The following is a 54,212-nucleotide window of genomic DNA, read 5'->3' as shown; positions in this document are numbered from 1 at the left end:
AGCTGAGTGTCTGTCGGGGAGCGTTCGATTCCCAGAGGGCATCGAAGCAATTCTTCGTGTCCTCCACGATCTCCGCGTCCTGTCCTCCCCTGTCGCGCCGGAACTCGAACAGCGCCGACTTGAACCCGCTGACGTCGATGACCTCGAACGGGTCCTCGCCGGGCAGATCCTCGTAGGAGCGCCTGGCAGGCTGGTAGTTGCCCTGCAGCGCCAGCGTGCCGTTCAGCACGTACTGCTTCATCGACGGCACGAAGGTCAGCGACCGGAAGGTCACCTTCGTATCGATATCGTGGTCACGCGTGAGGGTGGAGAGATAGGTGCGCATCACCTCCTGCTGCTGGACGATCTGCTCCTTCAGACTTTCGTGCACCTTCTCCCTGATCTTCGGCGGCCGGTCCACCGGGTCGGGATACGGCAGGGGCACATCAGGCCCCGGCAACAGACACCGCACTTCCACGGAGTCGGGGTGCACCTCGCCCCTTGCGACCGCCGTGCACATCTCGCCGAGTGCCCACATCAGGGTCTCCGCCGTGAAGCAGACGGCGTCGATGCGCACCGCCGACGAGCCGAACGCCTCGGCCAGGTAGGTCTTCAGGACGACCCGGGCCGCCCTGGACTGCTGGGGTTCCGGCCGGACCTCGGCCACCCTCGGCGGGCTTCCCTTGGTCACGTGGGTCAGCAGGTCCTGCGCCTGCAGGATGCGCAGCGCCTGGCGGACCGCGCCGCGCTCCACGCCGAACTCGTCGACGAGTTCGGCCTGGGTGGGCAGGCGGTCTCCGGCTCTCAGAGCACCGACGCGGATCCGTTCGCGCAGGATGTCGGCGATCTCCTCGGGCGACCTTCTGTTGCCGTTCACTGGTTGGTTCTCCTGGTTCACGACCGGTCAGCTGAGCGTCAGGTCCGTAGTGATGGTTTCCCAGAGAGCGTCGAACCACTTCTGGGATTCTTCGACGAACGCGGCGTCACGCCGGCCGGCCTGCTCGGCGAAGGAGAAGAGGAGGGATTCGGTGCCCAGAGCGTCGTACATGTCGAGGGTGCCGGAGTCCGTCGGCTCCTCGCGGCGCGTGATCATGTAATACGCGATCAGCGCCTCGGCCCCGTTGAGCAGGTACAGCTTCACCGGCGGCGTGAAGGGCAGCGCGCGGAAGGTGACGGTCACCTTGATGCGGTGCGAGGAGCGCAGGGCCTGGAGGTTGTGCCGGAGGACGTGACCCTGGGCGTTGCGCTGGGACAGCCAGCGCTCGTGCACCGACTCGTCGTTGCCGTCGACCGGCGCCGGGAACGCCAGCGCGATGTCGCGGGAAGGCAGCAGGATGCGCACGTCGATCGAGTCGGGGCAGAACGCCCCCTCGTGGATCCGGCGGAGCGGCTCGCTCAGGGCCAGCATCAGCGTCTCGACGGTCAGACAGGCCGCGTCTATCCGCACGTGCGGCGCGGAGAAAGCGTCCGTAAGCCGCGGCCCCAGCGCCACCATCGTCGGCTGGGGTCCGCCGTGGGCCGGTCCTGGGGCCGCGATGCGGGGCGGGCTGCCCTTGCTCACGTTATTGAGGAGGCCTTCCTCCTGAAGTGCCCGCAGAGCCTGGCGCACGGTACCGCGCTCCACGCCGAACTCCGCGGCGAGTTCGGCCTGGGTGGGCAGGCGCTCGCCCGCCTTGAGTTCACCGGCGCGGATCCTGTTCCGCAGTATGTCGGCGATCTCCTGGGGCGAGAGTCTGCTGCTGCCGTTCACTGCCACGTTCTCCTGGGTCACGACCAAACGCTACAACTCCGTCCCATCTATGTGGAGTTGCTGGAAAGTTGTTTTGAGATGGCTGCCAAATGGGAACAGCATAATTGGAGTTGGTCGCCAAGTTGGTCAAGTTGGCGGAAGGTTTACCTCCACGATCCACCCCCCACCGCTCGTCCCGCCGCCCAGGAAGCCCGAAGGGGGAATCAACGTGCCTGCCCTCGCCTTCATCTCCGCAGTATTCGTCGTCGGCTTCGAACAGATGGTCCAGTGGGAGTACGGCGCCGCCGGCATTGTCGCTCTGCTGCTGCTCACCATCGGCATCAAGGCCAAGAGCCCGGCGCTCAGCTCCATCGGGGCCGTCATGCTCGCCGTACTGGTCTCGGGCCCCGCTCTGTGAAGTCGGGCGCACAAGAGACCACCACCCTGTGGGAGACGTCAGCTCGTGAGCACCAGCTCCGAACTGATCGTCTCCCACAGTGCGTTGAACCACAGCTGGGACTGCTCCACGAACGTGGTGTCACGCAGGCCGGCGCCCTGCTCGAAGGCGAACAGCATGGACTGGGAGCCCTCGGCGTCGTACATCTCCAGATGCTCGTGTTCGATCTCCTGCTCGCGTCGCGTCAGCGTGTAGTAGGCGAAGAGCGCCTCCGTGCTGTTGAGCAGGTACAGCTTCACGGGCGGGGTGAAGGGCAGGGCACGGAACGAGACGTCGACCTCGATGCCGTGGGTGGCGCGCAGGGCCAGCAGGTTGTGCTGGAGGACCTGGCCCTGGGCGTTGCGCTGGGCCAGCCAGCGGCGGTGTACGGAGTCGTCGGCGGTGGGGTCCACGGGTGCGGGGAAGGCGAGTTCGATGTCGCGGCTGGGTAGCAGGACACGAACGTCGATCTTGGCCGGTTTCAGCTGTCCTGCGTGGATCTGGCGCAGTGGCTCGCCGATGGCGAGCGTGAGGTTGATCGAGGTCAGGCACAGCGCGTCGATCTCGATGTGCGCACCGTCGAACGCGGCGGCGATGCGGGGCGCCAGCGCCACCATCGTGGGCAGGGGCGGGGCTCCCGGGCCGGCCAGGGCCATGCTCAGGTCGGGTGCGACGGTCGCCGGGCTGCCCTTGGAGACGTTGGTGAGCAGATGCTCCGACTGCAGGATGCGCAGCGCCTGCCGTACGGCCCCTCGCTCGACGCCGAACTCGTCGGCCAACTTGGCCTGGGTCGGCATGCGTTGGCCCGGCTGCAGCTCCCCCGACCTGATGCGGGCGCGCAGTTCGTCGGCCACCTCTCGATGTGACGGGGGTGGCCGCTGTGACCTCGCCCGTCCATTGACGGCGGCGTGTTTCGGGTCCACGACCAAACAGTACAACTTCTCGCCATCTTCCGTCAGTTCAAAGAAAGGTGGTTATGAGACGCTTACAAGCGGAGATAAGTACAGTGGAGTTGGTAACCAACTTGAGCAACATGGTCAAACTTCCTGGGGGTTGGCCACCAGGGTCGGATCCTTCGACCAGGTGGACGGTCCTCAGCAGGGTTCCGCTCACCCCGCCCAGGGCGACCCGTCCCTAAGGAGGGACCGCATGCCGCTCGCCGCCATCGTCCTCGCCGCCATCGCCGTCACCTTCGAGCAGCTCATCGAGTGGAGGTACGGCCCGATGGGAATCATCGGGTTCATCGCACTGGCCATCGGAATCAAGGCCAGGAACACCGCCTTCGGCGGTATCGGAGCGATCATCCTCGTGATGCTGCTCGCCCAGTCCGGCTGAGCACCGCCACGGCCGCCCCGCCCAGAATCGGCTGGCCGGGCTCCCTTCCGGAGGGGAGCCGGGAGCCTGGTCAGTCTGCACCACACGCACAGCCACAACTCAACACCGACAACCGAACAGCAGCGACAGCTGCACACACAGCACAGCCACAACTGAAAGCCACAACTGAAAAGCACAGCCACAACTCAAGAGCACAGCTACGGATGAACCGTCATTCGCCGTCGAGCAGGAAGGAGACCTCAGAACATGTCCGGGCACCAAGGCCGCCTGGACGTACGCAGCAGGGCGTCGGCCATCTTGGCGGCGCCCGCTCGTTCTTCCTGGACCCGCCCCAGCGCAGCCAGCCTGACGGCCGACTCGTCGCCCAGCCAGAGGGACGCCAATTCGCCCACGTCAAGCGTGAGTTCGGCGGAGGCCGTGGTGGGCGCACAGGCAGCCCCCTCCGGCGAGGCGTCGAGCCGATACCGCCCGCCGCTGAACCTGCCCGCGTCCCGTACGTCGACGACGAGCGACCCCGCCCCCTCGTACGTCCGCGCCTCCAGGGCCCGTACGACATCGAGGATCCGCACCCACAGCCAGTCGGACTGCGCGGCGATACGGGCGGCGCGCGGATCGGGAAGCAGGAGCGGAAGCAGATCGTCCGGCGCCCGCCACCCGCTCTTCACCGTCGTGACCCAGTCGATGGAGCAGAGGTAGTGCCACAGGGCTCGTTCGGCCCCCGGGGTGGTGGCGATCAGCCAGTCCACCTGGGCCGTGTTGTGCGGCTGCTGCTTGTCATGCCAGTTGTCGTCCGACCGGTACGACGCAAGCCCTTCGACTTCGCCCGCCGCCGAGCGGTACACGGCGAAGTGGGGTTCGGTCCACGACTCCTCGAAGACCACGGCACCGGTCCTCAGCTGCCACCACAGGTCGTCGCGGCTGACCACACCGGGCTGGCTCCGCCGCAGCCGCTCATGCAGCTCGGGGCCCAGCTTGCGCACGTCTTCCCCGTCCACGAGGTCGATCCGCCCGCCGTCCTCCGGCCCCGCCCACCGCGGGTCGAGACCCGCCCGCGGTACGTCGACCGTCCACTCACTCATCCAGGTGGCGGGCCCGAAGCCGTACCGTCCGTAGATCGGGTACTCGGCGGCGATCAGCGTCGCCACCACGTCTCCCCGCTCCCTCGCCGCGGCGAGATCCTGGGCCATCATCCGGGTCAGCAGACCCCGGCGTCGGTGGGTGGCGGTGACGGTGACGGTGACGCCCGAGACGGCATCGGCGGTCACCGCCGCACCGCCCACGGCCGTCAGCTCCTGCGCGAACGACCGGAACGTGGCGACACAGCGCCCGCCGTCGAAGGCCCCCAGGAATCGCCCCGGTTCGAACTGACCGCGCCGAACCGCGACCTCCGTCTCCGGGGGCGTCGGCCGCCGCAGAAACCCGGTGTTCACCGCGCGCAGCCAGTCGGCGAACTCGGCTTCGGTGATCGGGCGGACGTCGATGTCGGCGCGGCGGGTCATACGATCACGGTAGGTGTACGACGGTGCCGGTGTCGCGGGGTTTTGCACGCCCCCGCGTCAGGTCAGGTCAGGTCACGTCAGCAAGTCGTCCACCTGCGCCTCCCCCTCCCGGTACCGCCGCGCGATCTCGCCGCTGCAGTCGTCGGCGGTGCGCTGGAGGCGTTGGCGGCGGTGGGAGACCTGTTGTTCGTAGCGGACGAGGCGGCCCATGGCGGTGTTGAGTTCGAGGTCGGTGCGGGCGCCGAGGTCGGAGAGTTCGACCTCGGCGAGCATGTCGGCGGCCAGCTTCCGGTACTCCTCGCTGTGCGGCGTCCCCAGCGTCACGTGGCGGGCGGAGGAGCGGTGGCGGGCCGGGGCGTCGGTGAGGATCTCCGGGAGGCGGTCGACGACGGACGCCTGCCCTGCGGGGCCGCGTCGCGCCAGTTCCGCCCGCAGGATGTCGATCCGGCCCTGCAGCAGCCGCCGTACATAGCTCAGGTCCGCCTCGTCCCGCTGTGCGTCCCGGCGGAGCGTGCGCAGCTCCGGCAGGCTCAGCGCGGCCAGCTCGTGCTCGGCCGGCTCGGCGGCCAGCCGCGGCCACAGGCCCGGTACCGAGCCCGAGCCCGGGTCCGGCACCGGTACCGGACCCGGGCTCGGGCTCGGACTGTCGGTGCGCTGCGTGGGCGGCCGCAGATTCGCGACGTCCGCAGCGCGGACCGTCGGCGGCTGCCCGGTACTCGGTGTGCTCATCTGCCTCAACCGTCCCCTCGACCGGCGTGTGGGAGCATCGTGCCACCCCAGGTGGCCAGTATGTGAATGAGTGCCCCCGATCGGCCCCAGATGGGGGGTTAAGGAGCGATACGCAGTAGCATGCAGCCGCCCGCGGGCCAGTCCCGACCGCAGGGCATCATGGGGGCATGCGTGCAGTGGTGCAGAGGGTCGACGGCGCGAGTGTCGTCGTGGACGGTGAGACGGTCGGGGAGATCATCGGCGAGGGGCTGTGCGTCCTGGTCGGCGTCACCCACGAGGACACCAAGGAGAAGGCCGCGCAGCTCGCCCGCAAACTCTGGTCGATCCGCATGCTGCAGGACGAGAAGTCGTGCAGCGACATCGACGCCCCGCTGCTCGTCATCAGCCAGTTCACCCTGTACGGGGACGCGCGCAAGGGCCGCCGGCCCACCTGGAACGCCGCCGCCCCGCAAGACGTGGCCGAGCCCCTCGTCGACGAGGTCGTCGCCCGGCTGCGTGCCCTGGGCGCGACGGTGGAGACGGGCCGGTTCGGTGCGCGGATGCGGGTGAGTCTGACGAACGACGGCCCGTTCACGGTCCTGCTCGAAATCTAGGGCTCTACGACCGCTTCCTGCGCCGCGGCCGTCGTGTCCGCCACCAGCCGCGCGTCCACCGGCACGTTCCGCTTCACCAGCGCGAGCGCGACCGGGCCCAGTTCGTGATGGCGTACGGACGTCGTGACGAAACCGATCTTGCGCCCGTCGGGCCCGTCGTCCGCGAGCCGGATCTCCGTGCCGTGGGCGGGCAGGTGCACCTCGCTGCCGTCCAGGTGGAGGAAGACCAGGCGGCGCGGGGGCTTGCCCAGGTTCTGCACGCGGGCGACCGTCTCCTGGCCGCGGTAGCAGCCCTTCTGCAGATGCACCGCCGTGCCGATCCAGCCCAGTTCGTGCGGGATGGTGCGGTGGTCGGTCTCGAAGCCGAGGCGGGGGCGGTGGTGCTCGACGCGGAGGGCCTCGTACGCCAGGATCCCGGCCGCCGGGCCCGCCTTCCCGGCGTACGACTCCAGGTCCGCACGCGGGAGGAAGAGATCACGGCCGTACGCCGTCTCGCGTACGACGACGCCCTCCGGCACCTCCGCGATCGAGCCCGCGGGCAGGTGGACGACCGCGAACTCGCCGGTGCGGTCGGCGACTTCGACCTGGTAGAAGAACTTCATCGACTCCAGGTAGGCGAGCAGCGCGTCCTTGGTGCCGGGCTCGACGTGGGCCCAGGTCGTCGAGCCGTCGTCGACCAGGTACAGCGCGTGCTCGATGTGGCCGTGCGCCGACAGGATCAGCGCTTCGGTGGCCTCGCCCGCGGGCAGGTCGGTGACGTGCTGGGTGAGCAGCAGATGCAGCCAGCTCAGCCGGTCCTCGCCGGTGACGGTGACGACACCGCGGTGCGAGAGGTCGACGAAGCCGGTGCCGTCGGCGAGGGCGCGCTGCTCGCGGAACAGGTCGCCGTAGTGGGCGGCGACGCCTTCGTCCACGCCTTCGGCGGGGACGGCGCCGGGCAGAGTCAGCAGAGGGCTCTTCATGGGACCAAGCCTACGACCCTACGAATCGGTACTTGAATTCTTGAGCGTGCAGTCGCGGCACCGGCCGAAGATGGCGAAGTGCTTCATGTCCGTGTCGAAGCCGAACGTCTCACGCAGCTTGGCGGTGAACTCGGCGGCCACGGAGACATCGGCCTCGATGACGTTCGTGCAGTCGCGGCAGACGAGGTGGATGTGGTGGTGCCGGTCGGCGAGGTGGTACGTGGGCGCCCCGTGCCCGAGGTGGGCGTGGCTGACCAGCCCGAGCTCCTCCAGCAGCTCAAGGGTCCGGTAGACCGTCGAAATGTTGACCCCCGACGCCGTCTTCCTCACTTCCACGAGGATGTCGTCGGGGGTCGCGTGCTCAAGGGTGTCCACAGCTTCGAGCACGAGTTGCCGCTGCGGGGTCAGCCGGTAGCCGCGCTGCCTCAGATCGCTCTTCCAGTCGGTGCTCACCACACTGACGAGTCTAGAGCCACTTCTGGAGCCACTTCAGGAAAGGCCTACTTGAAGAAGGCGATCCCGTCGTCGGGCATGTCGTCCGGGAGGGCCTTGGCCCAGCGTTCGACGTCCTGAGGGGTGACGGCCTTCTTCAGGTGGGCGGACATGTAGGGGCGCAGCTCGACCTCGGGGGTCTGCTTCTCGCCGACCCACATCAGGTCGCTCTTCACGTAGCCGTAGAGGCGCTTGCCGCCGGTGTAGGGGCGGGAGGCTGCCGTGCGCGCGACCGCGTCCGTCACGAGGTCGATCTGGGGCTTGTTGTCGGCCAGCTCGCCGTACCAGATCTCCACGACGCCGTCGTCACGGACCATCGTGACCTCGACCTTGCGGTCGGCGTCGATACGCCAGTAGCCGGTCTCGGACTCCAGCGGACGGACCTTGCTCCCGTCGTCGTCCAGCACCCACGTGTGGGACCGGTACTCCAGGAAGTCCCGGCCGTCGTGGCTGAAGGAGACCTCCTGGCCGAAGTTGCACTTCTCGGCGCCCGGGAAGTCGTGCACGCCTGCGCCGGCCCAGTCGCCGAGCAGGAACGCGAGGGGGACCATGTCCCTGTGGAGGTCGGACGGGATCTCGATCATGAGCGGAGGAATTCCTTGGTGGGGGTCAGCGCTGGCCCTGGTACAGCTTCTTCACGGTCAGCCCGGCGAAGGCGAGGACGCCGACGCAGACAAGGACCAGCAGGACTTCGAAGAAGATCTCCACGGAATGCTCCTTGGTGAGCGAGAGTACGCGTTGCACAAGACCGGGCCCAAGCTTACGCGGGTGCCCGGCGCACTACGATTCCGGCCATGGCGAAGAAGCTCGTGATCAAGGTGACGGCGGGGGCCGATGCCCCCGAGCGGTGCTCACAGGCGTTCACGGTGGCGGCGGTGGCCGTCGCCAGCGGCGTCGACGTCTCCCTCTGGCTGACCGGGGAGTCCGCCTGGTTCGCGCTCCCGGGCCGCGCCGCCGAGTTCGAACTCCCGCACGCCGCCCCGCTCCCCGACCTCCTCGACGCCCTCCTCGCGGGCGGCCGCGTCACCCTGTGCACGCAGTGCGCGGCCCGCCGGGACATCACGGAGAAGGACGTCATCGAGGGCGTACGCATCGCGGGGGCGCAGGTGTTCGTACAGGAGGCGCTGGGGGACGAGACGCAGGCGCTCGTGTACTGACCCGCACCGGCTTCCCCCCGCCGCAGCGCCCGGCGCCGGCCAACCGCCCCCTACCGCGGCCGTCTCTTCCCGTCCAGCTCGTCCCACCACTCGTCGGACTTCGGGTCACCGGAGGGATCGTCCCACCAGCGGTCCTCGGGGCCGCGGCGGTTGGCGACCATCGCGGCGAGCGGCGGGATGACCATGGCCACCACGCACATGCCCACGGCCACGGGAATCGACCAGAGGCGTACGACGCCCCAGGCCAGGACGAAGAGCGTGACGCAGGTCCCCATCATGGCGAAGTACATGCGCCGTCGCCGTGCGTACATACGTCCAGGGTAGGCCCGGACATGGCGGAAGGGCCGTACCCGCCGGGCGTCCAGCCCGTGGGGGTACGGCCCTTCCGTCGTCGTCAGACCGCGATCGCGACCTCCGCCAGGCCGCCCTGCTGGGCGACGACGGTGCGGTCGGCGGTGGCGCCGCCGGGGACCAGGGCGCGGACGGTCCAGGTGCCCTCGGCCGCGTAGAAGCGGAACTGGCCCGTCGCGGAGGTGGGCACCTCCGCCGTGAACTCGCCGGTCGAGTCCAGCAGACGGACGTAGCCGACGATGGGCTCGCCGTCCTTCGTCACCTGGCCCTGGATCGTGGTCTCACCGGGCTTGATCGTCGAGGCGTCGGGGCCACCGGCCTTCGCTCCGCACATATGAATCTCCTGAGGGGTTGGAAAGGTCGGGGCTTACTTGTTGGCGCCGAGCTCGATCGGCACGCCGACGAGGGAGCCGTACTCGGTCCAGGAACCGTCGTAGTTCTTGACGTTCTGCACGCCGAGCAGCTCGTGCAGGACGAACCAGGTCAGTGCGGAGCGCTCACCGATGCGGCAGTAGGCGATGGTGTCCTTGGCCAGGTCGACGTTCTCCTCGGCGTAGAGCTCCTTGAGCTCGTCGTCCGACTTGAAGGTGCCGTCGTCGTTGGCGTTCTTCGACCACGGGATGTTGCGGGCGGACGGGACGTGGCCCGGACGCTGCGACTGCTCCTGCGGCAGGTGCGCGGGGGCGAGCAGCTTGCCGCTGAACTCGTCGGGCGAGCGCACGTCGACCAGGTTCTGGCTGCCGATGGCCGCCACGACGTCGTCGCGGAAGGCGCGGATGGAGGTGTCCTGCGGCTTGGCCTTGTAGTCGGTCGCCGGACGCTCCGGCACCTCCTCGACCAGCTCGCGGGCGTCCAGCTCCCACTTCTTGCGGCCGCCGTCGAGCAGCTTGACGTTCTGGTGGCCGTAGAGCTTGAAGTACCAGTAGGCGTACGAGGCAAACCAGTTGTTGTTGCCGCCGTAGAGGATCACCAGCGTGTCGTTGGCGATGCCCTTCGCCGAGAGGAGCTTCTCGAAGCCCTCCTGGTCGATGAAGTCACGGCGTACCGGGTCCTGGAGGTCCTTGGTCCAGTCGATCCGGATGGCGCCTCGGATGTGGTTCTTCTCGTACGCGGACGTGTCCTCGTCGACCTCGACGATGGCGATGTCGGCGTTGTCGAGGTTGGCCTCGACCCAGTCGGCGTCGACCAGGACGTCGCTGCGGCTCATGCTCTTTCTCCTCCGGGGCAGGTGCGGCGGGGCGTGCGAGTGAGAGGGGCGCGCGGTCCGGGGTCCGGACGGCGCACGAATGCCCTGGGCAGGGCGGCGGGAATGCGGAAGGCAGACGCTTCCGCTCAGAAGGTGCGACAGAGCATGGCGGCGACGCGGCACAGGTCTACTGCCCGCCGCTTCGTGAGGTCCGCCTGACGCTTCATGGGCTTGAGCTTAGGGACGGACGGGTGGGCATGTCACCGGTGTGTCGTATTTTGAGACGCGATCGTCCGGGATACGGGAAGAAGTGACTGCCGGAGCGGCTGCGGCCGGGTTTCCGGGCGGATGTATCCGTGGTCACATCTGCGGTACGGACGTCCGCGTCTCGCCCTTCGGACGGCGCCGGCGATGGCCGTCGATGATGGCCGTCGCCGATGGCCGCTGACGTCCTACCCGGCCAGCCGGACGTTCGAACCCTTCACGCCGATCTCCACACCGTCCTGCGCGGGCTCGACCCGGTCCAGCTGGATGCCGCCGGGCAGGTCGTCGATCTGCTGCTCGAAGTCGGTGATCTCCCTGACCTGGTCCTCCGTGATCTCGACGCCGCCGAAGGACGGGAGTTCGTCGGCGTGCACCCGCACGGTGTTGTCGCCCTCGACCGTCAGGGTGCCGAGGACGTCGACCGGCTCGGGCAGCTTCGTGCCGAGTACGGTCGCCTCGACCGAGACCTTGATCTTGCCGTTGCCGCCGTCGGAGAGGCCGACGACGTGCGCGGTGACGCCGGAGGCGATCTCGGTGGGCTCCGACTGGGCGGTCTTCAGCAGCTCGGCGTAGGAGATGGTGCCGGTGCCGGTGGCGCTCGCCGCGGTGGCGGAGCTGTAGTCGCCGGAGAACTCGACGCCCTTCATGTTCGCCTGGAGATCGCCGATACGGATCTTCTCGGCGCCGTCGCCGGTGGTGGCCTCGTAGTCCTTGATGCCGACCTCCACGTCGTCCAGTTCGCCGCCGAGGACCTGGGTGAGGAACGGGAAGCCCTTGATGGAGACGCCGGGGGTGGTCGCGAGGTTCTCGCTGCTCTTCATCCTGTCGGCGACCTCGCCCTCGGCGAAGTTCACGGCGATGCGGTCGGCGGCCACGAACAGGCCGCCGACGATCACGGCGACGATCAGGACTATCCGCAGTGCGCGCATGTTTCGGTCTTCCCCCACCTCGGCGGTCATCGACGACGACGGCCGACGACGGTCACTGACGACCGGGTGGCCGTCCTGCGTGAGAGTAACCCCGGGGCAAGGGGCCGGCCGGGGATTGTCGATCGGCTGTGACAGTCGCCGGTCAGCTCAGCGCCCGGCCCAGCAGGTACACCGCCGGTGCCGCTGCCGCCAGCGGCAACGCGACCCCCGCCGTGAAGTGGACGAAGCGGGACGGATAGTCGTAGCTCGCGACCCGGTGGCCGATCAGGGCGCAGACGCCCGCACCCACGCCGAGGAACGCGCCGTCCGCGTCCAGGCCGGTCATGCCGCCCACCGCGATGCCCGCGCCGGCCGCGGCGAGGAGGGAGACGATCACGGACGCCGGGGTGGGCAGCGGCAGGGCCCGGGCCAGGATCGCCACGGCCACCGCAGCGGCGCCGACCGTGGCGGCGTCCGTGTCGGCCGCGAGGTAACCGGCCGCGATGATCGACAGCGCCGCCGAGGCGACGGTCGCCATCAGGCCGTACATCCGCTCGTCCGGGTCGGCGTGCGACCTCAGTTGCAGGACCAGGGCCAGCAGCACCCACACACCCAGCGTGCCGAGGATCGCCGCCGGTGCGTGGTCGGCCGCCACCAGCGCGACATCCGCGGTCAGCGCCCCCGCGAACGCCAGCGCGATGCCCTGCCGTGCGGGCCACATCCCGTTCAGCCGGAACCAGCCCGCCGCCGTCACCGCCTGCAGCACCACAAGCGGTACGAGCAGCGCGTACGACCCGATGGCCGCCGTGCCGGACAGCAGCAGCCCCAGCAACGCCGTCAGCGCCGCCGGCTGCATCCCCGGCTCGATGATCGGCGACCGCCCCTCCAGGCGGGCCCGCTGCGCGTCGGTCATACGGGAGTTCCCGACGAGGGTGGCGGGGCCGTAGGCGGGCTGGTCGTCGCCACCGCCTTGGGCAGTCGGCTCGGCGGGAGCGGACGGGTGGGCAAGGCCGGCGACGCCGGGCGCCGGGTAGGCGGGGCCGTGGACCGGCTCACCGGCTCCGGCCCACTCGTGCCCCTGTGGCGGTCCCTGCGGCTGTCCCTGGGGGCGCCCCTGCGGCAGTCCCTGGGGGCGCCCCTGCGGCTGTCCCTGCGGCGGTCCCTGCGGCGGCAGATACGCCGTATCAGCCGCCGAGGCCGCCGCGGGCACCTGCGTGTCCCACGTCTGCCCCTGCCACTGCTGCGTGTACTGCTGGGCGGCGTGCGGATCCTGGTACGCCTGCTGCCAGTACGGGTCGTACCCCTGCGGGTACTGGCCCTGCGGGTACTGGCCCTGCGGGTACTGGCCCTGCGGGTACTGGCCGTCGTAGGAACCCTCGTAAGAACCCTCGTGCGGCTGGTTGGTCATCTCACCCTCCTGCGAACGGCGGAAGCACCTCGACCGTCCCGCCGTCGGCCAGCCGTACCGTCTCATGTCCGCGGGTGCCTACGGGGTCACCGTCGATGAGGAACGAGCATCGCCGCAGGACGCGCGCCAGTTCACCGGGGTGTCGCTCGCGCACGGCAGCCAGCGCCTCGGCGAGGGTGGCCGCGTCGTACGGCTCCTCGGCGACCCCGGCCGCGGCCTTCGCGGCGGCCCAGTAGCGCACCATGACCTTTGGCATGCGGTTCCTCAATCGATCGGCGGTCAACAGGGCCAGGCTATGCGCTTCGCCCGCTGTGCCGGTATGCGGCTCAGCCCGCCTTCGCCGCCGCCCAGTCCCCGATCCGGTCCAGCAGGCCGTCCGTCGCCGCGTGCTCGGCGTGGCCCATGCCGGGCTCCAGCCAGAGTTCGCCGTGGTCGCCGGCGGCCGCGGCGAGCATGTGGGGGTGGTCGACGGGGAAGTAGCCGTCGATGTCGCCGTGGACGATGAGGAGCGGCGTGGGCGCGATGTGCGGGACCGCCTCGACCGGGGAGAGGGGGACCGGGTCCCAGCCGCGGTGGTGGATCCGCGTCCGCAGTCCGTAGCGGCTCACCAGGCGGCCCTCGCGGCGGGTCACCAGCCAGTGCACGCGCCGCATCCGGGGGGTGCCCCGGTAGTACCAGCGGGCGGGGGCGCTCACCGAGACCACCGCGTCCGTACCCGCTCCCGCCTCGGTGCGCCCCTCGTGCTCCGGCCCGGCCGCGGCTGCCGATGCGCCGTACAGCGCCGCATGCCGCAGCACCACCGAGCCGCCCATCGAGAAGCCGACCGTCACCACGCGCTGGTGCCCGAGGGCGCGGGCCCAGGAGACCGCGGCGGCCAGATCGTGCACTTCGCGGTCGCCGACGGTGGAGCTGCCGCCGGACCGGCCGTGCCCTCTGAAGGAGAAGGTGACGACCGCGCCGTGCTGCGCGAACGCCTGCGCCACCCGTCGCACATGGGGCTTGTCCACATCGCCGGTGAAACCGTGCGCGACGACGAACGCCACGTCACCGGAAGGTGGCGCTCCGGCGTCGTATACGGCGCGATCGGTTTCGTATACCGCGTCATGGGGTTCGTATACGGCGTCGATCGTCACCCCGTCGAACGTGCGCAGAAACGTACGCAAAGACCCCACCGCGCCCGTCTCGGATGCCGGACGGACGGAGGATCGTGCCACATGACCTGCCATGCCGGCCCTCATGTGGGCTATTCTGCTGGACAGAGGACTCGGGCAGCGTAGCCCCCGGGTCCTTTTGTGCTTTCGGAAGCGTTGTATACGAAGCGGGAAACTCCAGGTGACCGCGGGTGTACGGGGCCGCCGGGATCGCAGAGCAGGTGACGTACCGCACGCGTCCTCGCAGGGACCGAGGAGGAACCAGACGTATGAGTTCTCTGCTGCTCCTGACCAATGCCCTTCAGCCGTCGACGGAGGTGCTCCCCGCACTCGGCCTGCTCCTGCACAACGTGCGGGTCGCCCCGGCCGAGGGCCCCGCTCTCGTCGACACCCCCGGTGCCGACGTCATCCTGATCGACGGCCGCCGTGACCTTCCGCAGGTGCGCAGCCTCTGCCAGCTGCTGCGCTCCACCGGCCCCGGCTGCCCCCTCATCCTGGTCGTCACCGAGGGCGGCCTCGCCGCCGTCACCGCCGACTGGGGCATCGACGACGTCCTGCTGGACACCGCGGGGCCGGCGGAGGTGGAGGCGCGGCTGCGGCTCGCCATGGGCCGCCAGCAGATCGTCAACGACGACTCCCCGATGGAGATCCGCAACGGCGACCTGTCGGTGGACGAGGCGACGTACTCCGCCAAGCTCAAGGGCCGGGTCCTCGACCTCACCTTCAAGGAGTTCGAACTCCTGAAGTACCTCGCGCAGCACCCGGGCCGCGTCTTCACGCGCGCGCAGCTGCTGCAGGAGGTCTGGGGTTACGACTACTTCGGCGGCACCCGCACGGTCGACGTCCACGTACGACGGCTGCGCGCCAAGCTCGGCCCCGAGCACGAGTCGCTGATCGGCACCGTCCGGAACGTCGGTTATCGATTCGTTACGCCGGAGAAGGCGGACCGCTCCCCGGACGAGGCGATGGCCAAGGCGGGCCAGGCCGGCCGGCCAAAGCCGGAGGATGCGGACGAGACGGCCGCCCTGGACGCCACCGAGGTCCGGGCGGAGGCATAGCAGGCCTGTGGGCGGGTCCGCCCGCCCACAGGAGATGCACAGCCGGGCGTCTTTACGCCTGCCCACAGCGGGTCCATCCGCGTAGACTCCGCGCGTGGCCAAGGTGACTCGGGATGACGTGGCGCGGCTGGCGGGGACTTCCACCGCGGTGGTCAGCTACGTCATCAACAACGGACCCCGGCCGGTCGCCCCGGCCACGCGCGAGCGTGTCCTCGCCGCGATCAAGGAGCTGGGCTACCGGCCCGACCGGGTCGCCCAGGCCATGGCGTCGCGGCGCACGGACCTCATAGGCCTGATCGTGCCGGACGCGCGCCAGCCCTTCTTCGGGGAGATGGCTCACGCGGTCGAACAGGCCGCCTCCGAGCGCGGAAAGATGGTGCTCGTCGGCAACTCCGACTACATCGCCGAGCGGGAGACCCACTATCTGCGGGCCTTCCTCGGCATGCGGGTCTCCGGGCTGATCCTGGTCAGCCATCAGCTGAACGACCTCGCCGCCGCCGAGATCGACGCCTGGGACGCCCGGGTGGTGCTGCTGCACGAGCGGCCGGAGGCCATCGACGACGTCGCCGTCGTCACGGACGACCTGGGCGGCGCCCAGCTCGCCGTACACCACCTCCTGGAGCACGGCTACGAGTACGTCGCCTGTATGGGCGGCACCGCCGAGACCCCCGCGGTCGGCGACCCCGTCTCCGACCACGTCGAGGGCTGGCGGCGCGCGATGGACGAGGCCGGGATCCCCACCGAGGGACGGCTGTTCGAGGCGCCGTACAACCGCTACGACGCCTACCGCGTCGCCCTGGACATCCTCTCCGGGCCCGAGCGCCCGCCCGCGATCTTCTGCTCCACCGACGACCAGGCGATCGGCCTGCTGCGCGCAGCCCGCGAGCTGCGCATCGACGTGCCGGACGAGCTCGGCGTCATCGGCTTCGACGACATCAAGGAAGCGGCCCTCGCCGACCCGCCCATGACCACGATCGCCTCCGACCGCTCGGCCATGGCACGGGCCGCGGTGGACCTGGTCCTGGACGACGGCCTGCGGGTGGTGGGTTCGCATCGCGAGCGGCTGAAGGTGTTTCCCTCGCGGTTGGTGATACGGCGGTCCTGTGGCTGCCGGTAGCGCCTGAACAGCGTTTCTGAGGGCCGTCCGGACGTTTCTGAAGGCCGTCTGAGAGTCCTGGCCAAGCAGCGAGAGCTGCCTTTACATCGGGCAAACGAGGTTTTGGCGGCGTTCTCAGGGGGCGCTCAGCCAGCTCTCATCGAGCGGCGACAAGCTCTGAGACATGACCGAGAGCATCCGCCGCAGCGGCGAGTACGAGAACCCCGGTGAGGGCGACCAGCAGCAGACTGAGTCCCCCCTGCAGTCGGCGTACGCCCAGCAGCACGCCTCCTCCCCCGCCGACCCCGAGTGGCCGCCTCCGCCGGCGCACCAGCCACCGGAATCGGCTGAGCCCCACGCGGCCGTGCCGCCGGCGCAGGCCGCGCCCACTTCGGCGCCCGCGTCAGCGCCCGCCTCAGCGCCCGCCGAGTTCGCGGCGGCCGGTGACGGCCACGGTGGCCAGAGCGGTCACGGTGGCCACGGTGACGGCGGCTACGACAGCACCGGCGCGTACGGCGGCTACGGCAGCGACACCGCGGTCCTCGCGGCCGTACCGGCCGACCCCGCGGCCTCCCTACCCCCTGCCCCCGCTTCCGCGCCGAAGAAGCGTCGCGCCCGCGGCCCCCTCGCCCTTCTGGCCGCCGTGGCGATCGTCGCCGCGGCCATCGGCGGCGGTACCGCGTACGGCATCCAGGAGCTGGCCGGCGACGACTCGGCGTCCTCCTCGACCGTCACCACCAACACCAACGTCGTGCCGTCCGCCCAGAGGGGCACCGTAGCCGGGGTCGCATCGGCGGTCACCCCGAGCACCGTCGAGATCAGTGCCACCTCGAACGCCGGTGAGTCCACCGGCTCCGGCGTGATCATCACCAGCGACGGCGAGATCATCACCAACAACCACGTCGTCGCCGACGCCACGTCGATCAAGGTGACCACCAGCAACGGCAAGACCTACACCGCGGAGGTCGTCGGCACCGACAGCGACAAGGACCTGGCGCTCATCAAGCTGGAGGACGCCTCCGGCCTGAAGGCGGCGTCCCTCGGCAACTCCGACAACGTGCAGGTCGGCGACTCAGTCGTGGCGATCGGCTCCCCCGAGGGTCTGACCGGCACCGTCACCAGCGGCATCGTCTCCGCCCTGGACCGCGATGTGACCGTGGCCACCGACGAGGGCCAGGACCAGGGCAGCGGGGAGTGGCCGTTCTCGTTCGGCGGCGAGGAGTTCAACGGTGACACCGGCTCGTCGACGACGACGTACAAGGCGATCCAGACGGACGCGTCCCTGAACCCCGGCAACTCCGGCGGCGCGCTCATCGACATGAACGGCAACATCATCGGCATCAACTCCGCGATGTACTCCGCCAGCGACGCGATGTCCTCCTCCAGCGCCGGCAGCGTCGGCCTCGGCTTCGCGATCCCGATCAACGACGTCAAGGCTGACCTGGACACGCTGCGGTCCGGCGGCGCCGACAACTAGCAACCAGTCGACCAGCCGACCGACCAGCAGACGCAGGAGAAAAACAATGATGATCAAGAAGGTCTCCCACGATGTGGCCGGAACCGACCCGGCCGGGTTCGCCCTGGCCCTCGAAGTGGCGTACGCACTGCACGCACCGGCACCGCGAGCCCCGGAGGTGGCGGTGAGCGGCGACCGGACCCCGCGTCGGACGAAGTCCTCGTCCCGCCCCCGCCGCCGTACCGTACAAGGCTGAAAGCGTGCGACGCTGAGATTCGTCAGTCCCACGTCCCACGTCCGTACGCACCCGAGGAACCGATCCCATGAGCCCCGCCGATGGCGACCGTGACCCCCAGCGCATCCTGATCGTCGACGACGAGCCTGCCGTACGCGAAGCGCTCCAGCGCAGCCTCGCCTTCGAGGGGTACGACACAGAGGTCGCGGTCGACGGCGCCGACGCCCTGGAGAAGGCGACGCTCTACAAGCCGGACCTGGTGATCCTGGACATCCAGATGCCGAAGATGGACGGCCTGACTGCCGCCCGCCGCATCCGAGGGGCGGGCGACACGACGCCCATCCTCATGCTCACGGCTCGCGACACAGTGGGCGACCGGGTCACCGGCCTGGACGCCGGAGCCGACGACTACCTCGTCAAGCCCTTCGAACTCGACGAACTCTTCGCCCGCGTCCGCGCGCTGCTGCGGCGCAGCTCGTACGCCGCCGCGGCCGGGGCGGGCACGGCCCAGGAGGACGACGCGCTGTCCTTCGGCGACCTGCGGATGGACCTGGCCACGCGGGAGGTGACGCGGAGTGGACGCCCCGTGGAGCTGACCCGCACGGAATTCACCCTGCTGGAGATGTTCATGGCACATCCGCGCCAGGTGCTGACCCGTGAGCAGATCCTGAAGGCGGTGTGGGGCTTCGACTTCGAGCCGTCTTCGAACTCGCTGGACGTGTATGTGATGTACCTGCGCCGCAAGACCGAGGCCGGCGGCGAGCCACGGCTCGTCCACACGGTGCGTGGCGTGGGGTACGTGCTGCGCCAGGGCGGCGCTGAGTGAACAAGGTTGTACGCCGGGTCCGGTCACTGCCCATCCGGGCACGTCTGGCGATGCTGGTCGCGGCGGCGGTGGCGTTCGGGGTGGCGGCGGTTTCGGTCACCTGCTGGTTCATCGTGCAGGGGAAGCTGTACGACCAGTTGGACGAAACCCTGAGCCAGACGACGAGTATGCGGGGGCTCGACCTCCAGGCCTCGGCGGCCATCACCTCGTGCACGCAGACACCGGAGCAGGGCGTCCCCCAGAACACCTATCTCCAGGTCGTGCTGGAGGACGGAACGCCCTGTGTCCTGCCGTTCTCGCTGGGCACCGTCAAGGTCACCGCCGTCGACAAGGAGGTCATCACGAACAGGCAGGAGGGCATCTACCGCAACGGCACCGACTCCGCGGGCAACGACGTACGCGTCATGACCGTGCCTGTCACCGTCACCAACACCAACACGATGACCAGCTCGCCGGCCGCCTTCACCGCCGCCACCCCGCTGAAGAGCACCAAGGACACCCTCAACGACCTCGCCCTCCTCCTGCTCCTCGTCTCCGGCATCGGAGTACTGGGCGCCGGAGCAGCGGGCCTCGCCGTGGCCCGGGCGGGCCTGCGTCCCGTCGACAAGCTCACGGACGCCGTCGAACACGTCGCCCGCACCGAAGACCTGACCGTCCGCATCCCGGTGGAGGACGAGGCCGAGGACGAAGTCGCCCGCCTCTCCCGCTCCTTCAACTCGATGACGTCGTCCCTGGCCAGCTCCCGCGAACTACAGCAGCAGCTCATCGCGGACGCGGGCCATGAACTCCGTACGCCCCTGACGTCACTGCGCACCAACATCGAACTCCTCACCCGCAGCGAGGAGACCGGCCGCCCGATCCCCGAGGCGGACCGCAAGGCACTGCTGGCGTCGGTGAAGGCTCAGATGACGGAACTGGCGTCGCTGATAGGCGATCTGCAGGAGCTGTCCCGCTCGGAGAGCCAGCGGGGCGAACGCGTCCAGGTGATCTCCCTGGAGGACACGGTGGAGTCGGCCCTGCGCCGGGCGCGGCTGCGCGGCCCCGAGCTGACGATCAGGGCGGACCTGCAGCCCTGGTACGTACGGGCCGAACCGACGGCCCTGGAGCGCGCGGTCGTCAACATCCTCGACAACGCGGTGAAGTTCAGCCCCGAGCACGGCACGATCGAGGTCGTACTGAGCGACGGCGTCCTGACCGTCCGCGACCACGGCCCCGGCATCCCCGTCGAGGAACTCCCCCACGTCTTCGACCGCTTCTGGCGCTCCCCGAGCGCACGCGCCCTGCCGGGCTCGGGACTGGGCCTGTCGATCGTGGCGCGGACGGTGGAGCAGGCGGGCGGCGAGGTGGCGCTGGACCGCGCGGAGGGCGGAGGGACGGTGGCCACCGTCCGGCTGCCGGGGGCGCCTACTCCGCCGCCGGAGGCGGTGTAGGGAACTCAATCGGATCGGCTTCCTGCCAGAAGACCTCATACACCAGGATCTGCGGATCCGCGATGCGCCGATCGAAGCTGTAGACCAGCCAGCCGTAGCCGTTGTCGAAGTACAGGATGCGCGGTCCCTTGGGGTCGCTGGACCGCACTGGCTCGACGCGCACGCCCTCTGGAAGATCACCGTCGGCATCGATCCCCCGGAAATACGGGTCCTTCGCAGTGACCAGTTCCGCGCGAGCCTCGTCAACCAGCTTCTCTGCATGCTCGGGCAGCGCATCACGGCCGGCGAGAGCATCGATCCGCCAGTCCATCTGCCAAGGCGGTCCCATGAACTCATCGGTCACTCGCCGGGCTCCAGCTTCCGTGCGCCGTAGCGAATCTTCGCCACCTCGTCGATCAGAGCCTTGGCCTCAGCAATGTCGGTCGCCTCTGCAGCGCGGTGCTGGAGCTCGGTCACATGAGCGTCCAGCTGCGGATCACGGGCGATCGCGTACTCGCACCACCAGCGGGCCATGAACGCATGCACCGGACCGGGGTCGTACGCGTCGGCGATCGCCCACTTCCAGTGGGCGTCGAAGTCCGGGAGGAGCACGGGAGCGTGCTCGGCGATGGCTTCCCGCAGCGCCTTCGGGGTCCGCTCGGGCATGGGAGGGACGACCGGATCACGTTCCGCAGCGCGGGCAGCCATGATCGTTGTCCTCCTTCGACGTGCCGTGTCTACGACCATAACCGCGCTCACCGCCCCCGCGCGGACTGTCCACGCACCCACTCAGGCGGAGGCACCTGGCCCTGGGCGCGGATCTTCTCGGCGGCTGTCGTCGCGATCTCTTGCATGGGATCACCGTGACCTGACCGCACACCCGTCCGTCCCGGTTTCGCGCCCGCTTCACTCGATGGCGTTCACGCCCGCCTCACCTTTGACACGTTCCACGAAGACCGACCAGGACGACGCCGAGAAGATCAGCGGGCGGATCGTCGGGGTCTTGCTGTCGCGGACGGGGACTGTGCCGGGATAGCCGTCGGCGACCTCGACGCAGTTGTTGGCTCCCCCGTCGCTGTAGCTCGACTTGCGCCAGACAGCGGTGCTGAGGTCGGGGGTGTGCTTCATGATCTGTGCTCCTCCAGTACGTCCCTGATGAACGTGAGCGAGTCCGGCGGGGACAACGCCAGATCCCGGAGCCGATCGTAGGACAACCGGTGCCGCAGGACCCCGTCCGGTTCCTCGATCAGCTGGCCCCAGTCGTTACCTTCCGAGTAGGCAACACCACTGCCGTCCTTCTGCCACAGCAGGGTCAGCGAAGCGCTCATGTGGTGGTGAACGCCTGCCGCGAAGGGCAACACCTGAAGTGTCACGTTCGGCCACATCGCCACGGCCTCGACACGAAGCAGCTGGTCCTCCCATGTCTTGGGGAGAGCCGCGGAACGCCGGAAGGCGTACTCGTCCATGATGATGCGGACGTTGGGCTCCGGCTTCTGCCGCAGCAGGTACTGCCGCCCGATACGAGCCGCCACCTGTTCGTCGACCAGATCGGCGTCCTCAGGTGTTGTCTGGGGCCCAGACAACGCTTCCCGGGCAAAGTCTTCGGTCTGCAGAAGTCCCGGCACGCCCGGCGTGAACATCCACATGATCCGAGCCGTCGCCTCCAGCTTCATGAACCGCTTGTACTGGTCCTTGAACGCGTCCAGCCGCGCCGCCTTCCAGTGGCTGACCAGCAGGTCACCGGTGCCGTAATACCCGTCCAGGTCCTCCATGACCGTCACCTTGGACAGTCGCTCACCTGACTCCAGCCGACTCAGATAGCTCTTCTCGTACCCGGTCTCGTCGGCCAACTGCCCTAGTGACTTCCCGGCCTTCTCCCGCAGAACCTTCAGCGTCTGCCCAAGCATCGCCCGCCCGGAGACCGGCTCAGCGTCAACCCTCTCACCCATGTCACCCCTCCCCGTTGCCTGCGCGCCAGACAACACCGAACCTCTTCCGCAGCGTACGCCGCACCTGTGACGATCGAGGCACGAACGGTAATCACCGCTCGTCAGACCCCTGCCATGCCAAAACCCCCGCAGCCGATGCACCTCGGCCCGGGGGCGTGGCCGACGCCCCCCCCGAAGGAACGCCGACATGCGTGAACGTACCGCCCGAGTCATCGAATCGCTACTGCTCGTGCTCGTACGGGTACTGCTGCCCGCCCGCGGACGCCACCGAGCTGCGCCCACCCAACGCCCGTCCAGTGTCCGCTCGTTGGCCGCGCCATCCGGTCACCATCCCCTCGACCTGTGGCCGTTCGAGCCCGACACCCACCTCGTACGCCCGTACCTCCTCACACCGGACGAGCGCCGCGCACGGAAGGGCCTGGAGGCCGCCGCATGAGCCTCGCCGAAGAACCGCCGGCAGCGGACACCAAGCTCCGCCTCCTGCCGTGGACCTCGCCCGAGGGAAAGCCCTGTTACCTCAGCGCTGACAGCGGGCACAGCAGGCTCTCCCTGCTCGCCGACGACGTCGAGGCGGCTCAGCTCTCCTCCGGGGAGCAAGTCCTCGCCGGAGCCAGGGCGGTACTGGCCGACCGCACGGCGGGGGAGCGGGCGGCACGCTTCGCGCTCACCAGGGCGGCGGAATGCCTGGAGGACGTCCTGCGGATCGCGGTCAGCAGGGGCGAACGCATCCCCGGGAGCGAACTGGAAGAAGGCCGCGGCAGGTAGCGGAATTCAAACGCGGCAACCTTTCCGTGCGGGGCGGCAACCGGTTTCTCGGACCATCCCCCCGCACGGAACGGATCGCCGCATGAGTGAACAGCACAGCAAGCACCGGCACCGCAGGAGCCGCAAGGCCCTGACCGTCGGCGTCCCCCTCGCCCTCACCGCCGCCGGAACCCTCGCCTACGGCACGGACCTCGGCGCCTTCGGTGAGGACGCGCAGCGCACGGCCTCCGCGGCCGAGGCGCCCGCCTGGGCCACTGCCACCGCCGACGGCTTCGCCTCGGTCAACTCACTTGGCCAGAACGGGACTTACGGCGGCCGGGACGGCGAGACCGTCACCGTCAGGACGCTTGCGGACCTGGAGAAGTACGCGACCGCCGCCGAGCCTTACGTCATCGTCGTCGCCGCCACCATCAACATGGATCCGGTCGGGAAAGAGATCAAGGTCGCCTCCGACAAGACCATCGTCGGGTCCGGGACCTCCGGGCACATCGTCGGCGGCGGGTTCTTCCTCGGGTCCGGGGTGCACAACGTCATCATCCGGAATCTGACCATCCGGGACTCGTACCAGGGCGTCTGGAACGACAAGGACCATGACTTCGACGCCGTCCAGATGGACGGCGCGCACCACGTCTGGATCGATCACAACGATCTGCGGCACATGGCCGACGGGCTCATCGACGTCCGCAAGGACAGCACCGACGTCACCGTGTCCTGGAACAAGCTCAGCCAGGACAACAAGGCCTTTGGCATCGGCTGGACCGAGAACGTCAGGACGGACATCACGATCCACCACAACTGGATCCGCGAGACCGAGCAGCGCAACCCCTCGACCGACAACGCCGCCCACGCGCACCTCTACAACAACTTCCTGGAGGACGTGGCGGGGACGGACATCACGTCCTCGTACGGCAACTACTCGCGCGGGGCGACCAAGATGGTCCTGGAGAACTCCTACTTCCAGGGCATCAACAACCCCGTCATCAAGGACAGCACCGCGAGCATCGTGCAGCGCGGCAACGTCTTCTCCGGCACCAGCGGACGGAACGAGAGCGGTGGAACCGCGTTTGACCCGAAGACCTACTACGGCTACACGCTCGACAACGCCGCCGACGTCCCGAACCTCCTCAAGTCCGGTGCCGGGCCCCGCAGTTCCATCGGCACGACGACCGCCTCGACGACCGCTGCCGCGGCGACCACCCTCACCGTCGCCGCCGACGGGTCCGCCCAGTACCGGACCGTCCAGGCCGCCGTCGACGCCGTCCCGGTGAACAACGCCTCCCGCGTCGTGATCTCCGTGCGGCCGGGAACGTACCGCGAGGTCGTCAAGGTCCCGGCCAACAAGCCGCACGTCACCATCCAGGGCAGCGGCGGCAGCCGCAGGGACACGGTGATCGTCTACAACAACGCCGCCGGGACCCCCAAGCCCGACGGCTCGGGCACGTACGGCACCGCGGGCAGCGCCACCATGTCCATCCAGTCCGACGACTCCCAGGTCCGCAACCTGACCGTCACCAACGACTTCGACGAGGCCAGCCATCAGGACATCGCCAACCAGGCGGTGGCGCTGCTGACGCAGGCCGACAGGATCGTCCTGGACAGTCTCATCGTCAACGGCGACCAGGACACCCTGGAGCTGGAGACCGCCGCCAGGGACAGGCTCGGCCGGGTCTACATCAGCAACTCCTACATCACCGGCAATGTCGACTTCATCTTCGGCCGGGCCACGGCCGTCGTCGACAGGTCCGTCATCACGCTGAAGAAGCGCTGGAACGGCACCTCGTCCGGGTACGTCACCGCCCCGAGCACGCCCGCGGAACGCAAGGGCATCCTCATCAACCGCTCCGCGATCAACGGTGATGTCTCCGCGGGCTCCTTCTACCTCGGCCGCAACTGGCACCCGGGCGGCGACACCACCGTCGACCCCCAGACGACCGTACGCAACACCACGCTGAGCGCCGCGATCAAGTCGACGCCCTGGTCCGACATGGGCGGCTTCTCCTGGAAGGACGACCGGTTCGCCGAGTACCGGAACACCGGCGACGGTGCGGGCGGCGCGAGCAGCGACCGGCCACAGCTGACCGACGCGCAGGCCGCCGGCCAGGAGGTCGCGGACTGGCTCGGCGACTGGACTCCCACGGCGTCCTGACACCTCGCTCATGCGACGACGGCCCTCCGGAGGAACTCCTCCGGAGGGCCGTCGTCAGCGGGGCGCCTAGCTCAGGACCGTGATCCGGTCCGCCTTCGGCGGCGCGATCGGGTCCGCGGCCGAGGAGTTGGCCGTGAGGTACTGCTCCAGAGCGGCCAGGTCGTCCCCGCCGACCAGGTCGTTCGTGCCCTGGCCCAGCGTCGGGAACCCGTCGCCGCCGCCCGCGAGGAAGTTGTTCGTCGCGACGCGGTAGGTGGCGGCCGGGTCGACGGCCGCGCCGTCGATCCTGATCGAGTCGGTGACGACACGGTCGGCGCCGGACTTCGTCATGTCGAGGGTGTACGTCAGCCCGGACGAAGGCTGGAGGATCTTCGGCGACGCGGCGTTCACCCCGCTCACCTGCTCCTTCAGCACCTGGATCAGCTGGGCGCCGGTGAAGTCCTGCAAGTTGACCGTGTTCGCGAACGGCTGCACCGCGAAGCCCTCCGCGTACGTCACCACACCGTCGCCCTCGGCACCCTTGGCCGTGTACGTCAGCGGCGCCCGGATACCGCCCGGGTTCATCAGCGCGAGGTCGGTCCCCGCGTCCAGCTCCCTGCCGTACGCCAGCTGCGCGTCGGCGATGAGGTCGCCGAGCGGGGACTCCGTACCGGAATTGGCGATATCAGCGGAGATGTAGCCGATCGCGCGGTTGCCGACGGGCGCGGCGAGGGTGTTCCACTCGGCGATCAGCTCGGTCATGTCCTTCGCCTTGGGCACGGTCCGGGTGACCACGTGGTTCGCGGACTCGACGGCCGTACGGACGATGTCACCCGTCCGCCGGTCGTACGTCAGCGTGGTGTCCGTGTAGAGGCGGCCGAAGGACGCGGCCGAGGTGACCGTGCGCGGCTTGCCCGACGGGTCGTTGATCGTGCACGCGTACGCGGCGTGGGTGTGCCCGGTGACCAGCGCGTCCACCTGCGGGGTGACGTTCTTGGCGATGTCGACGATGGGGCCGGAGATGCCGTCGCCGGCGCCGGGCGAGTCGCAGTCGTAGTTGTACGCGGAGGAGGCCGGGGCCCCGCCCTCGTGGACCAGCGCGACGATCGACTTCACGCCCTGCCGCTGCAGCTCCTTGGCGTACTTGTTGATCGTCTCGACCTCGTCCTCGAACTTCAGGCCCTTGACGCCGTCGGCGGAGACGACGCCCGGGGTGTCCTCCAGGGTCACGCCGATGAAGCCGACCTTGACGCCGTTCTGCTTCCAGACCGAGTAGGGCTTGAGGATCGGCTTGCCGGTCTTCTCGTCCAGGACGTTGGCCGCGAGATACGGGAAGTCGGCGCCCTCGAACTCCTCGTCGCCGTAGCAGCCGTCGGTGGGGTGGCAGCCGCCGTTCTGCAGCCGGCCCAGTTCCCTGGCGCCCTCGTCGAACTCGTGGTTGCCGACGCTCGTCACATCGAGGTCGAGCTGGTTGAGCGCCTCGATGGTGGGCTCGTCGTGGAAGAGACCCGAGATCAGCGGGGAGGCGCCGACCATGTCGCCGGCGGCCGCGGTGATGGAGTACTTGTTGCCCTTGCGCGCGTCACGCAGGTGCGTGGCGAGGTACTCGACGCCGCCCGCGTCGATCGTGGACGTGGTGCCGTCCTCGTGCACTTCGGTGACCCGGCCCGAGGAACCGGACGGCGGCTCCAGGTTGCCGTGCAGGTCGTTGAAGGACAGCAGCTGGACGTCCTGGTAGCGGCCGGGCAGCCGGTGGCCCGCCCCCTTGCCGTCCGGTGCCGCCCCGGCCGGGATCGCCGCGAGCAGCGCACCGGCGGTCGCCAGTCCCGCAGCTGCTGCGAGGAGTGCCTGCGTACGGCGTCTGCCGCGGTGGTGCGGCTGGGATGTGTCGGGCATGCGCCCCCCTGTGGGTCTGCGAAGTGGGTGTGGCTCGGGCGGCAGCCTAGAGTCAACGCGCGTAGCGCGACAGGGGGTTCATGGTTACATCCTGGTTGCTTCGTTGCCGCGCACTACCGCCACTTTGACCGGAGCTGCCCGTACCCTCGTACTCATGACCAGCGACGACACGGCATATCCGGCCCGCCCACGCGCCATCGCGACCTACTCCGTGCTCTCCCCGGAACAGACCGGGTCCGTGCTCGCGCTGCTCGCGGAGGCCGCGGACGCCGACGGCCAGCAGGCGGTGTCCGAGCAGGGGCGGCTGTATCTGCGCGGTGGCGGACGGGAGGGCATCGCCCATCTCCTCCTCACGGTCGGCGACGAACTCGTCGGCTACGCCCAGCTGGAGGACACCGATCCGGTGGAGGCGCCGGCCGCCGAACTGGTCGTACACCCCTCGCACCGCGGGCACGGGCACGGGCGGGCGCTGGGCTCGGCGCTGCTGGCCGCGTCCGGGAAGCGGCTGCGGGTGTGGGCGCACGGCGGGCATGCGGCGGCGCGGCATCTGGCGCAGGTGCTGGGGCTGACACTGTTCCGCGAACTGCGCCAGCTGCGGCGGCCGTTGACGGACCTCGACCTGCCCGATCCGGTCCTTGCGCCCGGCGTGAGCGTGCGGACCTTCGTCCCCGGCCAGGACGACGCCGCCTGGCTCGCCGTGAACGCCGCCGCCTTCGCCCACCACCCCGAGCAGGGCTCCCTCACCCAGCGGGACCTGGACGACCGGATGGCCGAGCCGTGGTTCGATCCCGCCGGGTTCTTCCTGGCGGAGCGGGAGGGCGAGCTGATCGGCTTCCACTGGACCAAGGTCCACGCGGCCGAGGGGCTGGGCGAGGTGTACGTCCTCGGTGTGCGGCCCGGCGCCCAGGGCGGCGGCCTGGGCAAGGCCCTGACGACGATCGGGCTGCGTCATCTGGCGGCACAGGCCCTGCCGACCGCGATGCTGTACGTCGACGCCGACAACAGGGCCGCGGTGTCGGTGTACGAGCGGCTGGGCTTCGTCACGCACGAGACGGACCTGATGTACCGAACGGAGACTTGACGCCGCGCCGTGCGGTGACGGTGCGGGGGCGGTGCTGGGACGGGCGCCGGGGATCGGTACGCGGAAGCACGCTTGACTTTCGCGGCCAACCGCCCCCGCCGACTCCCCACTCCGTGCGGAGCTGGGCGCCTGGGCGGTGCGGGCCCGCGAGGAGGGGCTCGGGCGGGAGGACGTGGCCGCACTCTTCACCGCCGTACTCGACACGCACTTCGCCGCAGGCGAGAAGCGAGCAGCCCGGTGCCGGCGCTGACCAGGGCGGCCGGTGCCGCCAGCGCCACCAGTGAACGCCAGTGCCACCAGTGCCACCAGTGAACGCCAGTGCGGCCGGTGCCGCCGGTGCCACCAGTGCCACCAGTGCCACCAGTGAACGCCAGTGCGGCCGGTGCCGCCGGTGCCGCCGGTGCGGCGAGCTTTCCGGCGACCGGATCGCCGACCCCCAATGCGGCGGCGCGCTCGTCGCGGGGTGCCGCGCCACCCTGGAGCGGCTCGACGCGACCGCCTACTACGCCGACTACCACCCCGCCTCCCACTACTGGCCCCTCCAGCTCACCGCGACGGCCATCGTCCTCGCCGTGGCCGCCGCAGCCGCCTTGGCCGCGTTCCGCCTGGTCAGGCGCCGTACCGGCTGACGCACCCTGATGTGCGTACGTCCCTGAGAGCGGCCAGGGCGGATGCGCATGCCTGCGTCATGCCCTTCGTACGAAGGGCATGACGGGACGTGGACGCCCGGGAGCCTCGCCCCGCTATCCCGCACGTCATGTCGCCGTAACCATCGGTTCAGGCGAGCTTGCGACGCTCAGCGAATGAACCAAGCCGTGCCAGAGCCTTCGACGCCCGAGGAGGGCCGTGCGAGGAACGGGGACGCCAGGCACACCTTCGCCGCCCTGCCCGCCGCGTTGTCCGACGCGCCCGTTGCGCTCCCGGCGCGGAACAATGGGTTCATGAGTCAGTCCAACACCCAGGCACAGGTTCAGCATGCCCAGCCGTCCGTCGGTTCCATCGCCGCGCACCGGCCCCACACGGTGGCCGCCGCGGTGTCCGACCTGGAACCCGACCTCGATGCCGACCTCGACGCCTACGACGAGGCTCAAGCCGACGGGCCGCAGCTGCCCCAGGGCCGCTTCCTCGACCGGGAGCGGAGCTGGCTCGCGTTCAACGAGCGGGTCCTGGAACTCGCCGAGGACCCGGACACACCCCTGCTGGAGCGGGCGAACTTCCTCGCGATCTTCGCCTCCAACCTGGACGAGTTCTTCATGGTCCGGGTGGCCGGCCTGAAGCGCCGTATCGCCACCGGTGTGGCCACGCGATCCGCCTCCGGCCTCCAGCCGCGTGAGGTGCTGGAGATGATCTGGGCCCGCTCCCGCGAGCTGATGGCCCGGCACGCCGCCTGCTACCACGAGGACGTCGCCCCCGCGCTGGCCGAAGAGGGCGTCCACCTGGTCCGCTGGGCCGAGCTGACCGAGAAGGAGCAGGCACGCCTCTTCACCCTGTTCCGGCACCAGATCTTCCCGGTCCTCACCCCCCTCGCGGTCGACCCGGCGCACCCCTTCCCGTACATCTCCGGCCTCTCCCTGAACCTGGCCGTCGTCGTACGCAACCCGGTCACCGGCCACCGCCACTTCGCGCGCGTGAAGGTGCCGCCGCTGCTGTCCCGCTTCCTGGAAAGCTCCCCCGGCCGGTACGTCCCCATAGAGGACGTCATCGCCGCCCACCTGGAGGAGCTGTTCCCGGGCATGGAGGTCCTGGAGCACCACACCTTCCGGCTCACCCGGAACGAGGACCTGGAGGTCGAGGAGGACGACGCCGAGAACCTCCTGCAGGCCCTGGAGAAGGAGCTGATGCGGCGCCGCTTCGGACCGCCGGTGCGCCTGGAGGTGGAGGAGTCCATCGCCCGCGAGGTGCTCGACCTGCTGGTGCGGGAGCTGAAGGTCAGCGAGGCCGAGGTGTACCCGCTGCCGGGTCCGCTGGACCTCACGGGCCTCTTCCGCATCGCCGGCCTCGACCGCCCCGAGCTGAAGTACCGCAAGTTCGTCGCCGGCGTCCACCGCGACCTGGCCGAGGTCGAGTCCGCGTCCGCGCCCGACATCTTCGCCGCCATGCGCAGCCGGGACATACTGCTGCACCACCCGTACGACAGCTTCTCCACCTCCGTGCAGGCGTTCCTGGAGCAGGCCGCCGAGGACGACGACGTCCTCGCGATCAAGCAGACCCTGTACCGGACCTCCGGCGACTCCCCGATCGTCAACGCGCTCATAGACGCCGCCGAGGCCGGCAAGCAGGTCCTCGTCCTGGTCGAGATCAAGGCCCGCTTCGACGAGCACGCCAACATCAAGTGGGCGCGCAAGCTGGAGGAGGCCGGCTGCCACGTCGTCTACGGCCTGGTCGGCCTGAAGACGCACTGCAAGCTGTCGCTGGTGGTCCGTCAGGAGGGCGACACGCTACGGCGGTACAGCCACGTCGGCACCGGCAACTACCACCCGAAGACGGCCCGCCTCTACGAGGACCTCGGCCTGCTCACCGCCGACCCCCAGGTCGGCGCGGACCTGTCCGACCTGTTCAACCGGCTGTCGGGATACTCGCGCCGCGAGACCTACCGACGGCTGCTGGTGGCCCCCAAGTCGCTCAGGGACGGCCTGATCGCGCGGATCGGCAAGGAGGTCCAGCACCACCGTGCCGGACGCCCCGCGTTCATCCGGATCAAGGTCAACTCGATGGTGGACGAAGCCGTCATCGACGCCCTGTACCGCGCGTCCCAGGCGGGCGTGCCGGTCGACATCTGGGTACGCGGCATCTGCGCGATCCGCCCTGGAGTGACGGGCTTCTCGGAGAACATCCGGGTCCGCTCGATCCTCGGCCGCTTCCTGGAGCACTCCCGGATCTTCGCCTACGGCAACGGCGGCGAGCCCGAGGTGTGGATCGGCAGCGCCGACATGATGCACCGCAACCTCGACCGCCGCATCGAGGCCCTGGTGAGGGTCACCGACCCGGCTCACCGCGCCGCGCTCAACCGGCTCCTTGAGACCGGCATGTCCAGCGCCACCTCGTCCTGGCATCTCGGCCCGGACGGCGAGTGGACCCGGCACGCGACCGACGCGGACGGCCAGCCCCTGCGGAACATCCAGGAGATGCTCATTGACGCCCGGAGGCGCCGGCGTGGCACAGCAACACCTTGAACCGACGGACCCCACGGCCGGGCTGACCGGGGAAGCCCTCGCGGGCTATCTGCGCGCCCAGGCCATGGAGTTCCTCCGTGCACTGCGGCTGCACCGCGAGACCGGCGGCAACACCGCCAATGGCGCGGGATCAGGCTCGGGCGCGGGATCAGGTTCGGGCGGGGGCTCGGGCGCGGGCGCGGGCTCGGGCGCGGAGGAAGCCGTCGACGCGGCGCGTGCCCTGCGCCGCTCGGCTCGCCGTATCAGCGGCAGCCTGCACACCTTCCGCCCCCTGCTCGACCCGGACTGGTCCGAGTCCATCCGCCCCGAACTGGCCTGGCTGTCGGGCACGTTGGCGATGGAACACGCGTACGCGGCCCGCCTGGAGCGGCTGCTGCTGGCGCTGCACCGGTTGTCGGGGGCGACGGCTTTCCCGGGCCAGTCCGGGGCTGCCGCCGCAGTGGGCAGCCGCTCGACCACCGCATCCGCGAGCGGGGCTCCGGCAGGCTCGTCGGCCGACGCGGCTGTGGGCGGTCGTGCCGCTGGGGCGGCACGGACGGGCGCGGCGGCACTGCAGGACGCCGGTCCCCCGAGCGGCCGGCCCACGGACCGCGGCAACCTCACCGTAGGCGCGGCAAAGGCAGGCGCTCTGCTGGAACGCCAGCTCACCCTCGCCCGGACCCGGGCCCACTCCACCGCCCTCCAGGCCCTCGGCTCCTCCCGCTTCCACGCGGTCGCGGACAACATCGCCGTACTGGCCAGCGACGTCCCCCTCACGCCCACCGCCCCCACCGCCGACCTCCGCCCCCACGCCGCCGCGGCCGAGGAGCGCCTCACCGACGCGGTCTCCGCCCTCCCCCTGGTGACGGCCGGCAGCCCGTACAACGCGGAGGCACTGGTCCACGGCCTCTCCCCGGATCCGGCCCCGCACCCGCAGGACGCCTCCTGGCACCAGGTCCGCCTGCTGCTGCGCCTGCACCGCTACGCTCGCGAGGTGCTGCGCGGCGAGGACTCACCGGTGGACACCCGCCTGCTCACCTCGGGCCAGGCCCTCGACCGGCACCGTGACGCCTCGGAGGCAGCGGCGGCCGCGGCCGCCGCGGCTCGCACGCCGCGCATCGCCCCGGCGACGGCGTACGCCCTCGGCGTGCTCCACGCCGACCAGCGGCACGAGGTGGAGGCGGCGCGTTTCACGTTCCAGCAGTCGTGGCAGAAGCAGGCCGTCGGCACGGCCTGACCCGCACGAGCACCCTTGAGGAGGCGGTGGAACCCCGGTGACGCACACGAGCGACGACATCGTCCAGGCAGCCGGCTGCGTGCTGTGGCGGCGCTCGCCTGTGGACGGTGAACTGGAGATATGTCTCGTACACCGCCCGAAATACGACGACTGGTCCCACCCCAAGGGCAAGCTGAAACGCGGTGAGGAACCGCTCTCGGGCGCCATGCGGGAGGTGGCGGAGGAGACGGGCTGCAGCGCGGTGCCGGGGGCCGAACTGCCCACCGCCCACTACTTCGCAGGCGGCCGTCCCAAGCAGGTGCGTTACTGGGCGGCCGAGGCGGGACCCGGCACCTTCACCCCCGACGACGAAGTGGACCGCCTGCTGTGGCTCTCCCCGACGGCCGCCCGCGACCGGCTCACCCAGCCGAGGGACCGCACCCTCGTGGACGCACTCCTGGACGCCCTTCCCCTGGCATAGTCCGGAATCGCCCCGTGTCCACAACGTGAGCCTTCCGTGACCTAACCGCACCGACGGCAGGGGTTCACCCTCCATTCACTTCCGGCCATAGGCGGCTTCACCTCACCTGCCTAATTTCGGCCTTACCTGATGACGGGCACACCTCGAACGCGCGCCCGTTCCCACCAGTCGTTCGCACGCCGCCGATTCAGGACGGCGGCTCCTGGAAGGAACCCCCTCAAGTGAAGCTTCAGCGCAAGAACCGGCGGGCTCTCGCTCTCGGCGCGATCGCCGTCTCCGGCGCCCTGGCCCTCACGGCGTGCGGCTCGGACGACACCGGCGAGAGCAGCGGCGGCGACTCCACCGCCACCGCCCAGGCCGGCTCCATCGACTGCGGCGACGCCAGCGGCCAGCTGCTCGCCGACGGCTCGTCCGCGCAGAAGAACGCGATCGACGCCTGGGTGAAGCAGTTCTCGGCCCAGTGCTCCGGCGTCCAGATCAACTACAAGGGCGGCGGCTCCGGCGCCGGTATCACCGCGTTCAACCAGGGCACGGTCGCCTTCGCCGGCTCGGACTCCGCGCTGAAGCCCGAAGAGGTCACCGCCTCCAAGGAGGTCTGCTCCGGCGGCCAGGGCATCGACCTCCCGATGGTCGGCGGCGCGATCGCCCTCGCGTACAACGTCGAGGGTGTCGACAACCTGGTCCTGGACGCGCCGACGATCGCCAAGATCTTCAGCGGCAAGATCAAGAACTGGGACGACGCGGCGATCAAGGAGCTGAACCCCGGCGCCGACCTGCCCAGCACCAAGATCCAGGCGTTCCACCGCTCGGACGAGTCCGGCACCACGGACAACTTCACCAAGTACCTGACCGCCGCCGCCCCGAGCGACTGGACGTACGAGGGCGGCAAGGCGTGGACGGCTCCGGGCGGCCAGGCCGCGTCCGGTTCCTCCGGTGTCGCGCAGAGCGTGAAGCAGACCTCCGGCGCCATCAGCTACATGGAGGAGTCGTACGCGAAGGACATGTCGACCGTCGCGATCGACACGGGCGCCGCCGAGCCGGTCAAGCCCACGTCCGACACCGCCACCGCCGCCATCGCGGACGCCGAGGTCGTCGGCACGGGCAAGGACCTGGCGCTTGAGATCAACTACAACACCAAGGCCGACGGCGCCTACCCGATCACCCTGGTCACGTACGAGATCGTCTGCGACAAGGGCAACAAGGCCGAGACCCTGCCCACCGTCAAGTCGTTCCTGACCTACATCGCCAGCGAGGAGGGCCAGGGCCTCCTCGCCGAGAACTCCTACGCCCCGATCCCCGACGACATCATCTCCAAGGTCCGCACCACCATCGCGGGCCTGAGCTGACCTGAGCGTGCGGCCCGGTTCCCCCTCGGGGCCGGGCCGCACCGTCCGGTGCACCGCCGCCAGGAACCGTACGCCGAGTACGGCTCCGCAGACCGGAGAAACCCGATGGACATAACCACACAAGACGCACCTCCCCCGACGCCCCAGCCGACCCAGGGCGAGCGCAAGCGTGCCGCCCGCGGCGCCACCCGCCCCGGAGACCGGGTCTTCCTCGGTCTCGCCCGCGGCTCCGGCATCTTCCTGCTGCTGATCATGGCCGCGATCGCGGTCTTCCTCAGCTGGCGGGCCGCCATCGCGATCAGCGACAACGAGGGCAACTTCCTCACCACCTTCGAGTGGAACACCGGAACCCAGCCGCCGGTCTTCGGCATCGCGGTCCTGGCCTACGGCACGATCATCTCCTCGATCATCGCCATGGCCATCGCGGTCCCGGTCTCCGTCGCCATCGCGCTGTTCATCACCCACTACGCCCCGCGCAGGCTCAGCTCCCCCATCGCGTACGTGATCGACCTGCTCGCCGCCGTACCGTCCATCGTGTACGGCCTGTGGGGCGCCCTGATCCTCGTACCGCAGATGGACGGCCTCTTCGGCTGGCTGAACGACTACTTCCGCTGGACCGGCGTCTTCTCCTGGGAGGAAGGCGCCCCGCGCTCGATGCTCACCGTCGGCGTCCTGCTCGCGATCATGATCCTGCCGATCATCACGAACGTGAGCCGTGAGGTCTTCAACCAGGTCCCGCAGATGCACGAGGAAGCGGCACTGGCTCTCGGCGCGACGCGCTGGGAGGTCATCCGGATGGCCGTCCTGCCGTTCGGCCGCTCCGGCATCATCTCCGCCTCGATGCTGGGCCTCGGCCGCGCGCTCGGCGAGACGATGGCCGTCGCCACCGTGCTCTCCCCGGACTTCCTGATCCACGGCAGCCTGCTCAACCCGGGCGGCGGCACCTTCGCCCAGAACATCGCCGCCAAGTTCCCCGAGGCGGACGAGTTCGGCCAGGACGCGCTCATCGCCTCCGGCCTGGTCCTGTTCGTCATCACCCTGCTGGTCAACGGCGCGGCTCGCATGATCATCGCCCGCCGCAAGGAGTTCTCGGGGGCCAACGCATGAGCACCACCGCCATCAACGACAAGCGCCCCAGCTCCCTGCAGGGCGAGCGGTTGCCGAAGTGGTTCCCGTGGGCGCTGGGCGCGGGTTCCGTCGCCGTCTCCGTCGGCCTCTGCCTGGCCACCGGGATCGACAGCCGGATCCAGTGGGGTCTGATCGCCGCGATCCTCTTCGTCCTCGGTACGTTCGTCATCGCCGGCCGGGTCGAAGGCCGCCGCCAGGCCAAGGACCGCATCGCGACCTCGCTGGTCTGGGTCGCCTTCCTGCTCGCCGTGGTGCCGCTCGCATCGCTGATCTGGGCCACCGTCGAGCGCGGCACCAAAGTGCTCGACGGATACTTCCTCAGCCACTCGATGGGCGTCGTCGCCGACACCGAGCCGGGCGGCGGCATCTACGCGGCCATCATCGGCACCCTGGAGCAGGTCGGCATCGCCACCCTGATCGCCGTGCCGATCGGTGTGCTCACCGCGATCTACCTGGTGGAGTACGGGCGGGGCAACCTCGCCCGGGCCGTCACCTTCTTCGTCGACGTCATGACGGGCATCCCGTCGATCGTCGCCGGTCTGTTCATCCTCTCGCTTCTGCTCATGTTCGACCTGGGCTTCTCCGGCTTCGCCGGTGCGCTCGCGCTGACGATCCTGATGATGCCGGTTGTGGTCCGCTCCACGGAGGAGATGCTCAAGCTCGTCCCGAACGAGCTGCGGGAGGCGTCCTTCGCACTGGGCGTGCCGAAGTGGCGCACCATCCTGAAGGTGGTCCTGCCGACCGCGATCGGCGGTATCACCACCGGCATCATGCTGGCGGTGGCCCGTATCGCCGGTGAGACCGCACCCGTACTGTTGCTGGTGTTCGGCAACCCGTTCATCAACAACAACCCGTTCGAGGGTGCGCAATCGTCGCTGCCGCTGTACATCTACCAGCAGTTCAAGAACAGCGCCGGCGAAGGTGCGGCGTACGACCGTGCCTGGGCCGCGGCCCTCACTCTGATCGCCTTCGTGATGATCCTGAACCTGGCAGCCCGCGGCATCGCCCGCTGGAAGGCGCCGAAGACCGGTCGCTGACGCGACGATGTGCGGCCACCGCCGCGTGAGACCGACAGCGACCGATCTCAGATTTCCCGAAAGAAGCAGTGATACCCATGGCCAAGCGAATTGACGTAAGCGGGCTGAACGCCTACTACGGCTCCTTCCGCGCCATCGAAGACATCTCGATGACCGTCGAGCCCCGCTCCGTGACCGCCTTCATCGGCCCCTCCGGCTGCGGCAAGTCCACGTTCCTGCGCACGCTCAACCGCATGCACGAGGTGACGCCGGGCGGCAGGGTCGAGGGCAAGGTCATGCTCGACGACGAGAACCTGTACGGCGCTGGGGTGGACCCGGTGTCCGTGCGGCGCGAGGTCGGCATGGTCTTCCAGCGTCCGAACCCGTTCCCCACGATGTCGGTGTACGACAACGTGGCGGCCGGCCTGCGGCTCAACGGCTCGTACAAGAAGGCCGCGCTGGACGACATCGTCGAGAAGTCCCTCAAGGGCGCGAACCTCTGGAACGAGGTCAAGGACCGCCTGAACAAGCCGGGTTCGGGCCTGTCGGGCGGTCAGCAGCAGCGTCTGTGCATCGCGCGGGCGATCGCGGTGGAACCGAACGTGCTGCTGATGGACGAGCCCTGCTCGGCCCTCGACCCCATCTCCACCCTCGCGATCGAGGACCTGATCGGCGAGCTGAAGGAGCGCTTCACGATCGTCATCGTGACGCACAACATGCAGCAGGCGGCCCGGGTCTCCGACCGCACCGCCTTCTTCAACCTCGCCGCCGTCGGCCAGCCGGGCAAGCTCATCGAGATAGACGACACGGAGCGCATCTTCTCCAACCCGTCGGTCCAGGCCACCGAGGACTACATCTCCGGCCGCTTCGGCTGACAGACCCCTCGCGGTGCTGCATGGCGGTGCCACCGCGAGGCCAAAAGGGCCCGCCCCCCGGGAGCCGGGGGGCGGGCCCACCCCCTGCGCCCGCCCAGGCTGCGGGCATTCGTGCCGCCTAGGGCGGCACGGGTGGGCGCAGGCGGCACCCCGTCAACGCCGGGCCGCCGCACCACCCCACAGCAACCCCCACCCACGCGCACCGCTACAGAAACGCCAGGTTCACGACCCCGAACGCCCCCGCGGCCACCACCGCAGCCGCCGGCATCGTGATGAACCACCCGAGCACAATGTTCTTGGCAACGCCCCACCGCACGGCATTGACCCGCTTGGTAGCCCCCACCCCCATGATCGCCGACGTGATCACATGCGTCGTGGAAATCGGCGCCTTGAACAAGAACGCCGTGGTGAACATGATCGACGCCCCCGTCGTCTCCGCCGCGAACCCCTGCGGCGGATCCAACTCGATGATCTTCCGCCCCAGCGTCCGCATGATCCGCCACCCCCCGGCATACGTACCGAGCGACAGCATCACGGCGCACACGATCTTCACCCACACCGGAATCGGATCGCCGTAGTCCTCGACATCGGCGATGACCAGCGCCATGACCACAATGCCCATGGTCTTCTGCGCATCCTGCAGACCGTGCCCCAGAGCCATCCCCGCCGCGGAGACCGTCTGCGCTATCCGGAACCCCCGCTTGGCCTTGTGCGGATTCGCCCGCCGGAAGATCCACATGATCGCCGTCATCACCAGATATCCGACCGCCATGCCCACCACAGGCGACACGAACATCGGAATGACGATCTTCTCCAGCACCCCGTCCCAGTAGACGGTGGTCCCACCCGCCAGCGCGGCCCCCACCATCCCGCCGAACAACGCGTGCGAGGACGACGAGGGCAGCCCGAAGTACCAGGTGACGAGGTTCCACGTGATCGCGCCTATGAGCGCGGCGAAGAGGATCCCCATCCCCTTCGACCCCTCGGGTGTCTGAATCAGCCCCTCACTGACCGTCTTGGCGACCCCGCTGCCCATAAAGGCTCCGGCGAGATTCATCACGGCCGCCATCGCCAGCGCGGCCTTGGGCGTCAGCGCACGCGTCGACACCGACGTGGCGATCGCGTTCGCCGAATCGTGGAAGCCGTTGGTGTAGGTGAAGAAGAGCGCGACCAGAACGGTCACGACCAGCGCGAAGGTGTCCATGGCGTGGGCTCAGGACTCCTTGACGGCGATGGTCTCCACCGTGTTCGCCACATGCTCGAACGCGTCCGCCGCCTCCTCCAGCACATCCACGATCTGCTTGAGCTTCAGCACCTCGATCGCGTCGTACTTGCCGTTGAAGAGATGTGCAAGAAGCTTTCTGTGGATCTGGTCGGCCTGGTTCTCCAGCCGGTTGACCTCGATCCAGTACTCGGTGAGGTTGTCCATCGTCCGCAGATTCGGCATCGCCTCGGCCGTCAGCTCGGCCGCCCGCGCCAGCACCTCGATCTGCTGCTCGACGCCCTTGGGCAGTTCCTCCACGTTGTAGAGGACGACGAGGTCGACGGCCTCCTCCATGAAGTCCATGATGTCGTCGAGGGACGAAGCCAGGGAGTAGATGTCCTCACGGTCGAACGGCGTGATGAACGAGGAGTTCAACTGGTGGAAGATCGCGTGTGTCGCATCGTCACCCGCATGTTCCGCGGCCCGCATACGCTCTGCGATCTCGGCCCGGCCGGCGGTGTCCGCCCCGAGCAATTCCATCAGGAGTTTCGAGCCCGTGACGATGTTGTCCGCGGACGCGGCAAACATGTCATAGAAGCTCGTCTCCCTGGGGGTCAGACGAAAGCGCACGTGGGGTCCTCGGGATGCTTCGGTTTCGGTCAGGCTGATGCTAGGCACATCATCCAGCCATGGCTAATGGGCCGCCCCCCAGTGTCGCCCATCGAGCAGACTGCTCCGCACAGGGGCGTAACAAGGCTTCGGTCCTGGCTTCGGTACTGGCTTCGGTACTGGCTTCTGCCTGCGGCATTGGCCAACAGCCCTATACCCAGCAAAGTTCGGTACGATATACCCAGTAGGGGTATATGTGTCTGGAGGACGCGATGACGACCACCGAGGCCGGCGCCGGGGCGCCCTCCGAGGCCGCCGCGACCGTGGTCACCGACCACGACCGCGGGATCCACGGGTACCACAAGCAGAAGGACGAACACCTCAAACGCCTGCGCAGGATCGAGGGCCAGATCCGCGGCCTGCAGCGCATGGTCGACGAGGACGTCTACTGCATCGACATACTCACGCAGGTGTCCGCCTCCACCAAGGCCCTGCAGTCCTTCGCCCTGCAACTCCTGGAGGAGCACCTGCGCCACTGCGTCGCCGACGCCGCCGTCAAGGGCGGCACGGAGATCGACGCGAAGGTGGAGGAGGCGACAAAGGCGATCGGCCGACTGCTGCGCACGTGAGATTCACCGCGCGACGTTCACCGCGCCACATCCACCGCGCGACGTTCACCGCGCCCCAAAGGGGCGCGGGCCGTATCAATTGTGCGGCTCTGCGCGCTCACGTGTTTCGGCCACTTTCAGCACCTCGTCGATGCTCTCCATGCTGAGCCGGTCCTCGTGGGCGGCCGACGCCGCGATGATCAGGTCTCCGCACAGCTCGATCTCGGCGAGGGCCACGTGGTCCTGAACTGCCGTACCGCCGACCGGAGCCACGTGCATCACCTCTTCTCTGCCGTCACCGACTTCCTAGAGTAGGGAGCGGCCTACACAACGCGCATGGCACGGACGGGCTAGTTCTTGACGCCCGTCATTCTTCCGCGCACCTTTCCCCACGGCTTCCCCGTGAGCCCCGGCTCACTCCTCGGCGATCTTCCCGGCGTAGATGTCCCCGGTCGCCGGCAGCTCTACGTGGACAGGGGCCCCGAAGTCGTACAGCAGCGTCGTCGAGGCCACCGCGACGGTGTTCTGCTGCTGTCCGCCCACGAAGTTGACGAAGCTGAACCGGTGCCGGATCTTGCGGATGCGCCCCTGCTCGTCGAGGTAGACGTCGAAGGGCACAGTGGCCCTGGCGAACCCTTTCGCCGCCGCGGCGAGCGCTTTCTGGTTTCCTTCCGAGGCCTCCTGGGCCGCGTCCGCGAGGTCGGCGGTCCCCCGGTAGTGCCGTACGGCGGTCCCCGCGACCTCGGTCTCCCCCACATACGTCGCCGTCCGCGTCCCGCGCAGCAACTCGGCGGCGGCGAACGGGTCCGTGGCGCCACCGGTGACGAGGTTGCCGTCGGAGAGCGTGGCGGTGTCCACGCGCACCCATTTGTCGGCGGGCACCCCGGCCCCCCGGTTCTTCATGAACAGCGCGCCCGGGGCAAGGAGTTCGGTGATCGACCGGTGTTCCCGGCTCCCCGCCGGATCCTGGGGCAGCAGCACCTTCAGCCGCCCGAGCTGCCGGGAGAAGTCGTACACCCCTTCTCCCCGGATGGTGACGCGGGTTCCGCCGGTGGCCATCTCCATGGAGGTACGGGCCTGGGCACTGCCCGCGTCCACCAGCCGGCCGGCGGCCCGGTGCAGGGCCTCGACGGGATCTGCGGCCGCACGCGCGTCCTCCGCGGCGGCCCCGCCGGAACACCCGGTGGCGCATGCGCAGACCATGAGTCCCGCGACCCCTGTCGCCGTCCGCCACTGTCGCCGCTGCCGCTCCGCCATCGCCTGCCTACCCCCAGCCGCTACGTCCGTCCCGGGCCCCCTGTCGCTTACGGATAACGACGGCTGGGTGGCCTCGTCACGCTGGCCGAAGACGGACAGTGAGCGGAGAAACCGTTTACCCGCGCTGGGTACGGTAGAAGGTGTGGCGCACCACGACGGCCTGGATTCCGGCCAGGCAGACCCGGAACATCTCACAACGACGGTTGACCAAGGCAAGTTCTGCACAGCTCGATGCAGCTGCGGCTGGCGCGGCCCCGCCCGCAGAGCCCGCAGCCAGGCCAGGACGGACGCGAAGGGCCACGCGAACGCACCCGGGTAGTGACGCCGTTCCGGCACGTCGGGCCGTACTCCGGCATCCTGTCCTGTGACATGACCGCGTTCTTGTCACACGACGGCCCGCTGTGGAACCCGCGCCCCCGGGGCCCCGTCTCGCTCCACGAAAGCCGACGGAAGCCGACGGGAGGCGCACATGGAACGGCGTACGTTCATCGCAGGCGGCACGGCCGCGCTCGCGGGACTGACGACAGCGGCATGCAGCAGCGAGGGAACGTCGGGCGCCACCCGCACCACCACCACCGCCGCCACCACCACGGGCAGGCCCGCTTCCACCGTCACCACGCCCGCCGCCGCGCAGAACTGGTCCGGCCTGGCCGAGGACCTCGACGGCACCCTGGTCCGCCCCGGCGAGGAGCAGTGGAAGGCGGCCCGCCAACTCTACAACACCCGCTTCGACAGCTTGAAGCCGGTCGCGGTGGCGTACGTGGCCCACTCCGACGACATCCGTACGGCCCTCGCCTATGCCCGGGCCCACGACCTCCGGGTGGCGATCCGCAACGGCGGCCACTCGTACGCGGGCTGGTCGTCCGGCGACGGCCGGCTGATCGTCGACGTGTCGAAGCTCAGCCGGGTCCGCGCGAGCGGCGGTACGGCCGTCGTCGGCGCCGGCGCCAAGCTGATCGACGTCTACCGCTCCCTCGCCGCCAAGGGCGTGACCATCCCTGCGGGCTCCTGCCCGACGGTGGGAGTCTCCGGCCTCGCCCTGGGCGGCGGCCACGGAGTGGTCTCCCGGGCGTACGGCCTGACCTGCGACAGCCTCACCCAGGCCACCCTGATCACGGCGGACGGCAAGCAGCTGACAGCCAACGCCGCCGAGAACAAGGACCTGTTCTGGGCGCTGCGCGGCGCGGGCAATGGCAACTTCGGTGTCGTGACGGAACTGCGGTTCAAGACCCACCCGGCCCCGCAGGCGGTGTCGGCGTATCTGAGCTGGCCGTGGTCGAAGGCGGCGGCGGTGGTGCGGGCCTGGCAGGAGTGGGGGCCGAGCCAACCCGACGAGATCTGGTCCTCCCTGCACATCGCCAACGCGGTGGGCGGCACCCCGACCGTCTCCGTCGCGGCCTTCTCCCTCGGCACGTACGGCGAACTGCAGAACGCGGTGGACCGGCTGGCCGACCGAATAGGCTCCCCGGCGACCAGCGTCTCCCTGAAGCGCCGCTCCTACGAGGCCTCGATGGAGCTCTACGCGGGATGCTCGTCCTTCGCGTCGGACGCCCAGTGCCACCTCCCGGGCGCCACCCCCGGCCGCTCCCCCGAAGGCGCCCTGAACCGCGAGACCTACGCGGCGAAGTCGGACTTCTTCGACGCCTCACTCCCGGCGAACGGCATCCAGCAGCTCCTGTCCCAGCTGGCCTCGGTCCAGGGAGGCGCCGGCAGCGTCCAGCTCACCGCCCTGGGCGGCGCCGTCAACCGCGTCTCCCCCACCGCCACGGCCTTCGTCCACCGCCGCTCGCGCATGCTGGCCCAGTACATCGCCTCCTGGCGAGCAGGCACCCCCGGCACGACAGCCCAGTCCTGGCTCACCTCGGCTCACACCGCCATGCGCCCCTACGCCTCCGGCGCCGCCTACCAGAACTACACGGACCCGAACCTGAAGAACTGGCGCAAGGCGTACTACGGGGACGCGGCCCCCGGCCTGCAGCGCTTGAAGAGGCAGTACGACCCGAAGAGGTTCTTCACATACCCACAGGCGCTGTAGGCAGCGCCCCAAAGGGGCGCGGGGCTCTGCCAATGTGCGGCTCCGCCGCGTGGGCGCGACCAGCCACAACGCACCCGTACCCGCGCCCGCACCCGCACCCGACACATCAGCCCTCCAGCGGAGCGCTTACGCCGCCAGGTCCCGCTCAGCCGCATCCGCCGACTCGGCCCGAGCCCCAGGAATCACAGCTCCCTCAAGTCCCGCGGCTCTCCCCCGCCCCCGGATGAGCCAAGACGCCCTGCTCGACCCCTCAGCCGCCGTCATCACCGGCGTCAGCAAAGCCATCGCAAGCGGCGACAGCAACAACACCACGGCCGTGCCGAGCGCGAACCCGCCCACGACATCCGTCGGATAGTGCACACCCATAAGGACCCGGCAGAACCCCTCGACGAAGGCCAGCGCGATCCCCGCGATACCGAATTTCCTGTTCGCGACGAACAGACCGGCCCCGATGGCCATGGCGATCGTCGCGTGATCGCTCACAAAGGAGAAATCGGTCTTCCCCTCCACGAGGACTTCCAGCCCCTGATGGTCGAGAAAGGGCCGGGGCCGCTCCACAAATCCCCGTATCGGCACATTCACGAGCACCGCGATCCCGGCGGCGAGCGGCGCCCACACCAGCGCGGCGACAGAAGACGCCGCATCAGCACCACCGCGCCGCCGCACAGTCCACCAGCACCAGAGCACCAGCAGCCCCATCGCGATCAACAGCCCGAACTCGCCGACGAATTCCACACCCCGGCCGAACCACCCGGGCGCGTCCTTGGCGAGGCCATTGATGTCGTAAAGCAGCTCGACGTCGGGGTTCGACCCGTATTCGGCGAGTCCAGCCATAGTGCGCGGCCCCTTCGTCGTCTCTCCCGGCGCACATGTGCGTACGCCGAACTTGCCACCCCCGTGGATGTAGATCCGCTTCCGCCAGACGTCCGCTCGGCTACGTCACCAGGAACGCACGTCCCCTGTTGATACGTTCCACACTCCACCGAATGATCACTCAGACGTTATCGAAGAGAGACTCATCACCGCAGCTCAGGGGGGTGGTTGACGCTCTGTGGAGAGATCGGTTCAGGCCATACCCGCGGGGTTTGCGCGTTCCGCGCCGACCACTCGCCGGTCAGCCTCCGACATACGCCGCAAGGTGCTCACCTGTGACGGTGGAGCGGTCGGCGACGAGTTCGGCGGGAGTGCCCTCGAACACGATTCGGCCACCGTCGTGCCCGGCACCGGGTCCGAGGTCGATGATCCAGTCAGCGTGCGCCATGACCGCCTGGTGGTGCTCGATGACGATGACGGACTTGCCGGCGTCGACGAGCCGGTCGAGCAGGCCGAGGAGTTGCTCGACGTCGGCGAGATGGAGACCGGTCGTCGGTTCGTCGAGGACGTACACGCCGCCCTTGTCGCCCATGTGCGTGGCCAGCTTGAGCCGCTGCCGCTCGCCGCCGGACAGCGTGGTGAGCGGCTGGCCGAGGGTGAGGTAGCCGAGGCCGACGTCGGCGAGCCGGTCGAGGATGGTGTGCGCGGCGGGCGTACGTGCCTCGCCGGCGCCGAAGAACTCCTCGGCCTCGGTCACCGACATCGCCAGCACCTCGCTGATGTCCCGGCCGCCGAGCCGGTACTCCAGCACCGAGGCGTCGAACCGCTTCCCCTCGCAGTCCTCGCAGGTGGTGGCGACACTCTGCATGATCGCCAGGTCGGTGTAGATGACACCGGCGCCGTTGCAGGTGGGGCAGGCGCCCTCGGAGTTGGCGCTGAACAGCGCCGGCTTCACGCCGTTGGCCTTGGCGAAGGCCTTGCGGATCGGGTCGAGCAGTCCGGTGTACGTCGCCGGGTTGCTGCGCCGGGAACCGCGGATCGGGGTCTGGTCGACCGCCACCACACCCTGGTCGGCGGGGATCGAGCCGTGCACGAGCGAGCTCTTGCCGGATCCGGCGACGCCGGTGACCACGGTCAGCACGCCGAGCGGGATGTCGACGTCGACGCCCTGGAGGTTGTTCGCCGTCGCCCCGCGGATCTCCAGCGCGCCCTTCGGCGTCCGCACCGTCTCCTTCAGCGCGGCCCGGTCGTCGAGATGCCGGCCGGTGATGGTGCCGGAGGCCCGCAGGCCGTCGAGGGTGCCCTCGTAGCAGACGGTGCCGCCCGCCGTACCGGCACCGGGGCCGAGGTCGACGACGTGGTCGGCGATCGCGATCGCCTCCGGCTTGTGCTCCACGACCAGCACGGTGTTGCCCTTGTCCCGCAGCCGCAGCAGCAGGTTGTTCATGCGCTGGATGTCATGCGGGTGCAGGCCGATGGTGGGCTCGTCGAAGACGTACGTGACGTCGGTGAGGGAGGAGCCGAGGTGGCGGATCATCTTGACGCGCTGCGCCTCACCACCGGACAGCGTGCCCGCGGGCCGGTCCAGCGAGAGATAGCCGAGGCCGATCTCCACGAACGAGTCGAGGCTCTGCCGCAGCGCGGTCAGCAGCGGCGCCACCGACGGTTCCTTGCGGCCGCGGACCCATTCGGCCAGGTCGCGGATCTCCATCGCGCAGGCGTCCGCGATGGAGATATTCCCGATCTTCGACGACCGGGCGCCCTCGCTGAGCCGCGTGCCGTCGCACTCGGGGCAGGTGGTGAAGGTGACGGCCCGCTCCACGAACGCCCGGATGTGCGGCTGCATCGCCTCCTTGTCCTTGGACAGGAACGACTTCTGGATCTTGGGGATCAGCCCTTCGTAGGTGAGGTTGATGCCGTTGACCTTCACCTTCGTCGGCTCGCCGTAGAGGAAGTCCTGCATCTCCTGCTCGGTGAACCTGCGGATCGGCTTGTTCGGGTCGAGGAAGCCCGACTGGGCGTAGAGCCCGACCGTCCACTGGCTGTCCGACTTCCAGCCGGGGATGGTGAACGCGCCCTCGGCGAGCGACTTGGAGTCGTCGTACAGCTGCGTGAGGTCGATGTCGGAGACCTTGCCCCGGCCCTCGCAGTGCGTGCACATGCCGCCGGTGCGCTCGTAAGTCGCCCGCACCGCCTTCTTGTTGCCCTTCTCGACGGTGATCGCACCGGCCGCCCGGACCGTGGCGGTGTTGAACGAGTACGCGCTCGGCGGCCCGATGTGCGGCTCGCCGAGCCGGCTGAAGAGGATGCGCAGCATCGCGTTCGCGTCGGTGGCGGTACCGACCGTGGACCGCGGATCGGCACCCATCCGCTGCTGATCGACGCTGATCACCGTCGTCAGCCCGTCGAGCACATCGACCTCGGGCCGCGCCAGGTTCGGCATGAACCCCTGAACAAAGGCGCTGTACGTCTCATTGATCAGCCGCTGCGACTCCACGGCGATCGTGTCGAACACCAGCGAACTCTTCCCCGACCCGGACACCCCGGTGAACACCGTCAGCCGCCGCTTGGGTATCTCGATGCTGACGTCCTTGAGATTGTTCTCCCGCGCCCCGTGCACACGAATCATGTCGTGAAGGTCGGCAGCGTGCGACGTAGCCCTGCTCATCGTGTCTCCCTTTCATGGGCGGTACGGCGGCGCCCCGTCAGGGGCGCGAGGAACTGCGCGACCAGCCACAACGGCCCCGCAGACAAGCGACAAACCATCGCGGCACTACCCGCGGAGCGTCCCGCTCACTTCACTTCCTGAATCCGCACCATGTTGCCCGCGGGATCCCGAAACGCACAGTCCCGCACCCCGTACGGCTGCTCCGTCGGCTCCTGAACCACCTCCGCCGCCGCACTGGCCTGCACCTTCTCGAACGTGCCGGCGAGATCCCGGGTGGCCAGCAGAATCCAGCCGTAGGTCCCCTTGGCCATCATCTCGGCGATGGTGCGCCGCTCCTCCTCGGTGATCCCGGGATCGGCGGCGGGCGGCGCCAGCAGGATGGACGTGCCCGGCTGCCCGGCAGGACCGACCGTGATCCACCGCATCGTGCCCTGTCCGACGTCACTGCGGACCTCGAAGCCGAGGGCGTCCCGGTAGAAGGCCAGCGCGGCCTCCGGGTCGTCCTGCGGAAGGAAGCTCGTGTGAATGGTGATGTCCATGGACATCACGCTAGCGACGGCTCACCGGTGCCGCTTCTCGATTCCTGACCGGCCTGGTCACCTGCTTGGCCACGCACGCCGGCAGCCCCTCCGTCGCGCTCGCCGCGAGCCGCCGGTAGGTGCTCGGCGGCATGCCGACCAGCTCGGTGAAGCGGGTGCTGAAGGTGCCCAGCGAGGCACAGCCGACCTCGAAGCAGACCTCGGTGACGGAGAGGTCGCCACGGCGCAGCAACGTCATCGCGCGCTCGATGCGCCGCGTCATCAGATAGCTGTACGGCGACTCCCCGTACGCGGCCCGGAACTCCCGGCTGAGGTGCCCGGCCGACATGTGCGCACCGCGCGCGAGCGCCTCGACGTCCAGCGGCTGCGCGTACTCCCGGTCGATCCGGTCGCGGACCCGGCGCAGCCGCGCGAGATCACGCAGGCGCTGTTCCGGGACGGGTGGGCCGGTCACGTACGAGAGCCTACGACCGCCATCCCCGCCCCGTCATCCCAGCCCAGCCATCCCCGCCCCGTCATCCCTGCCCAGCCATCGCCAACGCCGCCCCACCGTCCTCGGTGACCCGGGTCGCCCCGAAGTAGTCGGGGGTGTCGATCGGGTCGAACCGGATCACGGCCCCCGGCCGGGGCGCGTCGATCATGTACCCGCCGCCGACATAGATCCCCACGTGCCGGATGGCCCGCGAATCGGTGAGGTCGTCCGAGAAGAACACCAGGTCCCCGGGGAGCAGCTCGTCCCGCGGGGGATGCGGTCCGGCGTTGTACTGATCGTTGGCGACCCGGGGCAACGTGATCCCGGCGCTCTCGTACGCCGCCTTGGTCAGCCCGGAACAGTCGAACCGCCCTCCCTGGTCGGCGGTCCCGTTCCCACCCCACAGATAGGGTGTGCCGAGCTTCTTCTGGGCGTAGTCGATGGCGGTGGCGGCCTGCTCCGACGGATCCACCCGGGTCACGGGCGCCGCGAAGCTGTCCTCAAGCGTCGTGATCGTCCTCACGTAGTTCTGGGTCTCCGAGTACGGCGGCACCCCCCCGTACCGGATGACCGCGTACGCCCCCGCGTTGTAGGCGGCGAGCATGTTCTCCGTCGCGTTCCCCGGCACGTCCTCCACATACGAGGCGAGCGCGCAGTCGTACGAGGCGGCCGACGGAATCGCGTCGTTCGGATCCCACACGTCCCGGTCCCCGTCGCCGTCGCCGTCGACGCCGTGCGTGGCCCAGGTCCCCGGAATGAACTGCGCTATCCCCTGCGCCGCCGCCGGGCTCTGCGCGTTGGGATTGAACCCGCTCTCCTGATACAGCTGGGCGGCGAGCAGCGCGGGGTTGATGGCGGGGCACATATTGCCGTACCTCTGCACGAGCGGCTGATATTCGGCGGGCACGGCCCCCTCGGCAAGCGTCCTCGTGCCCCCGCCATCCCCCTCGGCAGGATTCCCCGCGACGAGGTAGACACCCGCGACTAGCAGCATCATGAAGCTGACCCCCGCCGCGAACACGGCGCCCGCCACGATCCATGCCTTACGCACCGTCAACCGCCCCTCGCCCACCGGGTGTCCGCTCGCGCCAGTTTAGGAGCTTCCCCCCTGGCAAGCCCCGCAACCGGCGGCATCGCGACACAGAGCGACCACCTCCACCCGGAACACTCCCACTCGCCCCTGCGCTGAAGCCGGGGCATGCGCGGCCTTGCTGCATACGGCTGCGAGAGCGCGGCGAGTTGGTACAACGGACACAACGGACCGGCGCTTCAAGGGAGTTGGCCCACGACGCTCAACGCCCCACCCCGAGCGGCCCATCGCGGTGGGTGCGGCGACGGCGGTGACACCGAAGGGGCACGGCCCGCCGCGGATGCCGCCCGCGAATTCTGCGGGCGGTGCCGACGGGCCGCTGAGGCCGCGGGCCGTCGGGTATGCGGTGCGCGGAGCGACGTCGGCATGGAGAACGGAACGGAGGTGCGTCAACCCCCGCCGCCCTCGCGCCCTCCGCCCCCTCCGCTCCGGCGCGGTGTAGTGCCGTACAGCAGAAAGCCGTCGGTGGAGACCTCGATGCCGATCGGCTCGGGCAGTCGTATGGCTTCTCCGAACTTGCCGGGGAGTACGTCCTGGTAGGCGCCGTTGTCCGGACGGGTGTGCAGGGCCCAGGTGCCGTTTCGGGGGTCGATGACGAGGAGGACGGGAACGCGGGCGACGGCGTACCAGTCGGCCTTGTCCCGGATCTGGCGGGACTTCTCGGACTGGGAGATGACTTCGACAGCGAGCTCGATGTCCTGGGGGTCCAACAACCAGTCATCCGACTCCAGGAACTCCCGAGGGCAGACCAGGAGGTCCGGCGTCACGAAGTCATCCGGATCATCCGGCATCTCGATGGACGACACTACCGGCGCGACGAGCTCCGGCGGAAGCTTCGGCCTGATCAACTCCTCAAGCTGGTAGACCACTCCCGCGTGCTTCCCGCGCGGAGTCGGGGACATCACGAGCTTCCCTCCCATGATCTGCACCCGCAGACCCGTCGCCTCCTCGATCTTCTCTGCGATCTCGCGCAGATTCCCCGGACGGGGTCGCAGATGGGGCAGGCCGCCCGGCGACACGGACATGGCTCGCTGCCTCCGTCCCTCCACCGCTTCGGTGTCCTCGACCGCACGACCGGGTTCGCTGGGAGGTCCGACATCCCGCTCGGCGTCGCATCCACCGTACTGTGCGGGCTTCCTGCGCCGCTGCTCAACCTTGGTCACGCCACCCCTCCTACACGCTCCGATCACGTACCACTACGTTAGGTCACCCCACTGACACTCGGCCCACAGCAGCTTCCCGCCCTTCGACGCCCCCAGCTCCCGCAGTACGGAGGCTCCGACGGAGTCCGCGCACGCGCGCACGAGCCGCAGGCCCCGACCGCCCTCCGCGTCATCCGGCGGCACGGCGGGCAGGTCGCCGTCGACGGCGAACCCGGGCGGGACCCTCGGGTCCGTGTCCCATACCGCGACCCGGAGGCGCTCGGCATCCATCGGGCGGACCCGGAGGGCGTACGGGCCGGCCGTATGACGGTGGGCGTTGGCGAGGAGTTCGGCGGCCAGGAGTTCGGCAGTGGGGGTGACACCGGCGAGGCCATGGGCGGCGAGGACCGTACGCAGGGTGGCGCGGGCGATCCCCGGTGCGCGTGGATCGTGCGGGAGTTGCAGGGTGTAGGCCCAGGACGGGGATACGGTGGCCATGGAAGTCTCCGATCACTGAGGGGAGTTGAGAGCGTGCGTACGGTTGCCCAGTGGCCTGCCGATCCGTCGAGCGGTGCACTTCTGGGCGAAGTGGCGCCGCACTCAAAATAGCCACAAGGCATATACTATTCATCCCATTCGGAGCGAGAATTTCTGATACCACCTGTGTGGGTGACACGCAGTACAGAGGAGCGACGGGCATGCCCGTGAGGACCAACCCGACGGCGCGGCAACTGCGTTTCGGCGCTGAACTGCGCAAGCTGCGCGAGCGCGCGGGCCTGACGTCGACGGAGGCCGCCCGGCTCCTCGGCATCAAGCAGGCTCAGGTCAGCAACATGGAAACCGGACGTCTCGCCGTGAGCGCGGAGCGTGTGCGCACGATGGCCTGCCAATACGACTGCCCCGACAAGGAACTCGTCGAAGCCATCGCAGGGATGACCGGCGAACGCCGACGCGGCTGGTGGGAGGAGTACCGGGAGATCCTGCCGTCCGGACTGCTGGACCTCTCCGAGTTGGAGTCCCACGGCACCGCCCTGCGCACCGCCCACACGTCAGGCATCCCCGGTCTTCTCCAGACGCTGGATCACGCACGCGAGGTGTTCCGCCAGGTCGTGCCCGAGCTCTCACCTCCCGAAGTGGAGCACCGCGCATCCTTCCGCATCAAGCGCCAAGCGGTGCTCTTCCGGAAGGAGCCGATCCCGTATCAGGCGATCATCCACGAGGCCGCCCTACGCATGAGATTCGGCGGACGGGAGGTCACCAAGCAGCAGCTGAAACACCTTCTCAAGATGGGCGAGCACCCCAACATCTCAATCCACGTCATCCCGTTCGACGCCGGCGGTTACCCCGGAGCGGGCCAGCCCATCTACTACGTCCACGGGCCTGTACCGCAGCTCGACACCGTTCAGCTCGACCAGTCGCACGGCATCACCCTGCTGAACGCCGAGGCGCAGCTCGACAAGTACCGAAAGGTCCTGGACCGCCTGATGGCCCTCGCACTGATCGAGCTGGAATCACGGGCCCTCATCCACAGCGTCATCCAGTCCCTCTGAGAGGCATACATGTCCACCACCCCCTGGCAGAAGTCCTCGTACTGCGGCGAGGGCGAGTCCTGCGTCCATGTCGCTACCACCGCCAAAACGATCCATCTCACCGAAAGCAGCGACCCCACCGGCGCGATACTCACGGCCACCCCGGCCGCCTTCGACACCCTCCTCACCACCCTCAAGAAGGACCCGCACCGTGCCTGACATCCCCCCGAACCTCACCTGGACCCGCGCCGCCCCACCCGACGCCACCGGACCCGGCCCCTGGATCGAGATCGCCTTCGGCGAGGGCGACGACGGCGACGCCCCCGTCTACCTCCGCGAGACCAGCGCCCCGGAAACCGTCGTCACCACCAACCGCCGCAAGTGGGACGCCTTCGTACTCGGCGTACAGGCGGGCGAGTTCGACCACTTCGTGGAGGGCGTAGAGGGAATCGCGAGCGCGCAGGAATGAAGCCAACCACCAGGATGGTACGACTCGGGTATGATGCAAGTATGACCACGAAGATCACTGTGTCGCTTTCCGACGAAACCGCCGGTTACGTTCGCACGCACGCCCCTGAAGGCAACGTCTCCGCGTTCATAGACCGCCTGATCCGTCGGCAGATCACACTCGACGCAGCGAGGCAGTTGGCCGCAGCCGGCTATCGCCCGGATCTGGACGGCGACGGCGACGCGTGGTGAATCGAGGTGACATCTGGCAGGTCAAGGGCGCCCAAGGTGAACGAACTGTCTGCGTGGTCAGCCTCGACGGGCTCGACGAGACCTTCGGCGCCTGCCTCGCCATCGTCCTGCATCCGCCCGGGGCCTATCCGGACACCATTATGTCGGTGCACCTGAAAGCCCCTCTCGAAGCCGTGGCCGTGGCCCTCAACATCACCCAGCTCAAGACGGCGCGCTTCCACGACGGCACCTGTCTGGGCAACATCGGACCGGACGCCCTCGCACGCATCGATCAGGCTCTGCGCGCAGTCCTCGATCTCTGACCGCACGGTCTCCCAACGCTCCGCCGACGGACGGAACCCATCCGCGGAGATCGACTGGACTTCGAGGCCCGGCATCGCTTCTCAAGCGGTCAGTTCCGTCTGCGTCGGAGCGGCAGAGATCGTTTCGTGGCGGATGTACCACTCGGTGGCGAGGAACCGTTCCCGGACGGCCGTCGGGAAACCGGCGAGCAGGCCCGGCGCGGCGCCCCGCTCCACCTCGGTGCGATGGGCCAGTACGGCAGCCCACTTCCGCGCCAGCCACGGGCTCACGTCGACGGTCGCGGTGATCAGCTCGTCGGGGACCGTCCTCAGGGCCCTGCCCGCATGGGCGAACTCGCTGAGCGCCCCGACGGCCGAATGCGGGTGCGTGGCCAGGTAGAGGGCGCTCGGCCGCCAGGGTTCACCGGCGTCCGGATAGAGCCGCTCCAGCCCGGCCGCCTGGACCGCGAGCGCGGTCACCCGGTGGGTGTGCACATGGTCCGGGTGGCCGGTCACCCCGCCGTACGCGTCATGGGTGACCACGATCTCCGGGCGGAACTGCCGGACATGGACCACCAGCCGCCCCACCGCCTCGTCGAGCGGCGCATCGAGGAACCTCAACCCGCCCGGCGCCGACTCCGGCACCCGGGCGTCGGCGTAGCCGAGCATCCGCGGTCCGCCCGCGCCCAGAATCCGCAGCGCCTCGGCGAGTTCCGCAGCGCGCCGGGTGCCCTCGGTCCAGGTCGCCGTCACAACACCGGTCCGGGCACCCGCGGCGGCGTGCCGGGCGAGTACTCCGCCGGAGGACAGCGACTCGTCGTCCGGATGAGCGAAGACCGCAAGCAGGCTCGGCACCGACACGGGCATCGATCGACCGCCTCCCTTGAGTACCGATACTCATGTACGACTTCACAAGTCCCATTCGGTGACCATGCCCGCCGACGTGGTCACGGGATCTTTCGGCGTGGATGTGGATGCCTCGGCGGACACGATCCGTTGGGCGCTGACCATGACACAGTCGGAGCGGTGACCGTGCGGCAGACGGCGGTGTAGCGGTCGCCCGCCAATCGCTGGGCGACGGGCTGCCGCAACGGCCAGGTCACTCCGGTCAGTTCCTCCGAACGGGGGCGGTACCGCGCAAACCCGCGCCCTGCACGCCTGCCTGCGCTGGCGGAACACCGATGCCCGGCATCCCGACGTGCTGGCCGCCCAACGACGTGAGCGCGCCCGTATCCGTAGTGAGAAGGGCATCCGGTGGGGCGGGCGACCGGCGAAAGCCGCGTGACCATACGAGCAGCACCGGCGACACTGACGCCATGACCGTTGATCGCGAGGCACTTCAGTCCAGCTGGAACCGGACCCGTGGCCACCTCGACGCTGCCCGGGTCCATCTGACGGGCCTGCCGAACATCGACCTCTCAGCGCCGCTTGAGTTCCTGGAGCACAACGAGCTGGAGCTCGCCTTCGGCTGTCTCGTCGATCTCGGTGACGACCTCGACCTGCCGCTCACCTTCTGGCAGCACCTGGACCGAGCAGCCCGTGAGATGCGGCTCTACAGCGATGCGCTGCACAAATCCCACCTCACGGCGGCTGACCTGTGCCGCCGCCGTCTCGCAGCTGCCTCCGAGAAGGAATGACCCGCCAACCCGGCGAACCCCTTCCCGGTCAGAGCACTGGCCGACCTCGCAGCCGCCTCAATCGCCCGACGTGCCGTTCGTGAACGCCTCGCGGGAGGCGCCGGACAGCGCTGCGAGCAGAGGCCCGCGCAGCACTGCCCGTTCCGTCAGCGCGGAAGAAGCACGTTCAAGAAGCACGTTCACCGACGCTTCCCCTGGACAGCCCGCCATCGAACGCTACTGGGAACCGGAGGGGTTGTACGCCGGGCACTGGGTCCTGTCCACGGAGGTGGTGTACGGCGGCTCGCGGCGCTCGCTGGCCAATTGGGCGCTGAGTCCCACCGGCCAGGTTCGTGACCTG

At 69.3% G+C, this 54,212-nt stretch carries 63 protein-coding genes and 2 pseudogenes (1 of these 65 running past the window's edge); 32 read left to right on the top strand and 33 right to left on the bottom strand.

What is annotated here, in order from left to right:
• Positions 1–856, bottom strand: partial view of a FadR/GntR family transcriptional regulator gene (locus GFH49_RS28655; RefSeq protein WP_230396545.1) — the 5' portion only. 2 nt of this gene lie to the left of the window's left edge; 856 of the gene's 858 nt are visible here — the first part of the coding sequence; the start codon lies at positions 854–856; only part of the stop codon is in view: it crosses the left edge, with 1 base visible at position 1.
• A gap of 27 nt (positions 857–883) precedes the next feature.
• Positions 884–1,756: a winged helix-turn-helix domain-containing protein gene (locus tag GFH49_RS28650; RefSeq protein ID WP_155058952.1), complete on the bottom strand. Its 873-nt coding sequence runs from the start codon at positions 1,754–1,756 to the stop codon at positions 884–886.
• A 181-nt stretch (positions 1,757–1,937) separates the two neighbouring features.
• Here GFH49_RS28650 and GFH49_RS28645 point away from each other — a divergent pair, with 181 nt between their 5' ends.
• A complete protein-coding gene (locus GFH49_RS28645; protein ID WP_155058951.1) occupies positions 1,938–2,126 on the top strand; it encodes a hypothetical protein in 189 nt (62 codons plus the stop codon).
• A 38-nt stretch (positions 2,127–2,164) separates the two neighbouring features.
• On the opposite strand, the gene GFH49_RS28640 is transcribed toward GFH49_RS28645, so the two are convergent.
• On the bottom strand, positions 2,165–3,073 hold the full coding sequence (locus tag GFH49_RS28640) for a winged helix-turn-helix domain-containing protein (RefSeq protein WP_155058950.1): 909 nt from the start codon (positions 3,071–3,073) through the stop codon (positions 2,165–2,167).
• A 220-nt stretch (positions 3,074–3,293) separates the two neighbouring features.
• Between GFH49_RS28640 and GFH49_RS28635 the strand changes: the two genes are divergently transcribed.
• Positions 3,294–3,479, top strand: a complete 186-nt coding sequence (locus tag GFH49_RS28635) for a hypothetical protein (RefSeq protein WP_155058949.1) — start codon at positions 3,294–3,296, stop codon at positions 3,477–3,479.
• Between the two features lie 239 nt (positions 3,480–3,718).
• Here GFH49_RS28635 and GFH49_RS28630 read toward each other — a convergent pair whose 3' ends face one another.
• Together GFH49_RS28630 and GFH49_RS28625 are read right to left on the bottom strand one after the other, a co-directional pair.
• Positions 3,719–4,978, bottom strand: a complete 1,260-nt coding sequence (locus GFH49_RS28630; protein ID WP_155058948.1) for a GNAT family N-acetyltransferase — start codon at positions 4,976–4,978, stop codon at positions 3,719–3,721.
• 72 nt (positions 4,979–5,050) lie between these two features.
• Complete coding sequence (locus GFH49_RS28625) at positions 5,051–5,707, bottom strand: RsiG family protein (protein WP_155058947.1); 657 nt, start codon at positions 5,705–5,707, stop codon at positions 5,051–5,053.
• A gap of 167 nt (positions 5,708–5,874) precedes the next feature.
• Between GFH49_RS28625 and dtd the strand changes: the two genes are divergently transcribed.
• Positions 5,875–6,300 carry a D-aminoacyl-tRNA deacylase gene (gene dtd, locus GFH49_RS28620; protein WP_155058946.1) on the top strand — a complete coding sequence of 142 codons (426 nt, stop codon included), beginning with the start codon at positions 5,875–5,877 and terminating at the stop codon, positions 6,298–6,300.
• Here dtd and ygfZ read toward each other — a convergent pair.
• Genes ygfZ through GFH49_RS28605 form a run of 3 tightly spaced genes read right to left on the bottom strand, consistent with a single transcriptional unit; the run spans position 6,297 to position 8,338 of the window.
• On the bottom strand, positions 6,297–7,262 hold the full coding sequence (gene ygfZ, locus GFH49_RS28615; protein ID WP_155058945.1) for a CAF17-like 4Fe-4S cluster assembly/insertion protein YgfZ: 966 nt from the start codon (positions 7,260–7,262) through the stop codon (positions 6,297–6,299). The genes dtd and ygfZ overlap by 4 nt on opposite strands.
• Before the next feature lie 18 nt (positions 7,263–7,280).
• The gene (locus GFH49_RS28610; protein ID WP_155058944.1) at positions 7,281–7,718 is read right to left on the bottom strand and encodes a Fur family transcriptional regulator; all 438 of its coding nucleotides are present in this window, start codon (positions 7,716–7,718) and stop codon (positions 7,281–7,283) included.
• 44 nt (positions 7,719–7,762) lie between these two features.
• Complete coding sequence (locus tag GFH49_RS28605) at positions 7,763–8,338, bottom strand: heme-binding beta-barrel domain-containing protein (protein WP_155058943.1); 576 nt, start codon at positions 8,336–8,338, stop codon at positions 7,763–7,765.
• A 210-nt stretch (positions 8,339–8,548) separates the two neighbouring features.
• On the opposite strand from GFH49_RS28605, the gene GFH49_RS28595 reads away from it, so the two are divergent.
• Entirely contained in the window at positions 8,549–8,911 is a 363-nt protein-coding gene (locus tag GFH49_RS28595; RefSeq protein ID WP_155058942.1) for a DsrE family protein, read from the top strand.
• A 50-nt stretch (positions 8,912–8,961) separates the two neighbouring features.
• Here GFH49_RS28595 and GFH49_RS28590 read toward each other — a convergent pair whose 3' ends face one another.
• The 8 genes from GFH49_RS28590 to GFH49_RS28560 form a co-directional block, all read right to left on the bottom strand.
• Entirely contained in the window at positions 8,962–9,222 is a 261-nt protein-coding gene (locus GFH49_RS28590; protein ID WP_155058941.1) for a DUF3099 domain-containing protein, read from the bottom strand.
• A gap of 83 nt (positions 9,223–9,305) precedes the next feature.
• On the bottom strand, positions 9,306–9,596 hold the full coding sequence (locus GFH49_RS28585; protein WP_155058940.1) for a DUF1416 domain-containing protein: 291 nt from the start codon (positions 9,594–9,596) through the stop codon (positions 9,306–9,308).
• Positions 9,597–9,629: 33 nt separating this feature from the next.
• On the bottom strand, positions 9,630–10,469 hold the full coding sequence (locus GFH49_RS28580; RefSeq protein WP_155058939.1) for a sulfurtransferase: 840 nt from the start codon (positions 10,467–10,469) through the stop codon (positions 9,630–9,632).
• A gap of 125 nt (positions 10,470–10,594) precedes the next feature.
• The gene (locus GFH49_RS41635) at positions 10,595–10,675 is read right to left on the bottom strand and encodes a putative leader peptide (protein WP_350310325.1); all 81 of its coding nucleotides are present in this window, start codon (positions 10,673–10,675) and stop codon (positions 10,595–10,597) included.
• 225 nt (positions 10,676–10,900) lie between these two features.
• Entirely contained in the window at positions 10,901–11,641 is a 741-nt protein-coding gene (locus GFH49_RS28575) for an LmeA family phospholipid-binding protein (protein WP_155058938.1), read from the bottom strand.
• Between the two features lie 142 nt (positions 11,642–11,783).
• Complete coding sequence (locus tag GFH49_RS28570; RefSeq protein WP_155058937.1) at positions 11,784–13,028, bottom strand: hypothetical protein; 1,245 nt, start codon at positions 13,026–13,028, stop codon at positions 11,784–11,786.
• 1 nt (position 13,029) lies between these two features.
• Positions 13,030–13,284, bottom strand: a complete 255-nt coding sequence (locus GFH49_RS28565) for a MoaD/ThiS family protein (RefSeq protein WP_155058936.1) — start codon at positions 13,282–13,284, stop codon at positions 13,030–13,032.
• Positions 13,285–13,354: 70 nt separating this feature from the next.
• On the bottom strand, positions 13,355–14,266 hold the full coding sequence (locus GFH49_RS28560) for an alpha/beta hydrolase (RefSeq protein ID WP_155058935.1): 912 nt from the start codon (positions 14,264–14,266) through the stop codon (positions 13,355–13,357).
• A 182-nt stretch (positions 14,267–14,448) separates the two neighbouring features.
• Between GFH49_RS28560 and GFH49_RS28555 the strand changes: the two genes are divergently transcribed.
• The 6 genes from GFH49_RS28555 (at position 14,449) to GFH49_RS28530 (ending at position 20,280) form a co-directional block, all read left to right on the top strand.
• On the top strand, positions 14,449–15,237 hold the full coding sequence (locus tag GFH49_RS28555; protein WP_155058934.1) for a winged helix-turn-helix transcriptional regulator: 789 nt from the start codon (positions 14,449–14,451) through the stop codon (positions 15,235–15,237).
• A 94-nt stretch (positions 15,238–15,331) separates the two neighbouring features.
• Positions 15,332–16,354, top strand: a complete 1,023-nt coding sequence (locus tag GFH49_RS28550) for a LacI family DNA-binding transcriptional regulator (protein ID WP_155058933.1) — start codon at positions 15,332–15,334, stop codon at positions 16,352–16,354.
• Positions 16,355–16,517: 163 nt separating this feature from the next.
• The gene (locus tag GFH49_RS28545; protein WP_155058932.1) at positions 16,518–17,810 is read left to right on the top strand and encodes a S1C family serine protease; all 1,293 of its coding nucleotides are present in this window, start codon (positions 16,518–16,520) and stop codon (positions 17,808–17,810) included.
• A 46-nt stretch (positions 17,811–17,856) separates the two neighbouring features.
• Positions 17,857–18,045 (top strand): hypothetical protein, encoded by a 189-nt coding sequence (locus GFH49_RS28540; RefSeq protein ID WP_408055964.1) that lies wholly within the window; start codon positions 17,857–17,859, stop codon positions 18,043–18,045.
• 67 nt (positions 18,046–18,112) lie between these two features.
• Positions 18,113–18,850, top strand: coding sequence for a response regulator transcription factor (locus tag GFH49_RS28535; RefSeq protein WP_155058931.1), 738 nt, complete (start codon positions 18,113–18,115; stop codon positions 18,848–18,850).
• A complete protein-coding gene (locus GFH49_RS28530; RefSeq protein WP_155058930.1) occupies positions 18,847–20,280 on the top strand; it encodes a HAMP domain-containing sensor histidine kinase in 1,434 nt (477 codons plus the stop codon). Before GFH49_RS28535 ends, GFH49_RS28530 begins: the two co-directional genes overlap by 4 nt.
• Here the strand turns inward: GFH49_RS28530 and GFH49_RS28525 are convergent.
• The 4 genes from GFH49_RS28525 to GFH49_RS28510 form a co-directional block, all read right to left on the bottom strand.
• Entirely contained in the window at positions 20,255–20,623 is a 369-nt protein-coding gene (locus GFH49_RS28525; RefSeq protein WP_155058929.1) for a hypothetical protein, read from the bottom strand. The genes GFH49_RS28530 and GFH49_RS28525 overlap by 26 nt on opposite strands.
• Positions 20,620–20,967: a DUF6247 family protein gene (locus tag GFH49_RS28520; protein WP_155058928.1), complete on the bottom strand. Its 348-nt coding sequence runs from the start codon at positions 20,965–20,967 to the stop codon at positions 20,620–20,622. Before GFH49_RS28520 ends, GFH49_RS28525 begins: the two co-directional genes overlap by 4 nt.
• A gap of 198 nt (positions 20,968–21,165) precedes the next feature.
• The gene (locus GFH49_RS28515) at positions 21,166–21,387 is read right to left on the bottom strand and encodes a DUF397 domain-containing protein (protein WP_155058927.1); all 222 of its coding nucleotides are present in this window, start codon (positions 21,385–21,387) and stop codon (positions 21,166–21,168) included.
• Positions 21,384–22,208 carry a helix-turn-helix domain-containing protein gene (locus tag GFH49_RS28510; RefSeq protein ID WP_155058926.1) on the bottom strand — a complete coding sequence of 275 codons (825 nt, stop codon included), beginning with the start codon at positions 22,206–22,208 and terminating at the stop codon, positions 21,384–21,386. The genes GFH49_RS28515 and GFH49_RS28510 overlap by 4 nt, the downstream gene beginning before the upstream one ends.
• Positions 22,209–22,395: 187 nt before the next feature.
• Between GFH49_RS28510 and GFH49_RS28505 the strand changes: the two genes are divergently transcribed.
• The 3 genes from GFH49_RS28505 to GFH49_RS28495 all read left to right on the top strand — a co-directional run bounded on the left by GFH49_RS28505 (position 22,396) and on the right by GFH49_RS28495 (position 25,119).
• Entirely contained in the window at positions 22,396–22,644 is a 249-nt protein-coding gene (locus GFH49_RS28505) for a hypothetical protein (protein ID WP_155058925.1), read from the top strand.
• Entirely contained in the window at positions 22,641–22,973 is a 333-nt protein-coding gene (locus tag GFH49_RS28500; RefSeq protein ID WP_155058924.1) for a hypothetical protein, read from the top strand. Before GFH49_RS28505 ends, GFH49_RS28500 begins: the two co-directional genes overlap by 4 nt.
• An 82-nt stretch (positions 22,974–23,055) precedes the next feature.
• Positions 23,056–25,119 carry a pectinesterase family protein gene (locus tag GFH49_RS28495; protein ID WP_155058923.1) on the top strand — a complete coding sequence of 688 codons (2,064 nt, stop codon included), beginning with the start codon at positions 23,056–23,058 and terminating at the stop codon, positions 25,117–25,119.
• 66 nt (positions 25,120–25,185) lie between these two features.
• Here GFH49_RS28495 and GFH49_RS28490 read toward each other — a convergent pair whose 3' ends face one another.
• Entirely contained in the window at positions 25,186–26,994 is a 1,809-nt protein-coding gene (locus tag GFH49_RS28490) for a bifunctional metallophosphatase/5'-nucleotidase (RefSeq protein ID WP_155058922.1), read from the bottom strand.
• A 154-nt stretch (positions 26,995–27,148) separates the two neighbouring features.
• Here GFH49_RS28490 and mshD point away from each other — a divergent pair, with 154 nt between their 5' ends.
• From mshD to pstB, 10 genes and pseudogenes are all read left to right on the top strand, one after another.
• Positions 27,149–28,075, top strand: a complete 927-nt coding sequence (gene mshD / locus GFH49_RS28485; RefSeq protein WP_155058921.1) for a mycothiol synthase — start codon at positions 27,149–27,151, stop codon at positions 28,073–28,075.
• A gap of 88 nt (positions 28,076–28,163) precedes the next feature.
• Positions 28,164–28,325: pseudogene (locus GFH49_RS40515) on the top strand (GntR family transcriptional regulator); the annotation flags it as partial.
• Between the two features lie 58 nt (positions 28,326–28,383).
• Positions 28,384–28,704 carry a hypothetical protein gene (locus GFH49_RS41255; RefSeq protein ID WP_155058920.1) on the top strand — a complete coding sequence of 107 codons (321 nt, stop codon included), beginning with the start codon at positions 28,384–28,386 and terminating at the stop codon, positions 28,702–28,704.
• Between the two features lie 312 nt (positions 28,705–29,016).
• The gene (locus GFH49_RS28470; protein ID WP_155058919.1) at positions 29,017–31,248 is read left to right on the top strand and encodes an RNA degradosome polyphosphate kinase; all 2,232 of its coding nucleotides are present in this window, start codon (positions 29,017–29,019) and stop codon (positions 31,246–31,248) included.
• On the top strand, positions 31,229–32,464 hold the full coding sequence (locus tag GFH49_RS28465; protein ID WP_155058918.1) for a CHAD domain-containing protein: 1,236 nt from the start codon (positions 31,229–31,231) through the stop codon (positions 32,462–32,464). Before GFH49_RS28470 ends, GFH49_RS28465 begins: the two co-directional genes overlap by 20 nt.
• A gap of 37 nt (positions 32,465–32,501) precedes the next feature.
• A complete protein-coding gene (locus GFH49_RS28460) occupies positions 32,502–32,924 on the top strand; it encodes an NUDIX hydrolase (RefSeq protein WP_155058917.1) in 423 nt (140 codons plus the stop codon).
• A 221-nt stretch (positions 32,925–33,145) separates the two neighbouring features.
• Positions 33,146–34,270 (top strand): phosphate ABC transporter substrate-binding protein PstS, encoded by a 1,125-nt coding sequence (gene pstS / locus GFH49_RS28455; protein WP_155058916.1) that lies wholly within the window; start codon positions 33,146–33,148, stop codon positions 34,268–34,270.
• Between the two features lie 105 nt (positions 34,271–34,375).
• The gene (pstC, locus tag GFH49_RS28450) at positions 34,376–35,377 is read left to right on the top strand and encodes a phosphate ABC transporter permease subunit PstC (protein ID WP_155058915.1); all 1,002 of its coding nucleotides are present in this window, start codon (positions 34,376–34,378) and stop codon (positions 35,375–35,377) included.
• Positions 35,374–36,435 (top strand): phosphate ABC transporter permease PstA, encoded by a 1,062-nt coding sequence (gene pstA / locus GFH49_RS28445; protein WP_155058914.1) that lies wholly within the window; start codon positions 35,374–35,376, stop codon positions 36,433–36,435. Before pstC ends, pstA begins: the two co-directional genes overlap by 4 nt.
• A gap of 77 nt (positions 36,436–36,512) precedes the next feature.
• Complete coding sequence (gene pstB, locus GFH49_RS28440; RefSeq protein WP_155058913.1) at positions 36,513–37,289, top strand: phosphate ABC transporter ATP-binding protein PstB; 777 nt, start codon at positions 36,513–36,515, stop codon at positions 37,287–37,289.
• Between the two features lie 205 nt (positions 37,290–37,494).
• Here the strand turns inward: pstB and GFH49_RS28435 are convergent, their stop codons facing one another.
• Both GFH49_RS28435 and GFH49_RS28430 read right to left on the bottom strand, forming a co-directional pair.
• Complete coding sequence (locus tag GFH49_RS28435; RefSeq protein WP_155058912.1) at positions 37,495–38,493, bottom strand: inorganic phosphate transporter; 999 nt, start codon at positions 38,491–38,493, stop codon at positions 37,495–37,497.
• A gap of 9 nt (positions 38,494–38,502) precedes the next feature.
• Positions 38,503–39,123 (bottom strand): DUF47 domain-containing protein, encoded by a 621-nt coding sequence (locus GFH49_RS28430; protein ID WP_015659485.1) that lies wholly within the window; start codon positions 39,121–39,123, stop codon positions 38,503–38,505.
• Positions 39,124–39,374: 251 nt separating this feature from the next.
• On the opposite strand from GFH49_RS28430, the gene GFH49_RS28425 reads away from it, so the two are divergent.
• The gene (locus tag GFH49_RS28425) at positions 39,375–39,731 is read left to right on the top strand and encodes a metal-sensitive transcriptional regulator (RefSeq protein WP_155058911.1); all 357 of its coding nucleotides are present in this window, start codon (positions 39,375–39,377) and stop codon (positions 39,729–39,731) included.
• A 75-nt stretch (positions 39,732–39,806) separates the two neighbouring features.
• Here the strand turns inward: GFH49_RS28425 and GFH49_RS28420 are convergent, their stop codons facing one another.
• Both GFH49_RS28420 and GFH49_RS28415 read right to left on the bottom strand, forming a co-directional pair.
• Entirely contained in the window at positions 39,807–39,989 is a 183-nt protein-coding gene (locus tag GFH49_RS28420; protein WP_155058910.1) for a hypothetical protein, read from the bottom strand.
• Positions 39,990–40,124: 135 nt separating this feature from the next.
• Entirely contained in the window at positions 40,125–40,967 is an 843-nt protein-coding gene (locus tag GFH49_RS28415) for an SCO4651 family lipoprotein (RefSeq protein WP_155058909.1), read from the bottom strand.
• Between the two features lie 469 nt (positions 40,968–41,436).
• Between GFH49_RS28415 and GFH49_RS28410 the strand changes: the two genes are divergently transcribed.
• Positions 41,437–43,002, top strand: coding sequence for an FAD-binding oxidoreductase (locus GFH49_RS28410; RefSeq protein WP_155058908.1), 1,566 nt, complete (start codon positions 41,437–41,439; stop codon positions 43,000–43,002).
• A gap of 126 nt (positions 43,003–43,128) precedes the next feature.
• On the opposite strand, the gene GFH49_RS28405 is transcribed toward GFH49_RS28410, so the two are convergent.
• From GFH49_RS28405 to GFH49_RS28375, 7 genes are all read right to left on the bottom strand, one after another.
• Complete coding sequence (locus GFH49_RS28405) at positions 43,129–43,836, bottom strand: phosphatase PAP2 family protein (RefSeq protein WP_155058907.1); 708 nt, start codon at positions 43,834–43,836, stop codon at positions 43,129–43,131.
• Positions 43,837–44,116: 280 nt separating this feature from the next.
• A complete protein-coding gene (locus GFH49_RS28400) occupies positions 44,117–46,483 on the bottom strand; it encodes an ATP-binding cassette domain-containing protein (RefSeq protein WP_155058906.1) in 2,367 nt (788 codons plus the stop codon).
• Positions 46,484–46,608: 125 nt separating this feature from the next.
• Entirely contained in the window at positions 46,609–47,022 is a 414-nt protein-coding gene (locus GFH49_RS28395) for a VOC family protein (protein ID WP_155058905.1), read from the bottom strand.
• A gap of 10 nt (positions 47,023–47,032) precedes the next feature.
• On the bottom strand, positions 47,033–47,476 hold the full coding sequence (locus GFH49_RS28390) for a helix-turn-helix transcriptional regulator (protein WP_155058904.1): 444 nt from the start codon (positions 47,474–47,476) through the stop codon (positions 47,033–47,035).
• Positions 47,477–47,537: 61 nt separating this feature from the next.
• Positions 47,538–48,551, bottom strand: a complete 1,014-nt coding sequence (locus GFH49_RS28385; protein ID WP_328288296.1) for a C40 family peptidase — start codon at positions 48,549–48,551, stop codon at positions 47,538–47,540.
• Between the two features lie 422 nt (positions 48,552–48,973).
• Complete coding sequence (locus GFH49_RS28380) at positions 48,974–49,747, bottom strand: Uma2 family endonuclease (RefSeq protein ID WP_230396544.1); 774 nt, start codon at positions 49,745–49,747, stop codon at positions 48,974–48,976.
• A 33-nt stretch (positions 49,748–49,780) separates the two neighbouring features.
• The gene (locus GFH49_RS28375; RefSeq protein ID WP_155058902.1) at positions 49,781–50,224 is read right to left on the bottom strand and encodes an ATP-binding protein; all 444 of its coding nucleotides are present in this window, start codon (positions 50,222–50,224) and stop codon (positions 49,781–49,783) included.
• Between the two features lie 200 nt (positions 50,225–50,424).
• On the opposite strand from GFH49_RS28375, the gene GFH49_RS28370 reads away from it, so the two are divergent.
• Genes GFH49_RS28370 through GFH49_RS28350 form a run of 5 tightly spaced genes read left to right on the top strand, consistent with a single transcriptional unit; the run spans position 50,425 to position 52,256 of the window.
• Positions 50,425–51,276 carry a helix-turn-helix domain-containing protein gene (locus GFH49_RS28370; RefSeq protein WP_155058901.1) on the top strand — a complete coding sequence of 284 codons (852 nt, stop codon included), beginning with the start codon at positions 50,425–50,427 and terminating at the stop codon, positions 51,274–51,276.
• A gap of 9 nt (positions 51,277–51,285) precedes the next feature.
• The gene (locus tag GFH49_RS28365; protein ID WP_155058900.1) at positions 51,286–51,474 is read left to right on the top strand and encodes a DUF397 domain-containing protein; all 189 of its coding nucleotides are present in this window, start codon (positions 51,286–51,288) and stop codon (positions 51,472–51,474) included.
• Positions 51,467–51,724 (top strand): DUF397 domain-containing protein, encoded by a 258-nt coding sequence (locus GFH49_RS28360; RefSeq protein WP_155058899.1) that lies wholly within the window; start codon positions 51,467–51,469, stop codon positions 51,722–51,724. The genes GFH49_RS28365 and GFH49_RS28360 overlap by 8 nt, the downstream gene beginning before the upstream one ends.
• Positions 51,725–51,765: 41 nt before the next feature.
• Positions 51,766–51,954: a toxin-antitoxin system HicB family antitoxin gene (locus tag GFH49_RS28355; RefSeq protein WP_155058898.1), complete on the top strand. Its 189-nt coding sequence runs from the start codon at positions 51,766–51,768 to the stop codon at positions 51,952–51,954.
• Positions 51,955–52,007: 53 nt separating this feature from the next.
• Positions 52,008–52,256 (top strand): hypothetical protein, encoded by a 249-nt coding sequence (locus tag GFH49_RS28350; RefSeq protein ID WP_230396543.1) that lies wholly within the window; start codon positions 52,008–52,010, stop codon positions 52,254–52,256.
• A gap of 81 nt (positions 52,257–52,337) precedes the next feature.
• Here GFH49_RS28350 and GFH49_RS28345 read toward each other — a convergent pair whose 3' ends face one another.
• Positions 52,338–53,096 (bottom strand): PIG-L family deacetylase, encoded by a 759-nt coding sequence (locus GFH49_RS28345; RefSeq protein ID WP_155058963.1) that lies wholly within the window; start codon positions 53,094–53,096, stop codon positions 52,338–52,340.
• Positions 53,097–53,367: 271 nt separating this feature from the next.
• Here GFH49_RS28345 and GFH49_RS40505 point away from each other — a divergent pair.
• Both GFH49_RS40505 and GFH49_RS28340 read left to right on the top strand, forming a co-directional pair.
• Positions 53,368–53,520 (top strand): annotated as a pseudogene (locus GFH49_RS40505) (integrase); the annotation flags it as partial.
• Between the two features lie 31 nt (positions 53,521–53,551).
• The gene (locus tag GFH49_RS28340; protein ID WP_155058897.1) at positions 53,552–53,872 is read left to right on the top strand and encodes a MafI family immunity protein; all 321 of its coding nucleotides are present in this window, start codon (positions 53,552–53,554) and stop codon (positions 53,870–53,872) included.
• Positions 53,873–54,212: the final 340 nt, after the last annotated feature.

Source organism: Streptomyces blattellae (assembly GCF_009709555.1).
Taxonomy (GTDB): Bacteria; Actinomycetota; Actinomycetes; order Streptomycetales; family Streptomycetaceae; genus Streptomyces; species Streptomyces blattellae.
The sequence above is the reverse complement of the archived record's forward strand: the minus strand, read 5'-3'. Positions and strand labels throughout refer to the sequence as shown.

Excerpts from the sequence above, each read along its gene's own strand:
- GFH49_RS28410 (WP_155058908.1), top strand. The coding sequence starts at position 41,437 with ATGGAACGGCGTACGTTCATCGCAGGCGGCACGGCCGCGCTCGCGGGA.
- GFH49_RS28420 (WP_155058910.1), bottom strand. The coding sequence starts at position 39,989 with ATGCACGTGGCTCCGGTCGGCGGTACGGCAGTTCAGGACCACGTGGCC.
- GFH49_RS28490 (WP_155058922.1), bottom strand. The coding sequence starts at position 26,994 with ATGCCCGACACATCCCAGCCGCACCACCGCGGCAGACGCCGTACGCAG.
- pstC (WP_155058915.1), top strand. The coding sequence starts at position 34,376 with ATGGACATAACCACACAAGACGCACCTCCCCCGACGCCCCAGCCGACC.
- GFH49_RS28510 (WP_155058926.1), bottom strand. The coding sequence starts at position 22,208 with ATGGGTGAGAGGGTTGACGCTGAGCCGGTCTCCGGGCGGGCGATGCTT.
- GFH49_RS28470 (WP_155058919.1), top strand. The coding sequence starts at position 29,017 with ATGAGTCAGTCCAACACCCAGGCACAGGTTCAGCATGCCCAGCCGTCC.
- GFH49_RS28570 (WP_155058937.1), bottom strand. The coding sequence starts at position 13,028 with ATGACCAACCAGCCGCACGAGGGTTCTTACGAGGGTTCCTACGACGGC.
- GFH49_RS28365 (WP_155058900.1), top strand. The coding sequence starts at position 51,286 with ATGTCCACCACCCCCTGGCAGAAGTCCTCGTACTGCGGCGAGGGCGAG.
- GFH49_RS28395 (WP_155058905.1), bottom strand. The coding sequence starts at position 47,022 with ATGGACATCACCATTCACACGAGCTTCCTTCCGCAGGACGACCCGGAG.
- ygfZ (WP_155058945.1), bottom strand. The coding sequence starts at position 7,262 with ATGAAGAGCCCTCTGCTGACTCTGCCCGGCGCCGTCCCCGCCGAAGGC.
- GFH49_RS28590 (WP_155058941.1), bottom strand. The coding sequence starts at position 9,222 with ATGTACGCACGGCGACGGCGCATGTACTTCGCCATGATGGGGACCTGC.
- GFH49_RS28505 (WP_155058925.1), top strand. The coding sequence starts at position 22,396 with ATGCGTGAACGTACCGCCCGAGTCATCGAATCGCTACTGCTCGTGCTC.
- GFH49_RS28635 (WP_155058949.1), top strand. The coding sequence starts at position 3,294 with ATGCCGCTCGCCGCCATCGTCCTCGCCGCCATCGCCGTCACCTTCGAG.
- GFH49_RS28500 (WP_155058924.1), top strand. The coding sequence starts at position 22,641 with ATGAGCCTCGCCGAAGAACCGCCGGCAGCGGACACCAAGCTCCGCCTC.
- GFH49_RS28560 (WP_155058935.1), bottom strand. The coding sequence starts at position 14,266 with ATGAGGGCCGGCATGGCAGGTCATGTGGCACGATCCTCCGTCCGTCCG.
- GFH49_RS28625 (WP_155058947.1), bottom strand. The coding sequence starts at position 5,707 with ATGAGCACACCGAGTACCGGGCAGCCGCCGACGGTCCGCGCTGCGGAC.
- GFH49_RS28425 (WP_155058911.1), top strand. The coding sequence starts at position 39,375 with ATGACGACCACCGAGGCCGGCGCCGGGGCGCCCTCCGAGGCCGCCGCG.
- GFH49_RS28605 (WP_155058943.1), bottom strand. The coding sequence starts at position 8,338 with ATGATCGAGATCCCGTCCGACCTCCACAGGGACATGGTCCCCCTCGCG.
- GFH49_RS28375 (WP_155058902.1), bottom strand. The coding sequence starts at position 50,224 with ATGGCCACCGTATCCCCGTCCTGGGCCTACACCCTGCAACTCCCGCAC.
- GFH49_RS28535 (WP_155058931.1), top strand. The coding sequence starts at position 18,113 with ATGAGCCCCGCCGATGGCGACCGTGACCCCCAGCGCATCCTGATCGTC.
- GFH49_RS28565 (WP_155058936.1), bottom strand. The coding sequence starts at position 13,284 with ATGCCAAAGGTCATGGTGCGCTACTGGGCCGCCGCGAAGGCCGCGGCC.
- GFH49_RS28630 (WP_155058948.1), bottom strand. The coding sequence starts at position 4,978 with ATGACCCGCCGCGCCGACATCGACGTCCGCCCGATCACCGAAGCCGAG.
- GFH49_RS28555 (WP_155058934.1), top strand. The coding sequence starts at position 14,449 with ATGAGTTCTCTGCTGCTCCTGACCAATGCCCTTCAGCCGTCGACGGAG.
- GFH49_RS28415 (WP_155058909.1), bottom strand. The coding sequence starts at position 40,967 with ATGGCGGAGCGGCAGCGGCGACAGTGGCGGACGGCGACAGGGGTCGCG.
- GFH49_RS28400 (WP_155058906.1), bottom strand. The coding sequence starts at position 46,483 with ATGAGCAGGGCTACGTCGCACGCTGCCGACCTTCACGACATGATTCGT.
- GFH49_RS28340 (WP_155058897.1), top strand. The coding sequence starts at position 53,552 with ATGACCGTTGATCGCGAGGCACTTCAGTCCAGCTGGAACCGGACCCGT.
- GFH49_RS28585 (WP_155058940.1), bottom strand. The coding sequence starts at position 9,596 with ATGTGCGGAGCGAAGGCCGGTGGCCCCGACGCCTCGACGATCAAGCCC.
- GFH49_RS28405 (WP_155058907.1), bottom strand. The coding sequence starts at position 43,836 with ATGGCTGGACTCGCCGAATACGGGTCGAACCCCGACGTCGAGCTGCTT.
- GFH49_RS28540 (WP_408055964.1), top strand. The coding sequence starts at position 17,857 with ATGATGATCAAGAAGGTCTCCCACGATGTGGCCGGAACCGACCCGGCC.
- GFH49_RS28595 (WP_155058942.1), top strand. The coding sequence starts at position 8,549 with ATGGCGAAGAAGCTCGTGATCAAGGTGACGGCGGGGGCCGATGCCCCC.
- GFH49_RS28355 (WP_155058898.1), top strand. The coding sequence starts at position 51,766 with ATGACCACGAAGATCACTGTGTCGCTTTCCGACGAAACCGCCGGTTAC.
- pstB (WP_155058913.1), top strand. The coding sequence starts at position 36,513 with ATGGCCAAGCGAATTGACGTAAGCGGGCTGAACGCCTACTACGGCTCC.
- GFH49_RS28515 (WP_155058927.1), bottom strand. The coding sequence starts at position 21,387 with ATGAAGCACACCCCCGACCTCAGCACCGCTGTCTGGCGCAAGTCGAGC.
- pstA (WP_155058914.1), top strand. The coding sequence starts at position 35,374 with ATGAGCACCACCGCCATCAACGACAAGCGCCCCAGCTCCCTGCAGGGC.
- GFH49_RS28495 (WP_155058923.1), top strand. The coding sequence starts at position 23,056 with ATGAGTGAACAGCACAGCAAGCACCGGCACCGCAGGAGCCGCAAGGCC.
- GFH49_RS28435 (WP_155058912.1), bottom strand. The coding sequence starts at position 38,493 with ATGGACACCTTCGCGCTGGTCGTGACCGTTCTGGTCGCGCTCTTCTTC.
- mshD (WP_155058921.1), top strand. The coding sequence starts at position 27,149 with ATGACCAGCGACGACACGGCATATCCGGCCCGCCCACGCGCCATCGCG.
- GFH49_RS28545 (WP_155058932.1), top strand. The coding sequence starts at position 16,518 with ATGACCGAGAGCATCCGCCGCAGCGGCGAGTACGAGAACCCCGGTGAG.
- GFH49_RS28580 (WP_155058939.1), bottom strand. The coding sequence starts at position 10,469 with ATGAGCCGCAGCGACGTCCTGGTCGACGCCGACTGGGTCGAGGCCAAC.
- dtd (WP_155058946.1), top strand. The coding sequence starts at position 5,875 with ATGCGTGCAGTGGTGCAGAGGGTCGACGGCGCGAGTGTCGTCGTGGAC.
- GFH49_RS28520 (WP_155058928.1), bottom strand. The coding sequence starts at position 20,967 with ATGGCTGCCCGCGCTGCGGAACGTGATCCGGTCGTCCCTCCCATGCCC.
- GFH49_RS41635 (WP_350310325.1), bottom strand. The coding sequence starts at position 10,675 with ATGAAGCGTCAGGCGGACCTCACGAAGCGGCGGGCAGTAGACCTGTGC.
- GFH49_RS28575 (WP_155058938.1), bottom strand. The coding sequence starts at position 11,641 with ATGCGCGCACTGCGGATAGTCCTGATCGTCGCCGTGATCGTCGGCGGC.
- GFH49_RS28370 (WP_155058901.1), top strand. The coding sequence starts at position 50,425 with ATGCCCGTGAGGACCAACCCGACGGCGCGGCAACTGCGTTTCGGCGCT.